Raw genomic sequence first — 42,810 nt, 5'->3', positions numbered from 1 at the left:
CGCGCTGCTCTTCTCTCCCCCCCCGGGGGGGGGGGGGGGGGGGGGGGGGGCCCCCCGCGCCCCCCCCCCCCCCCCCCCCCCCCCCCCCCCCCCCCCCCCCCCCGCCCGTCAGCCCGTCAGAACCGGCAGCGACCGATGGCCGTGGGAGATGAACGAGTCCACCGGCCGCAGCTCGTCCGTGGGTACGGCGAGGGTGAGGCCCGGGAACCGCGCGAACAGGGCCGGCAGGGCCACGCGCGCCTCCAGCCGGCCGAGCGGTGCGCCCAGGCAGTGGTGGACGCCGTATCCGAAGGCCAGATGATCCTTCACGGCGCGCGTGACGTCGAAGGCGCCGGCGTCCGGGCCGTGCTGCTCCGGGTCGCGTCCGGCGGCGGCGTACGCGGCGAGGATCGCCTCGCCCTTGCGGATCACACTGCCCTCGGGGCCGCCCAGTTCGCCGAGGGGCAGGTCCTCCACGGCGTACCGCAGGGGCAGGCTGGCCACCGGCGCCTCGGCCCGCAGGGTCTCCTCGATCACGTCGTCCCAGGAGGCGCGACCGGCGAGCACGTGCGCGAGCTGGTCGGGGTGGGTGAGCAGCGCGTGGACGGCGTTGTCGAGCAGGTTGACCGTCGTCTCGTGGCCGGCGCTGATCATCAGCATCAGCGTGTCGAGCAGCTCCTGCTCGCTGAGCCGCGTACCGCTCTCCTCCTCGTGGGCCGCGATCAGCGCGCTGGTCAGGTCGTCGCCGGGCGCCGCCCGTTTCGCGGCGACGAGCTCACCGAGGACGGCGTAGAACCGGGCGTAGGTGTCGGCGACTTCGGCCGCGTCGGCCGAGGTGTGGAAGACGCTGTCCACCACGGCACGCAGCTCGGGCCCCAACTCCTCGGGTAATCCGAGCAGTTCGCCGATCACCTGGATGGGCAGCGGATAGCAGAACTCCTCCCGCAGATCGACCGCGTGGCCGTCCGCCCCACCGCCCGCCCCGGCCTTGGCGACCCGGTCGAGCAGCGCCGCGGTGATCTCCTCGATCCGGGGCCGCAGCTCGGCGGTGCGGCGGGCGGTGAACGCCTTGGAGACGATGGTGCGCAGCCGTTTGTGGTCGGTGCCGTAGGCCGTGAACATGTTCTGCACCGCGACCCAGGTGTACAACGGCCAGTCCGGCGAGACCTCGCCGTCCAGCCAGCGGTGCCAGTGCCGGCGCGCGTCCTTCGACACCCGCGGGTCGGTGAGCAGCCGCTTCAGCAGCGGGGCACTGCTGACCGCCCAGGCCGGGACACCGTGGGGGAGTTCGACGGGGGTGACGGGTCCGCGCTCGCGGATCCGGGCGGCCTCGCCGTGGATGTCGCGGCCGGTCGGGTCGATCACTATCGGGTGTGTGAACTCCATCGGACTCTCTCCCTGGGCTGGCGGCGGTTCGCGGGGCACGCGGACGCCTCGCAGGCGATGCGTGCCACGTCCAGCCAAGTGGCCGCGGCCGGGCGGCGCCAGAGGACGGAGAATCAGTGGCCTGTTTCAAGCGGTCTGTCCGGCCTCCCGCTCCACGGGCTGAGCCACCGCCTCCGCGGCCCGGGCCGCCTTCCTGCGCCGGCGCCGGCTGACGCGCGGCTCCTGGTCCGGCAGCCAGCCGAAGGTGAGGCAGCTGCCGACGACTCCCAGGAGCAGGCCCACGAAGAAGCCGCCCAGGTTCGAGGTCAGCCAGGTGCCCAGGGAGACCAGCACCCCGATCACCGAGTAGAACAGGCGCTGGGAGGGGTTGAAGAGGATCAGCACGCCGCACAGCAGCATCACGGCCGGGAGCAGATAGCCGGCCAGGCCCTGCATGCCGACGTGCAGGATGACGTCCAGCGACGCCTTCAGGGTGAGCAGGACCTCCGCCCCGCCCAGGGCGAGCAGCAGCCCGCCCCAGAAGGGCCGGTCCGCCCGCCACCGGCGGAAGGCGGACCGGAACGTCCCGTGTGGACCGCCGGGCATCAGCAACCCGACCCGCTGAAGCCCAGTTTCAGCCCGGGAAGCTTGAACACACCGGCCGTGGTGGCGTAGTTGGTCTGCCGCAGCTTGGCGATGCGCACGGTGTCGGACTGCTGGCTGAACACGCCCTTCGGGCCACGGCCCTGGGGCCCGGCCTTGTTCAGCGTGCTGGCGTCGTTGCCGATCTCGATGTTCTTGAAGGCCGCGTCGCCCGAAAGCTCCGTGGAGTCGGTGGTCAGGTCGCTGGCCCGGACCTTCGCCGCACCCTCACCCGCCCTGATGACCAGGTTCGTGCCGCCCAGGTCGACGCTCTGGCACAGCTTGGTGAGCGTCGCCTCCTTGATCACGGAGGTGACGACCAGCACCTGACCGCCGGTGTCACCCGCGTTGGGGCTGCCCTCGGCCATCTCGTCCAGACCGCCGAACTGTGCGAAGCCGGTGCCGTTCAGCTCGGTGGCGGTGACCGTGAACGGCATGCCGGAGATGGCGAACTGCACGCCCAGCGCCCCCTCGGCGGTGAGGACCGCGAGGCCGGCGGCGACCGCGGCGGCCGGCACCGCCATCACGGCGGCCCGGCGTGCCCGGACCCGGCCGCGGCGCGCGGGGACGTCACCGGCGTCCGCGGCGGCGGTGTCTTCCGGTCTGTCGGAGGTGTGCTCGGCGGAGGAGGTCATGTCTGCTCCAGGTGCGTGTCGGTGCGGATCGGTCTGCGTGGCACGTTGCGACTTCGGCGGCACATTGGCTGCACGGTGCGACTTCGATGGCACGTTGCCCTGGCGCGGACACCGACCGCGTACGCACGTCTCCCCGCAATCCCCCGGCGGTTGCAAGGGCTTTCTCGTTACGCCGCAGTAGCCGACTCGGAAGTTACCGGGGGTTACATGAAGGGTCAAGGGAAGTGTGAACAAAGAGTGGCGAATGTGCGCCGCATGTGAGTCGATGCCCTTCGGAAAGGTGCAGCGAACGCACAACTCCCTTGCTGAGCCTTGACGTTGACTGACCGGCAGGTCTACAACTCTCCTCGTCTCACCGGATCCGTGGCGCCGGATCCGTCGCGCGGCCCCGTCCGCGTGCCCCGGAACCGCTCGTCCCGTACGGGCAGCTCGCCGCCCGGTGCGTCCGCACGGGCTTTCCATTGCCCGAGTCCGACCCTCCACGGCACCGGCACGGGCCCTTCCCCAGTGCACCGTGCCACCAGCCACCCCCCGCCCGGCCCGGCCGGCGGCCCGTCCCCGTGCGTGCCTCCGGCCGGTCACCGGTCTGCCGTTGCCGGTCCGTCACGTACGGAGAAGGCGTAACGGGCCGGCAACGGCGGACGCCGCACCGCGTCCCCAGCACCCCCACCCCGCAACGAGAAGAGGTACACCCGCATGCGTACGCGCACCCTCCTCACCCTCACCGCCGCCGTCGCCGCCCTGGGGCTCACCGCCCCCGCCTCCGCGGCCGACACCCCCGTCCTGACCACCACCGACGGCGCGGCCGTCGCAGTCGGCGACGTCCTCGACGCGTCCCTGGCGAGCGGCACCGCCGCCACCTTCTACTCCAGCGCGACCGGCACCAGCGGCATCTCGTGCACCTCGTCGGCGTTCGCCGCCACCGTCACCGACAACCCGGCCGCCCCCGGCACCGCCACCGAGTCCCTGACCTCGCACACCTTCGACACCAGCGGCTGCACCGCCAACGTCGTCGGAGTGCTCGGCGTCAGCGGCATCACCGTCGACAACCTGCCCTACTCCACCAGCGTGTCCTCGGACGGCACCGTCTCCGTGACCCCGGCCGCGGGCTCCGCCATCCAGTCCACCGTCAAGCTGCGCACCCTGCTCGGCACCATCAACTGCGTCTACCGGGCCCCCAGCCTGACCGGCAAGGCGGACAACGCCGACAACAGCATCTCCTTCACCAACCAGCAGTTCACGAAGGCGTCCGGCTCCTCGCTGTGCTTCGCCAACGCCTTCTTCACCGCCAAGTACGCGCCGGTGACCAAGGGAGGCGTCGCCGTCAACGTCAACTGACGGCCCAGGAGCGTCGGTTCAGCGCCGACGCAGCCGTGCCGCCAGGGCGGCGCCGCCGGTGAGCACCAGCACCGCCGCGGCGCCGCCCGCCAGCATGGGCGTGGACGGGCCGGAGGGGGGCTCGGAGGGGGAGGCCACCGGGCCGCTCTCCCTCTCATGTGCCTTGGGCTTGTCCGGGCCCTGCTTCTCGGGCTTGGTCGGGCTCTTCTTCTCGGGCTTGGCCGCGCCCTGCTTCTCGGGCTTGGCCGGCCTCTTCTTCTCGGGCTTGTCCGGGAACACCACGTCCGAGCACGAGTAGTACGTGTCCGGCGTACTGCTGTTCTGCCAGACCGTGTACAGCACGTGCCGCCCGGTCCGGTCGGACGGCAGGGTCGCCTCGAGGCGGTACGCGCCGTCCGTCAGGGCCGGGTCCTTCACCTCGGCGAACGGCCTCTCGGGCAGGTCGGACCAGGACAGCGGCCCGGCCGGGTCGTAGCCGGGCTTCGTCAGGTACATCCGGAACGTGCCGGTGTGCGGGATCGTCGAGACGTACCGCATGGCCAGCGTCCCGCCGGGCGTCATCCGGGTCGCCGGCCAGTCGGCGCGGGCGAGGTCGAGCCCTTGGTAGCCGGGCAGGCCCCCGCTGCACAGCTTCCCGTCGGGGACGACCTGCCGGTCCCGGCCGGCCACGTTCGCCACCCGCAGGTTGTCCCACGCGGTGAAGGGCGCGCCGTTCGCGGCGACGGCCGCGCGGCAGGCCGCCGAGCCCGCCCGGTCACCGCCCTCGGGGGAGCAGGCCACCACCCGGCTCACGGGATCCGTCGGCGCACCGTGCGCCCGCGCCGGACCCGCCGCCCACAGCGGCAGCAGCAACGGGGTCACGAGGGCGGCCGCGAGCGCGGCGCGGTGTGCGGTCGTACGGGACATCCGTCTGCGTCTCCTCGGCGGGGCCGGAGCGGTCGGAATGGGGCGGTCGGTAGTGCAATACGGGCAACAGGCCCGGCGCGTTCACCACGCCACGACCTGTTTGAAAAGCGGGCCATTCGCGCCCAACTGCCCGCCATAGAGGGTGGGTTTCCGTTCGGATCGAGGGTTTCCCCCGTATCCCGATGACCTGCCCTTTGCCTATCGTTCGACCACAGCTGACCCACAGGTAACCCCGAACGGGTCGCTCCCCACACGCCTGGCCGGCCACCGCGTCGCTCTTTCGAACGACCCCCCTCCGCTTCAGCGACGAAGCGCATCCACCGCCGCTCCGCCCAGCCCGGAGTCCGGCCACGAAAGGCAACGACCGTGCGTATCTCCCCAGAGTTCAGACGGAAGCTGATATCCGTCGCCGCCGTCTCCGCCGCCCTGCTGACCGCCGCCCCCGCCTCGGTCGCCGTCGCCCAGGAGACCGCCCCCGGGCCCGCCGCCGTCCCGGCCGCACAGACCGAGGCCGCCCCCGGCGCCCCGGCCGAGCGGCTCATCGTCGGCTACAAGTCCGGCGCGACCGAGGCGAAGTCCGACAAGGCCGCCGCCGCCGACGCCGCGGCCAAGGCCGAGAAGACCGGCGAGGACGTCGACTTCCAGCGCCGCCTCGGCACCGGCGCCGCCCTCGTCGACCTGGGCACGGACCCCGCCCGGGCGGACGTCGCCGACGTCGTCGCCCAGTACGAGGCCGACCCGCAGGTCGCCTACGTCGTGCCGGACCGCCTGAACAAGCCGACGGCCGTCACGCCGAACGACACCGACTACGGCAAGCAGTGGGACCTGTTCGAGTCCACCGCGGGCATGAACGTCCCGGCCGCCTGGGACACGACCACCGGCACCGGCGTCACCGTCGCCGTCATCGACACCGGCTACGTCACCCACTCCGACCTGGCCGCGAACATCGTCGGCGGCTACGACTTCATCGCCGACACCGCCGTCTCCGTCGACGGCAACGGCCGTGACAGCAACCCGGCCGACCCGGGCGACTGGTACAACGCGAACGAGTGCGGCGCGGGCATCCCGGCGTCCAACTCCTCCTGGCACGGCACGCACGTGGCCGGCACCATCGCCGCCGCCACCAACAACGGCAAGGGCGTCGCCGGCATCGCCCACGGCGCGAAGATCTCCCCGGTCCGCGTCCTCGGCAAGTGCGGCGGCTACGACTCCGACATCATCGACGCCATCACCTGGGCCTCCGGCGGCACCGTCTCCGGCGTCCCCGCCAACACCAACGTCGCCAAGGTCATCAACATGAGCCTCGGCGGCGGCGGCGCCTGCTCCAGCGCCACCCAGAGCGCCATCAACGGCGCCGTGAACCGTGGCACCGCGGTCGTCGTCGCGGCGGGCAACGAGAACCAGAACGTCTCCAACGCGTCCCCGGCGAACTGCAACAACGTCATCACGGTCGCCGCGACCAACCGCGCGGGCAGCCGGGCCTCGTACTCCAACTACGGCTCGCTCGTGGACATCTCCGCCCCCGGCGGTGAGACCCGGACCTCGACCGCCAACGGCATCCTGTCCACGCTGAACGCCGGCACGAAGACGCCGTCGAGCGAGAACTACGCCTACTACCAGGGCACCAGCATGGCCACCCCGCACGTCGCGGGCCTCGCCGCCCTGATGAAGTCGGCCAACTCCGCCCTCACCCCGGCCCAGATCGAGTCGGCCATCAAGGCCAACGCCCGTCCGCTGCCCGGCACCTGCTCCGGCGGCTGCGGCGCCGGCCTCGCGGACGCCGCGAAGACGGTCCAGGCCGTCAAGGGCGGTTCGTCCACCGGCACGACCTTCTCCAGCACCACCGCCGTCGCCATCCCCGACAACGGCGCCGCGATCGAGTCGCCGATCAGCGTCACCGGCCGCAGCGGCAACGCCCCCTCCGCCCTCCAGGTCGGCGTCGACATCACCCACACCTACCGCGGCGACCTCGTCATCGACCTGGTCGCGCCGGACGGTTCGGCGTACCGTCTGAAGTCCGCCGCCTCGGACTCCGCCGACGACGTGAAGACCACCTACACGGTGAACGCCTCTGGCGAGAGCGCCAACGGCACCTGGAAGCTGCGCGTCCAGGACACGGCGGCGCAGGACACCGGCAAGCTCAACGGCTGGAAGCTGACCTTCTGATCCTTCTGAATCTCCCGGTCCTCCTTCGACGAGGACGCTGAACGGGCAGCTCACGAGCGGGCGGGCCGGCCGGTGCGGATGGGGCACCGGCCGGCCCGTCTTTACGTGCGGCCGCACAACCCCCACAGTTAGATACCGAACGCGCTGTTTTCTTTCATCAGTTGCGATTGTTTTGCCGGATGTGCACCCGCACTCCGGCACACTGGTGTGGTGAACGCCGTCTGAGGGTGAGTTATCGTGTACGGGGGGTAAAAACAAACGGCATGACCCGTTCATTTCTGTCCCGGGAGAGTTCAGTCGATGGCGAGGCAGTTGCGAGCCGAGCAGACCCGCTCGACGATCATCACGGCCGCCGCTGACCTGTTCGACCGTCGCGGCTACGAATCGACCAGCCTCAGCGACATCGTGGAGCACGCTCAGGTCACCAAGGGCGCCCTGTATTTCCACTTCGCGGCGAAGGAGGACCTCGCGCACGCGATCCTCGAACTCCAGTCGCACACCGCCCGCCGGCTGGCGGCGGAGACCGACCATCGCGGCCACACGTCCCTGGAGGCGCTGATGCGCCTCACGTTCGGCATCACCCGCATGTCCGTCGAGGACCCGGTCCTGCGGGCCGGACTGCGGCTCGCCACCGGTGGGATCCGGCCCCGTCCGCCACTGAGCCATCCGTTCACGGAGTGGCTGGACATCGTCACGGCCCGGCTCGTCGGCGCGGTCAAGGAGTCCGACGTCCAGCCGGACATCGATATCGATGTCGTGGCCCACTCCCTGGTCTGTTTCTTCGTCGGCACCCGGGTCGTGGGCCGCTCCCGCGAACCCGTCGCGCGCCAGCCCCGCCGGACGGCCGAGATGTGGAACATACTCATCCGTGGCCTGGTCCCGGTCACCCGCCGCGCCCGCTACCTGAGCCTGGCGGCCCGCCTGGAACGCGAACTGGCGCCGGTCTGACGGTTCGGGGCAGGACGTTGCGAACGGGCTCGGCCGAGGCTCCGGCCGGTCCGGTCGGGAGGGGCGCCCGCGCGTTACGGTGAGCCGTATGCCTGACACCCCATCCGCACCCGTGCTCCTCGGCGACCAGCCGGGCTCCTTCCCCCACAGCGTGCTGGCCGAGCGGCACCCGGCCATCATCCGGCAGGTGCGCGAGGCCTTCCCGTACGAGCCCTGGCAGCACCGCGCGCTCGACGAGCTGCTGGCCAACTGCACCAAGGGCGAGATCGAACCGCTCCCCGCCGACGCGCACGACCGCGGCCTCTGGGAGAGCTGGGGGCTGCGCGAGTACGCCGGCCGGTCCTGGTTCGACGTGCCGTGGCTCTGGTCCGAGAGCTGGTTCTACCGCCGGCTGCTCCAGGCCGTCGGCTACTTCGGCCCCGGCCCCTGGCAGGGCATCGACCCCTTCCGCCCCTCCAAACTGGCCGAACTCGACTCCCCCGAGACCGACGAGGAACTGGCCGCGCTCGACGACCTCGCCGGCCGGCCCGCCGCAGAACAGGCACACGCCCTGCTGCACGGCTCCCTCTGGGGCAACCGCGCCGACCTCGGCTTCCGTCTCTCCGCCGAGGGCGCACGGGCCGCCGACGCCGCCCCCGGACTGGTGGCCGACGACAGCGACCGCCTGTGGGCCCTGCTCGGCAGCACCGGCACGGGCACCCTGTGCCTCGTCGCCGACAACGCGGGCCGCGAACTCGTCCCCGACCTGCTCCTCATCGCCCATCTCCTGGCCCACGGGCGCATCGGACGGGCCGTCCTGCACGTCAAGCCGTACCCGTACTACGTCTCCGACGCCACGACCGCCGATGTCGTCGACGCCCTGCGCCGGCTGACCCGTGCCGGGGGAGCGGCCGCCGAGTACGGGCAGCGCCTGTGGTCCGCCCTGGCCGACGGCCGCCTGGCCCTCCGGGCCCACCCCTTCTCCTGCGCCCCGCTGCCGTACGAGGAGATGCCCGCCGACCTGCGGGCCGACTTCGCCTCGGCCACGCTCACCGTCGTCAAGGGCGACCTCAACTACCGCCGCCTGGTGGGCGACCGCCTCTGGGCCCCGACCACGCCGTTCGCGGACGTCACCGCCTACTTCCCCGGCCCTGTCGCCGCCCTGCGCACCCTCAAGTCCGACGTGATCACCGGCCTCGACGCCCGCACCGAGGCGGAACTCGTCGCGGCGGAGGGCCGGCGCTGGCGCACCAGCGGCACGCACGCCCTGATCCAGCTGCGGACCCGCTAGGGGCACAACCTCACACAACCTCCCGCGAGCACCCCCGGATTCAGCCCGGATTCACGCGATGGTGTGATCATGTCCGGCCCGGCGGATGCCGCCGCGAGACGCCGGGTAGGGCCCCGGCCATGACGCAGCCGTTCGAACTCCCGCACTTCTACATGCCGCATCCCGCGCGGCTGAACCCCCATCTCGACGAGGCCCGGGCCCATTCGACCGAGTGGGCCCGCGAGATGGGCATGCTGGAGGGCTCCGGCGTCTGGGACCAGGCCGACCTCGACGCGCACGACTACGGCCTGCTCTGCGCCTACACCCACCCCGACTGCGACGGTCCCGCCCTCTCCCTGATCACCGACTGGTACGTGTGGGTCTTCTTCTTCGACGACCACTTCCTGGAGAAGTACAAGCGCAGCCAGGACCGCCTCGCCGGCAAGGCCCATCTGGACCGGCTGCCCCTGTTCATGCCGCTGGACCTCTCGACTCCCGTACCGGAGCCGGAGAACCCGGTCGAGGCGGGCCTCGCCGACCTGTGGGCGCGTACGGTGCCGAAGATGTCGCAGGACTGGCGCCGCCGCTTCGCCGTGGCGACCGAGCACCTGCTGAACGAGTCCCTGTGGGAGCTGTCCAACATCAACGAGGGGCGGATCGCCAACCCCGTCGAGTACATCGAGATGCGCCGCAAGGTGGGCGGCGCCCCCTGGTCGGCGGGCCTCGTGGAGTACGCGACGGCCGAAGTGCCCGCGTCCGTCGCGGAGTCCAGGCCGCTCAGGGTGCTGATGGAGACGTTCTCCGACGCCGTGCACCTGCGCAACGACCTGTTCTCCTACCAGCGCGAGGTCGAGGACGAGGGCGAGCTCAGCAACGGCGTGCTGGTCCTGGAGACCTTCTTCGGCTGCACCACCCAGGAGGCCGCCGACACCGTCAACGACGTCCTCACCTCCCGCCTCCACCAGTTCGAGCACACGGCGTTCACCGAAGTGCCCGCGGTGGCCCTGGAGAACGGCCTCACCCCCGGCGAGGTCGCGGCCGTGGCGGCGTACACCAAGGGGCTTCAGGACTGGCAGTCCGGCGGCCACGAGTGGCATCTGCGCTCCAGCCGCTACATGAACGAGAACGCCGTGCGCGGCGGCAGCCCATGGCCGGGATGCACCGGCATCGGCACCTCGGCCGCCGACGTCCGCGCCCTGCTCGCCACGGCCGGGGCGGAGCGGCTGCGCTCCTACACGTACGTGCCGTACCAGAAGGTCGGACCGTCGCGGATCCCCGACATCCGCATGCCGTTCCCGCTGGAGCTCAGCCCGCACCTGGACAACTCCCGCCGGAGCCTGCGCGACTGGGTGGAGCGGATGGGCATCCTCGCCGAGGGCGTCTGGGACGAGGACAAGCTGCGGGCCTACGACCTCGCGCTCTGCTCGGCCGGCCTCGACCCGGACGCCACGCCCGAGGCCCTCGACCTCAGCGCGCAGTGGCTCGCCTGGGGCACCTACGGCGACGACTACTACCCGCTGGTCTACGGCCACCGCCGCGACCTGGCCGCCGCCCGGCTGACCACGGCCCGCCTGTCCGACTGCATGCCCGTCGACGGCGACGAGCCGCTGCTCCCGGTCAACGCCATGGAGCGCGCCCTGCTCGACCTGTGGGTGCGCACCACCGCGGAGATGACGCCCGACGCGCGGCGCACTCTCAAGGACGCGATCAACGTCATGACCGAGAGCTGGGTGTGGGAGCTGTCCAACCAGCTCCAGAACCGCGTGCCCGACCCGGTCGACTACCTGGAGATGCGCCGCGCGACCTTCGGCTCCGACCTCACCCTCAGCCTGTGCCGGATGGGACACGGCCCGGCCGTCCCGCCCGAGGTCTACCGCAGCGGCCCGGTCCGCTCCCTGGAGAACGCCGCGATGGACTTCGCGTGCCTCCTCAACGACGTCTTCTCGTACCAGAAGGAGATCGAGTTCGAGGGAGAGATCCACAACGCGATCCTCGTCGTGCAGACCTTCTTCGGCTGCGACTACCCGACCGGACTCGGCATCGTCCACGACCTGATGAGCCAGCGCATGCGCCAGTTCGAGCACGTCGTCGAGCACGAACTGCCCATCCTGTACGACGACTTCCAGCTCACGAAGGAAGCGCGCGCGGCCATGGGGACGTATGTGACGGACCTGCGGAACTGGATGGCGGGCATCCTCAACTGGCATCGCGAGGTGGACCGCTACAAGGACGAGTGGCTGTCCCGGCGTGCCCACGGCTTCCTCCCGGACCGGCCGCCGGCCGTGCCCGTACCCGCCTTCCGCTGAGGCGGTGCTTTCCGGCCAGATCTACTCGGAACACACGGGCTGACCGGCCAGGCCGGCCCGCGAAACCGCGGCTCGCACCGCACCCGGCACGTCGGGTGCGGTGCGAGCCGCGCCCTGGTTCCGGACTCCCCGACGGGGCGCATGGCCCCCTCCGAGGCCGGTCAGTCTCACTCTTTCGTGGCTCATCGCGTGCCGCGGTGCCGGGTAGAGCACCAGCCATGATCGTTCCGCATCCGACGGAGGCGATCGGCACCATCCGGAGGCGAGCCATGGAACAGACCGCGCTGCGACCCAAGCCGATGCCGGGCCGGGAGCCCGGCGGGGCGGCGTCGGCGACGGGGTCCGGCCCGTCACGCCCCCGTCCGCACGCCGTCCGGCGCCGCGTGCGGCGGCTGCTCAACGTGCTGTTCGCCGGGTTCGCCGGCGTCGTCCTGGTCCTGTCCGGGATCGGTCTCGGGGCGATGGGTGCCACGGTGATCGGCACGGGCGCGGGCCTCGATCCGCGAGGGCGGCACACGCCGCCACCGACGAGCCCCTCGCCGTCCCCCGCCGCCTCCGCGCCCGCCGCCGTGAGCCTCGGCGTGGAGGTCATGGACGCCGGGAAGCCGGGAGCCCTGGTCGTCGGGCTCCACGTCCCCGGGCCGGCTCAGGAGGCGGGCCTGGTGCGCGGCGACCTGCTCCTCGTCTTCGGCAGGACCCGCATCGACACGGCCGCCGATCTGGCCCGGGCCGTCGCCCGCGCCCGCCCCGGCGCCGAGGTGAAACTGACGGTGCGGCACCGCAGCGGCGGCTACCGGCAGCTGACGGTCGTACCGGCTGTCGTCACGTGAACCCGATGCCGTCACGTGAACCATGCCGTCACGTGGCGACCCGGAAGTGGCTCGTGAGCCGCCCCGAGTCGTCCAGGACGTGGAAGGCGATCCCGGGCGGCGCGTCCCGGTCGGCGACCTGCTCGCCCTCCCAGGGCAGCCGCAGCGTCCACGTCACGCCGGGGCCGACGACGAGGGGCCGCCCCGCGAACGAGGTCGCGGCGGGCGTGTGCGCGTGGCCGGTGATCAGACCCGCGATCTCGGGCCGGCGGGCCAGCAGCCCGGCCAGCCGGCCGGTTTCCCGCAACTGGTAGGAGTCGGGCAGCGGGTGGTGCAGGGCCACCGGCGGGTGGTGGAAGGCGAGCAGGGCCGGAAGGCCGCCGTCGAGTTCGTCGAGGGTCGCCTCGATCCAGTCGTACGTCTCCTCGTCCAGCTCCCCGTCGTCGCTGCCGGGGACGCTGGAGTCGCACATCAGCACGGCACCGTCGTCGAAGACCTGCACGCTGTTGACGGGCCCCTGTGCCCCCGGCAGGCCCAGCAGCGCCTTGCGGTAGGGCGCGCGGCTGTCGTGGTTGCCCGGGCAGGTCAGCACGGGGAACGGGGCGTCGCCGTCGCGCAGCCCCAGGATCCGGGCGGCCTCCTCGTACTCCGGCTCCGTGCCGTGGTCGGCGATGTCCCCGGTCACCAGCAGCGCGTCCACATGGCCCGGCAGCTCCCACAGCCGCTCGCACACCCGCTCGGCGCGCTCCGCCGCCCGTGCGCTCCCGTCCAGATGCAGATCGCTGATGTGCGCGAGTACGAGCACGGTCGTACGCCCCCCAGGTTCGAATGACTAATGGATGTCGAGCATCTAAGCATTACTTCTAATGTCTGAGCAACGCTCTGACATTAGGGGCGATGCTCAGGTGAAGTGCGCAGACCGCTCGCGCCGCCCCCTCCGGCCGGGCAGGATGCTGCCCGTAGCCCCTTCGCCCGTCCCTGGGAGGCCCGGATGACCGCAAGCACGGCCGCGTCCTTCACCGCCGACGACTACCGGGCCCGTATGGAGCGCGCCGCGCGGACCGCCGCCGAGGCCGGTCTCGCGGGCCTGCTGGTGGCCCCGGGACCGGACCTCGTGTGGCTCACCGGCTACACGCCACCGGCGGTCACCGAACGCCTCACCCTGCTCGTCCTCGCCGCCGGGCAGGATCCCGTCCTCGTGGTCCCCGCGCTGGAGGCCCCGGACGCGCAGAAGGCGGCCGGCGCGCCCGCCCTGGCCCTGCGCGACTGGACCGACGGCAAGGACCCCTACGCCGCCACCGCCGCCCTGCTCGACGCCCCGGGCCGGTTCGGGATCAGCGACAACGCCTGGGCCCTGCACCTGCTGGCGTTGCAGCAGGCCCTGCCCGGCAGCTCCTACACGTCGCTCACCGAGGCCCTGCCGATGCTGCGCGCCGTCAAGGACGCGGCGGAGCTGGAGCTCATGACGGCCGCGGGAGCCGCCGCCGACGCGACGTTCGAGGAGATCAGGAACGTCCCCTTCGCCGGCCGCCGGGAAGCGGAGGTGGCCGCGGACCTCGACCGGCTGCTGCGCCGCCACGGACACGAGCAGGTCGACTTCACCATCGTCGCCTCCGGGCCGAACGGCGCCAACCCGCACCACGAGGCGGGTGACCGCGTCATCGAACGCGGCGACATGGTCGTCCTCGACTTCGGCGGCCTGAAGGACGGCTACGGCTCCGACACCTCCCGCACGGTCCACGTCGGCGAACCCACCGACGAGGAGCGCCGCGTGCACGACATCGTGCGCGAGGCGCAGGAGGCGGGGTTCCAGGCCGTGCGGCCGGGCGCCGCCTGCCAGGACGTGGACCGGGCCGCCCGCGCGGTCATCGCCGGCGCCGGCTACGGCGAGTACTTCATCCACCGCACCGGACACGGCATCGGCGTCACCACCCACGAGCCGCCCTACATGATCGAGGGCGAGGAGCGGCCCCTCGTGCCCGGCATGTGCTTCTCCGTGGAACCCGGCATCTACCTGCCCGGCCGGTTCGGCGTGCGGATCGAGGACATCGTGACGGTCACCGAGGACGGCGGGCGGCGTCTGAACACCACTCCCCGCGAGCTGGTCATAGTGGAGTGACGGCACCGATGTCCCCCGCACGCCTCCCGAACGGCAACGGCGCGACCATGACCCAGGCACCGACACCCACCGCGGACACCGTCCGCCGGCTGGTCCGTTCCCTGCTCAAGGACGGCGGCCAGGACGGCAAGGAGGGCAGGGGCGGCAGGGGCGGCAAAGAGCCCGGGCAGGGCACGGGCTCCACGGCCGGTCCCGACGTCCGGCCCGCCGGCGAGGGCGCCGACCCGGCCACCTGGTGGGTCGGCAGCCGCCACGTGCTGCGCCTCGCCCCCGACCGCGAGGCCACCGTGCGCCAGCGCCGTGAACTGCGCCTGCGCGACCTCGTCCGCCCGCACGTCCCGGTGACGGTGCCGGTCAGCGTGGCGCACGGTGAGTGGGCGCCCGGGCTGACCTACACGCTGGACACCAAGGTGCCGGGCGGCTCGGGCGAGGAGCACGACGTGTCCGCCGTCGGTGAGGCCGACCTCGCCGGAGTGCTCACGGGGCTGCGCGAGGTTCCCGTCCGGCAGGCCGAGACCCTCGGCGTGCCGCGTGCCGCGCCGCGCTCCCTGGAGGCGCTGCGCCGGGCCGCCGTCCGCGCCGCCGAACGCCTCGCCGGCGCCGACGAGTTCGACGCCGCCCGTCTGAACCAGCTCACGGCGCCCGCCGCGGCCCAGCTCGCCGCGCAGTCCGGCTCGGCCGTGCTCACCCACCACGCGCTCACGGGCGGTCATCTCGTGGTCAGCGCCGACGGACGCGTGCGCGGCGTCCTCGGCTGGGACGGCGCGGTCGTCGGCGACCCGGCCGAGGACATCGCGGGCCTCGCGCTCGCCGTCGGCTCACCCGCCGCCGTACGCGCCGCCACCCTCGCCGGCTACGGCGCCCGCCCCTGCCTGCGCGGCCTGTGGCTGGCCCGCTGCGACACGGTGGTCCACCTCGCCGATGTCCTCCCGGGCCGGGACACGGCCCGGCTCACCCTGCTGCGCACGCAGCTGCGCCGGGCCTGGGAGCCGATCCTGCTGGAACGCGTGACGGACCTGCGGGACACGGACGACGCCCTCTGACGGACCGGGCGGCAGCAGGGCGTCGCAGGCGTCATACGGGGCCTGGACCTCACTCCTGCAGCAGCACCACACCCGACTCCCCGGGCACGTGCACCACCCCGTCCGCTCCGGGGGTCACCACCGGCTCCCACGCGGCCAGCACGCGCGCGTGCGGGACGCCGAGCGACAGCGCGGCCGGCTCCGGCGCCAGGTTCACCGCCACGAGGACGTCCCCGCGCCGGAAGGCGATCCAGCGGTGCTGCTCGTCGTAGGCGACCTTGGTGTCGGCGAGGTCCGGATCGGTCAGGTCGGGCTGCTCGTGGCGCAGGGCGAGGAGCCGCCGGTACCAGGCCAGCACACGCGCGTGCGGCTCGCGTTCCGGCTCGGACCAGTCGAGGCAGGAGCGGTCCCGGGTCGCCGGGTCCTGCGGGTCGGGAACGTCCTCCTCCTTCCAGCCGTGCGCGGCGAACTCCCGCCGCCTGCCCCGCCGTACCGCGTCCGCCAGCTCGGGGTCGGTGTGGTCGGTGAAGAACTGCCAGGGCGTGCCAGCCGCCCACTCCTCGCCCATGAAGAGCATCGGCGTGAAGGGGGCCGTCAGGGTCAGCGTGGCCGCACAGGCCAGCAGCCCGGGGGAGACCAGGGACGAAAGCCGGTCCCCCTGGGCGCGGTTGCCCACCTGGTCGTGGGTCTGGCTGTAGCCGAGCAGCCGGTGCCCGGCCACCCGCGTACGGTCCAGGGGGCGCCCGTGGTGCCGCTCCCGGAAGCTGGAGTACGTCCCGTCGTGGAAGTAGCCGCCCGTGAGGGTCTTGGCGAGCCCGGCCAGGGGAGCGCGCGCGAAGTCGGCGTAGTAGCCCTGTGACTCGCCGGTCAGCGTGGTGTGCAGGGCGTGGTGGAAGTCGTCGTTCCACTGCGCGTGCAGTCCGAGGCCGCCCTCGTTCCGGGAGGTGATGAGCCGCGGGTCGTTCAGGTCCGTCTCGGCGACCAGGAACAGCGGCCGGTCCACCTCGGCGGCCAGGGCGTCCACGGCCGTCGACAGCTCCTCCAGGAAGTGCAGCGCGCGCGTGTCCACCAGCGCGTGCACCGCGTCCAGGCGCAGCCCGTCGATCCGGTAGTCGCGCAGCCACGCCAGCGCGCTGCCGATGAGGAACGCGCGCACCTCGTCCGAGCCGGGCGCGTCCAGATTGACCGCGGCGCCCCAGGGCGTGTGATGCCGGTCCGTGAGGTACGGGCCGAAGAGGGGCAGATAGTTGCCGGACGGGCCGAAGTGGTTGTGCACCACGTCGAGCACCACGCCCAGGCCGAGTTCGTGGGCCCGGTCGACGAAGCGTTTCAGCGCCTCGGGCCCGCCGTACGGCTCGTGCACGGCCCACAGCGAGACGCCCTCGTACCCCCAGCCGTGCGTGCCCGGGAAGGGGCACAGCGGCATCAGCTGCACGTGCGTGACGCCCAGTTCGGCGAGATGGCCGAGCCGCTCGGCGGCCGCGTCCAGGGTGCCCTCGGGGGTGTACGTCCCGACGTGCAGCTCGTACAGCACCGCACCGGGCAGGGGCCGTCCCCGCCACCGCGCGCGCCACTCGTACCGTTCGTGGTCGACGACCGCGCTCAGCCCGTCCGGGCCGTCCGGCTGCCGGCGCGAGCACGGATCGGGCCGTACGGGGCCGTCGTCCAGTGCGAAGCCGTACCGGGACCCGTCGCGCGCCTCCGCCTCGCCCCGCCACCATCCCGCCCGTTCCGGATCGCGCTCCAACGCGCGCGTGACGCCGTCGCACTGGAGCGTCACACGGCCTGCCTGCGGTGCCCACACCTCGAACTGCACGGACGGTTCCCCTTCGTCTGCTCACCGTGATGTAGCCCGTCCATGGTGCGTCAAACGCGATCAATCCGCTGGTGCATCCACCCATTTGCGGCGGGTCTCGGCGGATGCGGGCACGTGGCGGCCGTTTTCCCGTTTTCTGGACAGCCCGGCCGCACTGCCCGACAATCACGAGCGTGACGTCGTCCTTCGAGTTCAACACGTACCCCGCGCGGCTGTCCGACGTGGAGCGCGACAGGGCGCTGAAGGTGCTCCGTGACGGCGTCGCCATGGGCCGCCTGTCCCATGACACGTTCATCCGCCGCATGGAACTGGCGCTCGCCGCCCGCCGCGCGGACGAACTCGCCGTGCTCACCGCCGACCTGCCCACGGAGAGCCGGTTCTCCCGCCTGGTGTTCGGCACCGTCGAGGCGGTCTCCGGCTTCACCGTACGGCTGCGCAGGGCCTGGCAGGCCGAGAAGCTGCCCAAGCTGCTGCTGCCCCACCCGGCGCACGGCCACCCGCTGCGCATAGGCCGCGACCCCGCCAGCGGACTGCGCCTCAACCACGAGACGGTCTCCCGCGTCCACGCCGAACTCCGCCACCAGGGCGGCATGTGGGTGCTGCGCGACCTCGGCTCCACCAACGGCACGACGGTGAACGGACGGCGCGTCGTCGGCGCGGCCGTCGTCCGCGAGGGCGATCAGGTGGGCTTCGGGCGGATGGCGTTCCGGCTGTCGGCCGACTGACCGCGTACCGCTCCGCGGCCGGCTGACCGGAAACCGAGCCATGCCTTAGCTCTGGCCTTGGATTTACCGGTTGTCGCTCCGTGGGGAGTGGCTCAAAACCCATTGTGTTCCGCGGTGTTGACGTACCCCTGAAGTCGTGACTGACTGTGCGTACGCCATGTACAGCTGGTGAAGTGACGGCACCGCATCGGGGAGGTGTGCCCTGCCGCCCCTCCTGCGCTATCCGACCGTCGACGAACTGGGCACCCGGGCCGCCGCCCTCGTCGCCCGCCACCCGCGAGACGCCCGGCTGCGCAGGATCGGCACATCCCGCGCGGGCACGCCCATGTGGCTGCTCTCCGTCGGCCACGGCAGCCGTCAGGCCCTCGTCGTCGCCGGACCCCACGCCAACGAACCCGTGGGCGGCGCCACCGTGCTGCGCCTGGCCGAGCGGGCGCTGGCCGACCCGCGGCTCACCGAGGACGCCGACGCCACCTGGAACCTGCTGCTGTGCCTCGACCCGGACGGGCTGCGCCGCAACGAGGGCTGGCTGACCGGGCCCTACGCACTCGGCCAGTACTTCCGGAACTTCTTCCGGCCGGGCTTCCTGGAGCAGCCCGAGTGGCTGCCCGACGGCGCGGCCGGCGCCGCCCTGCCGGAGACGCGCGCCCTGCTCGACGTCCAGGACGAACTGCGGCCGTTCCTTCAGTGCTCCCTGCACGGCGTCGACGTCGGCGGCGGCTTCGTCGAGCTCACCGACGACCTGCCGGGCCTCGACCGGCGCCTCGCCCACATCGCCGCCCGGCTCGGCATCCCCCGCGAACTGGGCGCCTACGACGCCCTGTACTGGCCCGGCCTCGGGCCCGCCGTCTACCGGATCCCGCCGCCGCGCCCGGCCGGCCTCGCCGCGGCCATCACGGAGGCCGCCGTCGAGTCGACGTGGTTCCACCCGCACCGGCACGGCACCCTCACCGCGGTCGTCGAAGCGCCCATGTGGGGCGTGGCGGCCGTGACCGACGGCTCCCCGCCCGCCGACCGGGAGGGGGTGCTGCGCGCCGTGAGCCGCACCCTGCGCCACGACACGGGGCTCCTGCGGCACCTCCTGGCCCGCATCCGGCCGCACCTCGCCGCCGTGCCCGACGCGGCGCGCCTGCTCGCCCCGGTCGACGACTATTTACTGGTCTGCCCCGGTCTCGCCGACGCCTGGGACCCCGACATCCCCGACGGCGCGGCCCACCCCCTTCCGCCGCTGAGCACCGCCCACCTCGCCGCCCTGCGCATCTCCGGGCGACGGCTGGCCCTGCGCACCGCGGGTCTCCTGCACCAGCTCGTGCGGGCCGCCGGACACGACCCGGCCGGGGCGCTGCCGGAACTGGACGGGCTGATCGACGAGTGGTGCGCCGACTACCGCGAGAGCTGCGGGGCACGCTGGATCCCGGTGGCGCGCCAGGCGGAGTACCAGGCGCGCGTGGTGCTGGCCGCCTTCACCCTGGCCGCGCGGGCCACGCGTGCGTGCTCCCGCTCGGGCGAGCCGGGGTGGGAGTCGGGGGCGACGGTGCCGATGCAGCGGGAGTGACACCGCGATGACGGCGCGGACGGGGTCGGTCTCTACGACGCCCCCTCGCGCGCGTGCAGCGCCGCGGCGACCACCGTGCGGGTCTGGTGCTCGACCTGGTGCTCCAACGGCACCCAGCGGGCCCGGAAGCGCTCCGCGAAAGCGTCGCTCCAGGCCGCCACGAGTTCCTCCAGCTGCCCGGCCGCCCGGTCGTCGGTCCCGCGCAGCACCCGCCGCAGCATCGCCGCCGCCCGCAGCGGCACACGGCGGGCGAACGCGTCCACGCTGCCGACGTACGCCCGGGTGCGGTCGGCCGGCGGGGTGCGCACCAGGTCGTCGGCCAGCCCCGGCACCAGCTCCAGCCCCCACCGCGCGGCCCGCAGCAACGGCCCGTCCAGGTCCGCGAGCCGGGGCAGCGCGCCGTCGAGGACCCGCGTCACCTCCCGCGCGTCCTGTCGCAGCCGGCCCGCGAGCCGCCCGATCGCCGCCGCCGGGGCCGGATGCGGAGCCGGGTCGTCCACCAGGTCGCTCGCCCACATCGGCACCTCGACCACGGCGGTGAGGCCGCCGTAGCGGTGGGCGTGGAACCAGGTGCTGTGCCGCGCGTCGTCCGGCAGGCTCGGGTACGCGGGCCCGATGCCCGGGGCGGGCATCACGTGCACGCCCGGCCCGGACGCGGGCCAGCCGGCGGCGTCCGAGGCGCCGGTCTCCACCGGGATGTGCAGCTCGGCCGCGGACTTGGCGAACGGCTCGGCCAGCCCGGGCACGTCCTTCGTCAACTGCACCCAGCTGCCGCCCAGGTCCGTGCCGTGCAGGGTCACCTGGAGGTAGGGGCGCAGCTCGTCGATGACGCCGGTCAGCGCCCGGGTCTCGGGCGGCAGCCGGTCGGGCGGCAGCACGGACGGCGCCCACTCCGGCTGCTCCGGGCCCGCGGGGCGGAAGAAGCCGAGGTGGTAGTCGAACAGGCTGCGCGGCGCCGGCGTCACGTGCAGGCTCGCCCCGTCGGGGTCCGCGCACAGCAGGAAGTGCCAGGAGATGCCGTCGCGCAACTCCCGTTGTTCCAGGACCCGTCGGGCGAGTGCCAGCAGGGTGCAGGAGCCGGTCGGCTCGTTGGCGTGGGCTCCGGCGACCACCAGCACGGCGCGGCGGGCGCGGCCCACGGACAGCAGGTGCAGAGGTCTGCCCGCACGCGAGGCACCCACCTGCCGCAGGGTGCACAGCCCGGGCCGACGAGAGGTCAACGCCCGGGCGGCCAAGACCTGTTCGGCCACCGTCGGGTAGCGCAGCTCCGGCAGGACACTCACCCCCGTCACATCCGCCCGAGTTCGCCATCGCAGTACCCCACGGCCATGGGGCGGTGTCAAGGGCGCGACGGGGGAGGCTCCAGGGGGCGCCCGGAAGCATTGCCGGCCGGGGCGCGGCGGGGCCGGGACGGTGTGCTTCGGGCGCCAGGGACGGACTCAGGCCCGGACGCTCCGCCGGCAGGGCGGGCGTCCGGGCCGGGCGCCCGTCCCTGGCGCCCGGCGGGGGCCAGGGACGGCGCCCGGCCGGGGCCCGGGACGGTGCGTGGCGGGGTCCCGGGACGGCGCTTGGGGGCCCGGGACGGTGTGCGTCACCGCCGTCGGCGTGGCGTCACCGGCGTGCTGTCACTGCTGGTGCAGCCCGCGTCCGGCCAGGGTCAGGAACGCCTCGCCGACCGCCTCCGACAGGGTCGGGTGCGGGTGGACGTGCCGGGCCACGTCGGACGGCTCCGCGTCCCAGCCGACGATCAGCTGGCTCTCGGCGATCATCTCCGACACGTGCGGGCCCACCAGGTGCACGCCCAGCACGCGCCCGCCGCCGGCTTCGGTGACGACCTTCACCATGCCGCCCTGCCCGTGCACCATGCCCTTCGCGACGGCGGTCAGCGGCATGCTGTTGGCCTCCACCTCGTGCCCACGCGCGCGTGCCTCGGCCTCGCTCAGGCCGACGGCCGCGGTCTGCGGCGACGAGTACGTGACCCGGGGCACGGCCGCGTAGTCCACGGGCGCGGACGGCACGCCCGCCAGCGTCTCGGCCACCAACAGCCCTTCCGCGAACGAGGCGTGGGCCAGTCCGAGCGACGGCGGCGGCAGCAGGTCGCCCACGACGTGGACGCCGGGCACGGCCGTCTCCAGCCGGTCCCAGTCGGCCGGTACGACGAAACCGCGCCCGTCCGTGGTGAGGCCGGCGGCGGCCACGTCCAGGCCGTCGGTGACCGGGGCCCGCCCGACCGCCACGAGCAGCCGTTCGGCCTCGACCGTGAGGGTCTCGCCCCGGGAGGTACGCACGCGTGCGCGTATGCCGTCGTCGAGGACCTCGGCGTCCAGGAGCCGGGCGCCGGCCCGCACGTCGATGCCGCGCTTCTTCAGACCGCGGGTGAGATGCCGGCTCACGTCGGCGTCCTCCAGCGGCACGATCCGGTCGGCGGCCTCCACGAGGGTGACGTCGGCGCCCAGGGAGCGGTGGAACGAGGCGTACTCCACGCCGATCGCACCGCCTCCGAGCACCAGCACGGACGCCGGGAGCCCGGGCGCGAAGAGCGCGTCGTCGCTCGTCACCACGCGCCGCCCGTCGGGTGCGAGCCCCGGGAGCGTGCGCGGCTGTGAGCCGGTCGCGAGCACGAGTCCACGGCGTGCGGAGAGGTCGTACACGCCGGGTTGGCCGTCCAAGTCGGGTTCGCCGTACGCACCCGCCACCCGCACGGAGCGCGGCCCCGTCAGTCGCGCGCTGCCCCTCACCACCCGCACGCCCGCGTGTGCGAGATGCGCCTCCACGCCCCTGTGGTTGCGGGACACGATGTCGTCGCGCGTGGCGACCAGGGCCGGCCAGTCCACGGTGTCCAGCGTCGCCTTCACGCCCCAGCGTTCGCGTGCCTCGGCGATGCCGTCGACGAGTTCGGCCGCGTGCAGCATCGCCTTGCTCGGGATGCAGCCGCGGTGCAGGCACGTCCCGCCGATCTTGTCCCGCTCGACGAGTACGACGTCCAGACCGAGGGCCGCGGCGCGCAGGGCGGTGCTGTAACCGCCCGTGCCGCCGCCGATGACGATGACGTCCGGTGAGTTCATGCGCTCAGCGTCCGCCCGGCCCTTGCCATGAGTCCAAGGCAATGTTCTTGTGGAATCGATGCAGGGTGTTTATGGGAGGGGCGGCCGTTCATGAGCCTGCGGCAGATGGAGTACTTCCTGACCGTGGTCGAGGAGGCGTCCTTCACCCGCGCGGCCGAGCTGCTGCACGTCTCGCAGCCCGCGCTCTCCCACCAGATCAAGGCCCTGGAACGGTCGGTCGGCGGCGCGCTGCTGGAGCGCATGCCGCGCGGGGTGCGCCTGACGCCCATGGGACGCGCCTTCCGGCCGCACGCCGAACTCGCCGTGCGCAGCGCCGCGCAGGCCCGCCGCGCGGCCCGCGCCGCCGCCGGTGCCGAGGGCGGCGAACTGCACGTCGCCGCCGTCCACTCGGTCGCGGTCGGTCTCCTCCCGGACGTCTTCGCCCGCTGGCGCGCCGCCCACCCGCGCGTGCTGCTGCATCTCCACGAGTACGCGACGTCCGAGGCCCTCGAGGAACAGGTCGAGCGCGGCACCGCCGACCTCGCCGTCGGCCCGGCCCCCGCCGGCTGGCCGGGCACCGTCGTACCGGCCGGCGAGGAGGACATCGTCCTCGTGGTGCCCTTCGACGACCGTTACGCCGGCCGTACGACGGTGACGCTGGCGGAGCTCGCCGACCGCCCCTGGGTGCGCTGCGCCATGGAACCCGTCGTCCACGGCGAACGCTTCCTCGACTGGGCGTGCGCGCGGGCCGGCTTCAGCCCGCGCACCGCCGTGTTCACCGAGCACACCTCGACGGCGGTACGGATGGCCGCCGCCGGTGTCGGCGTGTGCGCCGCGCCCGCCCACCTCGTCCGCGACGCGGTCGGCGAGGACTGCGTCGTGCTCACCCCCGACCCGCCCTGGAAACGCACCCTGACGGTCTTCTCCCGCCTGCCTCCGACCGGGGCGGCCGAGGCCTTCGTGACCCTGCTGCGCTCGGCCTGGCCCCACCCGAGCGTGTCCCCGACCGCACCGCTGCGCGCGTACGAGGACTGCCCTGAGGACGGCACGGCGGTGGCCTGACGACCGGCCGCCCGACTCACCCTCCGACTCACTCTCCGACTCGCTCCAGCAACGCCACCGGCAGCGGCTCGAAAAGTTCCTCCACGCGCACGTGGCCCGTGAACTCGCGTGCCGGTTCCCGTACGTCCGCCCAGCGTCCGGGCGGCAGTGCCAGCCGGGTGTCCTGCCAGCCCCCCGCCTCGGCGAGCCGGAGCGACAGGCGGGTCACGGCCGTCAGTACCTCTCCGGAGCGGGCGAACGCCAGGCAGTGGGCCGCCGCCGGTCCCTGGGCCGGGAGCGGCTGGTACGTCGCCGTGTCGCCGAAGGCGTCGGGCCGTCGTGCCCGCAGCGCCAGTGCCGCCCGTGTCACCGCGATCTTCTCCGCGGAGGTCCCGCCGGACTCCTCGGGCGGGAAGCCCACCGCCCGCCGGTTGTCGGGGTCGACCAGCGCCCGGTACTCGGCCTCCGTGCCCTGGTAGACGTCCGGCACCCCCGGCATCGTCAGCTGCACCAGGGCCGTGCCCAGCACGTTCGCCCGGATGTGCGGCCCGAGAGAGTCCCGGAACGCGGCGATCCGCTCACTCGGAGTCCCGCACGGCCCGGCCGCCACGAACCGCGCCACCGCCTCCTCGTACGGCGGCTCCTGCTCGGTCCAGCTGGTGAACAGGCCCGCCTCGCGCACGTGCTTCAGCACCGCCCCCTGCACCCGCTCCAGGGCCCCGGACGCCGGGCCGAGCCCGAACACCGTCTGCCAGGCCGCCCAGGCGAGTTGCGCGTCCGGCACGCCCTCGCCGGTGCGCGTCACCTCCGCGAGGACGTCCGCCCAGCGGTCGGGGCACTCCGTGAGCACGTGCAGCGCCGCCCGGACGTCGGCACTGCGCTTCGTGTCGTGCGTCGAGGCGACCGTCCCGGTCACCGGCCAGTCGCGCTGCACGCGCGCGCAGTACGCGTGGAACTCCTCCGGCGACAGCGCCGGACCGCCCGGATTCCCGCCCACCTCGGTCGCCGACAGCAGCGGCACGTACCGGTAGAACGCCGTGTCCTCCACGGACTTCGCCCGCAGCGCCGACGAGGTCTGTGCGAACCGCGTCCGGAACTCCAGCTGCGCGGGCCCGTCGCCGTACCGCCCCAGCACGAGGTCCCGTACGACGTCCACCGCGCCGGCCTCCTCGGGCAGGGTGAAGGCGAGCCGGGCCTCGGCGGCGGCCTCCTCGGTGACCACGGACGCCGCGTCGACGGACTCGTACGGCCGGTAGACCTCCATCCGCACCAGCAGTTCCTGGAGCGCCGTGCGCAGCGCCCAGGGCGCGCGGTCGCGCAGCGCCGGTTCCGGCGAGGTCGCGCACAGCCGGTCCGCCACCCGCACCAGCCGGTCGGTCTCGGTCGCCAGCTCGTGCGTGAGGACCTTGTACGCCGCCCGCCGCACCGTCGCCTCCCACTGCCCGCCCCGGTCCGTCTGGGGAGCCGCGAACCGCCGGTACTGCCCCAGCAGCTCCCCGAACCCGGCAGGATCCGTGAAGAGCCCGTCCACGTGCCGCAGGGCGTCGTAGCCGGTGGTGCCCGCGACGGGCCAGGAGGCGGGCAGCTGCTCACCGTCGGCCAGGATCTTCTCCACGACGGTCCAGCGGCCCCCCGTCGCCTCGTGCAGCCGCCGGAGGTAGCCGTCGGGGTCGGCGAGCCCGTCGGGATGGTCGACGCGCAGCCCGTCGATCACGCCCTCGTGGAGCAGCTCGAGGATCTTGTCGTGGGTGGCCTCGAACACCTCCGGGTCCTCCACCCGCACCCCGATCAGCTCCGAGATGCTGAAGAACCGCCGGTAGTTGAGCTCGGTCCGGGCCAGCCGCCACCACACGGGGCGGTACCACTGCGCGTCCAGCAGGTGCGGCAGCGGCAGGTCCTCGGTGCCCTCGCGCAACGGGAACACGTGGTCGTAGTAGCGCAGGACGTCACCGTCGACGCGCAGCTCTCCGAGCACCTCGCCCAGCGGCCCGCCGAGCACCGGCAGCAGCACCTGGCCGTTCTGGGCCTCCCAGTCGATGTCGAACCAGCGCGCGTACGGCGACTTCGGGCCCTCGCGGAGCACCTCCCACAGGGCGCGGTTGTGGCGTGGGGCCATGGCCATGTGGTTCGGGACGATGTCCACCACCAGCCCGAGCCCGTGCTCGCGCGCCGTGCGCGCCAGCGCCCGCAGTCCCTCCTCGCCGCCCAGTTCCTCCCGCACGCGCGCGTGGTCGACGACGTCGTAGCCGTGCATCGAGCCCGGCACGGCCTCCAGGACGGGGGACAGATGCAGGTGCGAGACGCCGAGCGAGGCCAGATACGGCACGACGGCCGCCGCGGCCCCGAACGGGAACTCGGGCTGCAGTTGCAGCCGGTACGTGGCCGTGGGCACCACGGGGTCAGGTCGCTCAGGTGTCATGGAGACCTACGTACCCGCCCCGCCGCCGTTCGTGTCATCGCCCGCGCCAGGTGCGCCGCGCGTCGCCCGGACGAGTGTGCTCTGTCCGGGCGACGAACCTGGGACGAACCGGGCGACCGACCGGGCGTCGCGCCGCCGGCTACACGGGCCGCTGGAGCACCGTCATGCTCCGGTCGGTCAGGGTCAGCCGGTCCCCGGCCTGCACCTTCGGGCCCGTGCCGGGCGGCACACCGTCCGCGCGGGCGGTGTCGACGACCACCTGCCACTGCCGCCCGTGGTTGACCGGAACCAGGAACTCCAGCGGCTTGGGCGAGGCGTTGAACATCAGCAGGAACGAGTCGTCGGTGATGCGCTCCCCGCGCGTGCCGGGCTCCGAGATCGCGTTGCCGTTGAGGAACACCGTCAGGGCGGAGGCCCGTGCCGAGTCCCAGTCCCGCTGGGTCATCTCCCGGCCCTCGGGGGTGAACCAGGCGATGTCGGACAGATCGTCGTGCGTGCCCTCCACGGGCCGGCCGTGGAAGAAGCGCCGGCGGCGGAAGACCGGGTGGTCCCGGCGCAGCCACACCATCGCGCGCGTGAAGGCCAGCAGCTCCCGGCTCAGTCCCCCCTCGGCGTCCTCTCCGCCCTCTTCGGGCCACTCGACCCAGGCCAGTTCGTTGTCCTGGCAGTAGGCGTTGTTGTTGCCGCGCTGGGTGCGGGCGAACTCGTCGCCGTGGCTGATCATGGGCACGCCCTGGGACAGCATCAGCGTCGCGATGAAGTTCCGCATCTGCCGGGCCCGCAGCCGCAGCACGTCCGGGTCGCCGGTCTCGCCCTCGGTCCCGCAGTTCCAGGACCGGTTGTGGCTCTCGCCGTCCCGGTTGCCCTCGCCGTTGGCCTCGTTGCGCTTGTCGTTGTACGACACGAGATCGTGCAGTGTGAAGCCGTCGTGGCAGGTCACGAAGTTGATGGAGGCCAGCGGGCGCCGCCCGTCGTCCTGGTACAGGTCGGACGAGCCGGTCAGCCGCGAGGCGAACTCCGCGAGCGTGCGCTGCTCGCCCCGCCACATGTCCCGCACGGTGTCCCGGTACTTGCCGTTCCACTCCGTCCACAGCGGCGGGAAGTTCCCCACCTGGTAGCCGCCCTCGCCCACGTCCCACGGCTCGGCGATCAGCTTGACCTGCGAGACCACGGGGTCCTGCTGCACCAGGTCGAAGAACGACGACAGCCGGTCCACCTCGTGGAACTGCCGGGCGAGCGTCGCCGCCAGGTCGAAGCGGAACCCGTCGACGTGCATCTCCGTGACCCAGTACCGCAGCGAGTCCATGATCAGCTGGAGGACGTGCGGGGACCGCATGAGCAGGGAGTTCCCGGTCCCTGTCGTGTCCATGTAGTAGCGGGGGTCGTCCGTCAGCCGGTAGTAGCGCGAGTTGTCCAGGCCCTTGAAGGACAGGGTCGGGCCCAGGTGGTTGCCCTCGGCGGTGTGGTTGTAGACCACGTCGAGGATCACCTCGATCCCTGCCTCGTGCAGCGCCTTCACCGCCGACTTGAACTCCAGCACCTGCTGACCCCGGTCGCCCCAGGAGGCGTAGGCGTTGTGCGGGGCGAAGAAACCGATCGTGTTGTAGCCCCAGTAGTTGTTCAGGCCCATGTCGACCAGGCGGTGATCGTTCACGAACTGGTGGACGGGCATCAGCTCCAGGGCCGTGACGCCGAGCTCGGTGAGGTGCTCGATGATCGCCGGGTGCGCGAGGGCCGCGTAGGTGCCGCGCAGCTCCTCCGGCAGGCCCGGATGCCGCATGGTGAGGCCCTTGACGTGGGCCTCGTAGATCACCGTGTGGTGGTACTCGGTGCGCGGCAGGCGGTCGTCGCCCCAGTCGAAGTACGGGTTGACCACGACCGACGACATCGTGTGCGGAGCCGAGTCGAGATCATTGCGCCGGTCGGGATCGTCGAAGTGGTAGCCGTAGACCTCCTCGCCCCAGCTGATCGAACCGCTGATCGCACGCGCGTACGGGTCGAGCAGCAGTTTCGCGGAGTTGCAGCGCAGCCCGCGCTCCGGGGCGTACGGGCCGTGCACCCGGAACCCGTACCGCTGCCCCGGCATGATGCCCGGCAGGTACGCGTGCCGTACGAACGCGTCGCTCTCCCGGAGCTCGATCGCCGTCTCCGAGCCGTCGTCGTGCAGCAGACACAGCTCTACTCGGTCCGCGGCCTCCGAGAAGACCGCGAAGTTCGTACCGGCGCCGTCATACGTGGCACCGAGTGGATATGCCTCTCCAGGCCAGACCTGCATGGATACGACTCTTTCAGGTGAGCGGCGCCGGTGGGGACGCCTTGGCCCCGAGTCTCCCCGAAAGTGAGGGAACCTCCTATGACTTATCTCCCTCTTACCGCGTGACCAGTGCATATGCCTTATGCCGAACCCGTGGGACAAGTGATACTCCCGAGGCTATTGGGGGAGTAGGGGAAAGATTGGCGCGGGGTGGAGCGGACCGGCCCCGGCACAGGGCAGCCGCACGGCTGAGAACTACCCTGCCCATCCGGCTGCACCGCCGACCGCTCCCGGAGTACCCTTCCTTGATCGTTGGGTGGGACCAGGCCCCCCGGGAGTGCTCGGGGGAGCGGAAGGCGGTGCACGGGTGGGCTCGGGAGGGCTGGAGCTGCCCCCTGGTGACGAGGGTCACGAGGGGAACTCCGCAGACGTCCCGACCTCTGCCGTGTCCCTGGCACGGCCGATGGACGCGACGGGCTCGATCGGCCCGGAGCTGGACTGGGACGCCGACGCCTGGCGCGAGGTGCGCACCCGCGCCCAGCGGGCCGGCCGGGCCTACATCTGGCTGAACCTCGTCGAGCAGCGGCTGCGCGCGGTCGTCGCCGCCGTCCTGCGTCCCATCTACGAACCCGTCCACGGCGAGGACTGGGTCGTGGCCGCCGCCGGACCCGCCGGGCAGGAGTGGGTGCAGCGCGCGGTCGCCGTACGCGAGGTCAGCCGCCGCAAGGGCTATCTGCTCGACCCGGCCGACGACAACGTCCTGTCCTTCCTCACCCTGCCGCAGCTGCGCGAGCTGATGGTGCAGCACTGGCCCTGCTTCGAGCCCTACTTCGACGACCGCCGGGACGTGGAGCTCGCCCTGGACGAGCTGGAGGTCACCCGGAACGTCGTCTCCCGCAACCGGGCCCTGTCCGAGGCCGTCCTGAACCAGGCCGAGCGCGCCTCCGCCCGGCTGCTGGAGATGCTCGGCGCCGGCGGTGACGTGCCCTCCGCGCGCCGACTGCCCATCGACGCGGTCGAGGACCTGGTCGGCGACCGGTACGCCGACGTCGTCGCCGTCCACCCGGACCGGGTGCGGCTGATGCGCCAGTTCCCGGCCGAGGACATCTTCGGCGGCGCCCGTCGCCTCGACGCCATCGGCATCGGCCTCAACCTGCTCGTGCAGAACTTCTCCGGCCGCCGTCTGGTCCGGCTGGCCGAGTCCGGCTGCCGGGTGCGGCTGCTGTTCCTCAACCCGGCCTCCAGCGCGGTCAAGCGGCGCGAGCGCGAACTGGGCATCAAGCGCGGCGAGCTCAGCCGGGCCGTGGAGATGAACATCCTGCACATGCGCCGGGTGCGGGCGCGGCTGCGCGACCCGGGGGCCTTCGAGATCCAGGTCTTCGACGAGACGCCCCGCTTCACGGCGTACCTGGTCGACGGCGACGGCGCGGACGGCATCGCGGTCGTGCAGAACTACCTGCGCCGGACCCGTGGGATGGAAGCGCCGGTGTTCGTGCTGCGCAACAGCGGCAAGGTGGTCAAGTCGGGCGAGATCGATGAAAGCGGCCTCTTCCCCACCTATCGCGAGGAGTTCGAGGTGATGTGGGCGGATTCGCGGCCGGTGTCGTGAACCGTCCCTCCTGGTCGGGTGGTTCGGCGCCTGAGCGGAACACGATCCTCTGATTGTCAGTGGTGCATGCGAGGGTGGAGACCACTGGGGGAACGCACCATAGAAGGGGGGCCGCCCATGGGCTGGCACCGGGAGCTGCTGATCGGCTTCGACCTGGAGACGACGGGCACGGATCCGCGCGAGGCGCGCATCGTCACGGCAGCCGTGATCGAGGTCAGGGCCGGGGAGCCGATGGGGCGCAGGGAGTGGCTGGCCGACCCGGGGGTGCCGATCCCCGAGGACGCGGTGGCGGTGCACGGCATCAGCAACGAGCGCGCGGCGGCCGAGGGCCGACCGGCCGACCAGGTGGCGGACGCCCTCGCCGACGTCCTGACCTCCTACTGGAAGACGGGCGTGCCGGTCGTCGCCTACAACGCCGCCTTCGACCTGACCCTGCTCTCCGCCGAGCTGCGCCGCCACGGACTGCCGTCCCTGCGCGAGCGCCTGGGCGGCGTGGACCCGGCCCCGGTCATCGACCCGTACACCATCGACCGCTGGGTCGACCGCTACCGCCGCGGCAAGCGCAACCTCGAAGCGGTCTGCGCCGAGTACGGCGTCGTCCTCGACTCCGCCCACGACGCCATGGCCGACGCGCTGGCAGCGGCCCGCCTGGCCGGCGCGATAGCCGCCCGCCATCCCAAGATCGCGTCCCTCGGCCCGGCGGACCTCCACCGCCGCCAGATCGAGTGGTACGCGGAGTGGGCGGCGGACTTCCAGAACTTCCTGCGCGGCAAGGGCGATGCGACGGCCCTGGTGGACGGAGCATGGCCGTTGCGGGAGCTGGCGGACGCATAAGCCCCGCCCACCCGTTGGGAAATCCTGCAGCTCCCCTCCGTCACGCCGGTCCGGGCGCCGCCGCGATGCGTTCGATGCGGGGCTTGGCCAGACGCTCGTAGTCGGAGCCCGAGATGAGGAGCGAGCGGTCGAGCCGGGCCGCGTTGAAGTACAGCTTCGGCAGGACCACGACGTCCGGATCGGCGACCAGTTCCAGGTCGGGATCGAAGCTGAACGGCAGGACCGTACCGGGCACGGCGCGGGCCAGCCGTTCGGCGGTACCGGGGTCGCTGAAGCCCACGTAGCGGGCGGCGAACAGCGCCCTGACGGCGTCCAGGTCCACCCGGCGGTCGCCGGGGACGACCGCGAGGACGTGGCGTGTGGTGCGGCGGTCCACCTTGACCCGCAGCACGATGCACTTCGCGGCCTCGCCGGCCGGATGTCCGCGCAACGCGCAGACGGCTTCGGTGGCGCCTTCGGGATCGTGGTCGATGAGCCGGTAATCGACGCCGGCCGAGTCGAGCAGGGAGATCAGGTGGCCGTAGGTGTCGTGCGGGCCGGTGGCGTGTCGGTCGGTGTCGTGCGGGCCGAGGTCGCGGTGGGTGCCGTCGGGCATGCGGAGTCCTTGTCGGGGGAGTGGGACGGGGGAGACAGGGGGTCCGGTGTGCTTCGGTGCGCCCGTTCCACCGCCTGCCCCCAGTACGTACCGGCCACCATGAGGGCCGCCCCGAGGCCGGTGAGGGGCGTGAGGTGTTCGCCGCCGAGGGCGACGCCCACCGCGACGGCCCAGACCGGCTCGGTGCCCAGTAGCAGGCTGGCCCGGCTGGCGGAGGTGCGCTGCACGGCCCAGGTCTGGGCCAGGAAGGCGAACACACTGCAGAACAGGGCGAGATAGACCAGCTGGGCCCAGGTCGCCGGGTCCGCGCGGACCAGCGTCGGCAGGTCGTGGGTGGCGACCGGCAGGAACAGGGCCGTGCCGACGAGGGTCTGCACCGTCGTCAGATGCAGCGGCCGGACGGCCCGCCCGGTCGTGAAGCGGCCGACCAGTGCGACATGCGCGGCCCGGATCACCGCGGCGCCGAGCATCAGCAGGTCGCCCAGGCGTGGCGCGTGGAAGCCGTTGCCGGACATCAGCAGCCCGACGGCCATGACGCACACGCCGGTCGCGGCGAAGAAGGAGACAGGCAGCGCGCCGCGGTGGCGGCCGCGGTCGAGGAACGGGGTGAGGACGATGGTCAGACTGATGATGAGCCCGGCGTTGGCGGCGCTGGTGTGCGCCACACCGTACGTCTCCACGACCAGGACCGCGGCCTGGGTCAGCCCCAGAGGCACCCCGGCCCGTAGCTCGTCCCGCGTCCACCGGCGCGATCCGCGCTCTCGGGTGGCGGCGACGCCGAGGCAGGCGAGCGCGGAGAGGGCGTAGCGGGCGAACAGCACCAGCAGGACGGGGAGCGCGGCAGTGGCCGTCTGGGCGGACAGGTAGCTGGAACCCCAGACGAGCGCGACAAGGAGGAGTACCGCATCGGTACGGCGGACATCGGACACCCGCCTACGGTGCACCGGAGCCATCGTGAAGCCCAGTACCAGTCTCTAAAACGATCATTTAGCAGCCCTACATCGTCCCTACACTGAGGCGATGGACGAACGTCAGCTGCGGATCCTGCGGGAACTCGGCGAACTGGGCAGCGTCACGGCGGTCGCCGAGGCGCTGCTGGTGACGCCGTCGGCGATCTCCCAGCAGCTGCGGCTGCTTCAGCGCGCGATCCCCGTGCCGCTCACCGAGCGCCAGGGGCGACGGCTGGTGCTCACCGACGCCGGGCAGGCGCTGGCCGGCGCGGCCGTCGAGGTGGAAACGGCGCTGGCCCGCGCACGGCACACCGTCGAGGAGTTCGTCGGACGGCCCGACGGCGAGGTGTCGGTGGCGGCGTTCCACAGCGCGGGCGCCGCGTTCTTCCCGCCGCTGCTGCGCGCGCTGGCGGGTCCGGGCAAGCCGGTGCCGAGGCTGGCCGACGAGGACGTGCCGCAGGAGGACTTCCCCCGGCTCACCCGGGAGTACGACGTCGTCCTGGCCCACCGTCTGGACCACGCCCCGCCCTGGCCGGACACGGTCGCCACGACGACGCTGCTGCGCGAGCCGCTGGACGTGGCCATGCCCGCCGGCCACCCCCTGGCCGCCAAGCGCCGCGTCACCCCGCGCGATGTGGCCGACGAGCCGTGGATCACCGTGCACGAAGGGTTCCCGGTTCTGGCGACCATCGAGGCCATCGCCGCCGCGGCGGGCCGCAGGCTCCATCTCGCCCATCGCATCAACGAGTTCTCGGTGGTCGCCGAGGCCGTGGCCGCCGGGGGCGGTATCGCCCTGATGCCGCGCTGGACCATGCGCCCGCATCCGACGCTCGTGCTCCGGCCGCTCAGCGGAGTGCGGGCGCGACGCCACATCGACGCCCTGTGCCGCCCCGAGCGCACGGCCCGCACAGCGGTCCGCACGGTCCTCACGGAGCTGCGCCGGGCCGCCCGAAGCATCCAGGACGAAGAACCCTAGGAGCTCAGAACGGATACATCAGGACGGATCCATCAGAACGGATACCACCGCACCGTCCCGTCCCCCTCCCGCAGTGAAACCACCCGCCGCCGGAACTCCGCCAGCGCCTTCGGATTGCCCGGCGCATGCTGAGCCACCCACGCACAACTGGCCGTCTCCCGGGCCCCACGCAACACCGAGCACCCCTCCCACTCCCGCACATCCCAGCCGTACGCCTCGGTGAAGGACTCGTACGCCTCGTCCGGCAGCCCGTACCGGTCGTGGGAGAGGGCCATCACCACCAGGTCGTGCTCGCGCAGATCGGACGAGACCGTCTCCAGGTCGACCAGCACCGGCCCGTCCGGCCCGACGTGCACATTGCGCGGCAACGCGTCGCCGTGGATCGGCCCCGGGGGCAGGTGCGGCGTCAGCGCCGCCGCCTCCGCCGCGAACCCGTCCCGCCGCTCCCGCAGATACGCCGCGTCCGCCGGATCGATCGCATCGCCGGCGAGCCGCAGCCAGCGCTCCACACCGCCCAGCAGATCGCGGGGCGGCAGATCGAAGGCGGGCGCGGGCAGGGCGTGCACGACCCGTAGCAGTTCGGCCAAATCCCGCGGCTCGGCGGCTCGTACGGCATCCGGCAGCCGGTGCCAGACCGTCACCGGGTGCCCGTCGACCAGAAGCGGCTCGGGCTCGGCCGCCCGTACCGCCGGGACACCCGCCTCGGCGAGCCACAGCGCGATGTCCAGTTCGCGCCGCGCCCGGTCGAGGAGTTCGGCGTCGCGGCCCACCTTGACGACCAGCTCACCGGCGGCGAACACCGCGTTCTCACCCAGCGCGAGCAGCCGTGCCTCGCGGGCCGCACCGGGCAGCACTCCCGCCTCCGCCAGTACGTCCCGGGCCCGTGCCTCGTCCATCGTCCGCCTCCGTCGTCCCGCTCTCCGCCGTCGTCCACGTCTTGTGCCGTCGGGTTCCGGCCATCCGCCGGTCAGTGTCGCATCGCCACAGGTCGGGCGGCGTGCGCGGTGCCTTGACGAGGCAGAACGCCTTCACGACCATGACGTGGCCAGCCGAGCCGTGCAAAGGGGCTGATTCCGTGACATCGGTGACCGAGGCATCGCCGCCGAGGAGACCGGTCGGGCGCACGCCCGGTGGGACCCGGCCCCGGCGGGCCGTCGACCACGGCGCCTGGTTCCTCGTGCTGCCCGCCCTGCTCCCCATCCTCGTTCTCAGCGTCGGGCCGCTGCTGTACGGGATCCTGCTGGCCTTCACCGACGCCCAGTCGGGCCGCACCGAGCCGACCCAGTGGATCGGCGCCCTCAACTTCCGGGACCTGCTGCACGACACGCTGTTCTGGGAGTCGTTCCGGATCGGGCTGGTGTGGGCGGTCGGTGTGACCGTGCCGCAGTTCCTGCTCGCGCTGGGCCTCGCCCTGCTGCTCAACCAGGACCTGCGGCTGCGCTGGCTGGCCCGCGCCCTGGCGATCATCCCCTGGGCCATGCCCGAGGTCGTCGTCGGCATCATGTGGCGGCTCGTGTACAACCCGGACGCGGGCATCCTCAACGAGACCCTGCGCGACCTCGGCCTCGGCGGCGGCCGCGACTGGCTGAGCGGGCTGGCCACCGCGCTGCCCGCCGTCATCCTCGTCGGCGTCTGGGCGGGCATGCCCCAGACGACGGTCGCGCTGCTCGCCGGACTCCAGAACACCCCGCGCGAACTGCACGAGGCGGCGGCGGTCGACGGCGCGAGCGCCTGGCGCCGCTTCCGCACGGTCACCTGGCCGGCCCTCAGACCCATCGCCCTGGCCATCACCGCGCTCAACCTGATCTGGAATTTCAACTCCTTCGCCCTGGTCTACGTCCTCACCAGCGGCGGCCCGGGCGGCCGGACCCGCCTGCCCATGCTCTTCGCCTACGAAGAGGCCTTCCGCTACGGGCAGTTCGGCTACGCGGCGGCGATGGGCTGCGTGATGGTGGCCGTGATCTCGATCGCCCTGGCCGTCTTCCTCGCCGGCCGCCTCAGGGGAGGTGACGACGCGTGAGGACCAGCCGCCCGGCCCGCGTCGGCCAGTACACCGCGCTGCTCGCCTACCTCGTCTTTCTCGCCTTCCCGTTCCTCTGGCTGGTCTCCACCGCGTTCAAGCCGCCGCGCGAACTCGGCAGCCTGCATCCGACGTGGATCCCCGAGGACCCCACCCTCGCCAACTTCCGGCAGGCCTTCGACGAACAGCCGCTGCTGCACGCCGCCCTCAACTCCCTGCTCGCCGCACTCGCGGCGGCGGTCGTCGCCGTGCTGATCGCGACCCCGATGGCCTACGTCGTGGCCCGGCGCCGCACCCGGCTGGCGAAGGCGGTGACGGGCTGGGTGGTGGTCAGCCAGGCGTTCCCGTTCGTCCTGCTGATCATCCCGCTGTTCCTCGTGCTGAAGAACCTCCGCCTGATCAACTCCGTGCCGGGGCTGGTGCTGGTGTACGTGGTGTGGGCGCTGCCGTTCGCGCTGTGGATGCTCGCCGGGTACGTACGGGCCGTACCGCCCGAGTTGGAGGAGGCCGCCGCGGTCGACGGGGCGGGCCGGGTGCGGACGCTGGTGTCGGTGACGGCGCCGCTGCTCGCGCCGGGCATCGTGGCGACCGCGCTGTTCGCGTTCATCACCGCGTGGAACGAGTTCTTCTTCGCGCTCGTGCTGCTCAAGACGCCGGAGAAACAGACCCTTCCGGTGGTGCTCACCCACTTCATCGGCGCCGAGGGCGTCGCCGACCTCGGCCCACTCGCGGCCGCGGCGTTCCTGGCGACGCTGCCGTCGCTCGTCGTCTTCGCGATCATCCAGCGGCGGATCACGAGCGGCATGCTCACCGGGGCGGTGAAGAGCTGATGCGCGCACGCCTGCTGGCCCTGGTCCTCCTGCTGCTCCTCGCCGGCTGCTCCTCGGGCGGCACCCCCGACGACGGACGGATCACCCTGCGTTTCCAGTCCCTGGCCTGGCAGGAGGAGTCGGTCGAGGCCAACAAGGAGCTGGTGAAGGAGTGGAACGCCACCCATCCGGACGTCCGGGTCGAGTACGTCCAGGGCAGCTGGGACAGCGTCCACGACCAGCTCCTCACCGCCTTCGAGGGCGGTGAGGCACCCGACATCATCCACGACGCCTCCGACGACCTCGCCGACTTCGCCTACGGCGGCTACCTCGCCGACCTCACCGATCTGCTGCCCGCCCGGCTGAAGTCGGACATCCCGCGGCGCAGTTGGGAGACCACCACCTTCGGGGACGGCGTCTACGGCGTGCCGTTCCTCCAGGAGCCGCGCGTCCTGATCGCCAACGCGACGTGGCTCAAGCGCTCCGGAGTGCGGATCCCGACCCCGGAGAAGCCGTGGAGCTGGGCCGAGTTCCGCCGGATCACCGAACGACTCAGCGGCCGGGGGAAGTACGGCGTCGCCTGGCCCCTGAAGGAACCGGTCTCCGCCACGCTCAACCTCTCCCTCTCGGCGGGCGGACGGCTCTTCCACCGCGGGACCGACGGCAAGGTGACGGTCCGGTTCGAGGCGGCCGACCAGGTGGTGCCGCGCACCATCCACGCCCAAGCCGGCACCGACCGCAGTGCCTCGCCCACGACCCTGGGCAGCGGCGGCTCGGACACCCTGCCCGGCTTCTTCGGCGGCAGATACGCGATGGTGCCGCTGGGCTTCTCCTACCGCCAGCAGATCGTGCAGCAGGCGCCGAAGGGCTTCGACTGGCAGGTGCTGCCCGCCCCTGCCGGCGCCGGAGGACTCACCCAGGGCGTCAGCCCGCAGACGCTGTCCGTCGCCGAGGACTCCCCGCACAAGAAGGAGGCCGCCGCCTTCATCGACTTCCTGCTGAGGCCGAAGAACATGGTCCGCCTCGCCCTCGGCGACTGGATGCTGCCGACGGGCAGCCGGGCGCTGAACGACCCGGCCCTGCGCACCCCCGAGCACGGCTGGGCGACGGGCACCGCGCTCGCCGCCCACCTGCGCCCGGCGCCCGCACAGACCGTGCGCGGCTACCCCGAGTGGAAGGACAAGGTGGCGACCCCGGCCCTCCAGGAGTACTACAGCGGCGCCATCGGCATCCGTGAGCTGCGCGAACGCCTGGAGGAGGACGGCAACCTGGTGCTGGCGCGCTACCAGCGCTGAACCCGTCACGCGGCCTCGGAAAAAGATTGGACGAGACGTCTCGTCTCGCATACGGTCGGGTGCATGACCAGTCGCGCTCATATCGCCATGTTCTCCATCGCCGCCCACGGCCACGTGAACCCGAGTCTGGAGGTGATCCGCGAGCTCGTGGCGCGCGGCCACCGCGTGACCTACGCGATCCCGCCGGTCTTCGAGGAGAAGGTCGCGGAGACCGGCGCCGAGGTGAAGCCGTGGAACTCGACGCTGCCCTCGCCCGACGACGACCCGGAGGCCTGGGGGAGCACCCTGCTGGACAACGTGGAGCCGTTCCTCGACGACGCGATCCAGGCCCTCCCGCAGCTGATCGAGGCGTACGACGGCGACGAGCCGGACCTCGTCCTGCACGACATCGCCTCCTACCCGGCCCGCGTCCTGGCCCACCGCTGGGGCGTGCCCGCGATCTCCCTGTCACCGGCCATGGTCGCCTGGGAGGGGTACGAGGAGGAGGTCGCCGAGCCCATGTGGGAGGAGCCGAAGAAGACCGAGCGCGGCCGTGCCTACTACGCCCGTTTCCACGCCTGGCTGCGGGAGAACGGGATCACTCAGCACCCCGACGCCTTCGGCGGCCGTCCCGACCGCTCGATCGTCCTGATCCCCAAGGCGCTCCAGCCGAACGCGGACCGCGTCGACGAGACCGTGTACTCCTTCGTCGGAGCCTGCCAGGGCGACCGCACCGCGGAGGGCGGCTGGCAGCGTCCGGCCGGTGCCGAGAAGGTCGCGCTCGTCTCGCTCGGGTCCGCCTTCACCAAGCAGCCCGGCTTCTACCGGGAGTGCGTCAAGGCGTTCGGCGACCTGCCCGGCTGGCACCTGGTGCTCTCGGTCGGCAAGCACATGGACCCGGCCGAACTCGGGGAGGTCCCCGCCAACGTCGAGGTGCGCTCCTGGGTGCCGCAGTTGGCGATCCTGAAACAGGCCGACCTGTTCGTCACGCACGCCGGTGCGGGCGGCAGCCAGGAGGGCCTGGCCACGGCCACGCCGATGATCGCCGTACCGCAGGCCGTGGACCAGTTCGGCAACGCGGAGATGCTCCAGGGCCTCGGTGTCGCCCGGTACCTCCCGACGGAGGAGGCGACCGGCGAGGCGCTGCGCGAGGCGGCCCTCGCCCTCGTCGACGACCCGGAGGTGGCCCGCCGCCTGAAGGAGATCCAGGCGGAGACCGCCCGGGAGGGCGGCACGCGGCGCGCGGCCGACCTCATCGAGGCCGAACTGCCCGTCGGCAGGGCATGAGCGAGGCCCGTTGGTTCCCCCCGGAACCAACGGGCCCTTCGGCGGTCGCGGTGTCAGACCGTCAGCCGCTCACCCTCGTCGTCCCTGACCACCGGCGCCGTGACGGCCTCGGGCGTCTCGTCGTGCGTGAGGTCGGGCAGCCGGTGCAGCCACTTGGGCAGGTACCAGTTGCGCTCCCCGAGCAGCGCCATCACCGCCGGCAGCAGCACGCCCCGGATGATCGTCGCGTCGATGAGCACGGCGGCCGCGAGGCCGACGCCCATCTGCTTCATGGACTGCATGGACAGCGTCCCGAAGATCGCGAACACGGCGACCATGATGACCGCGGCACTGGTGACGACACCCGCCGTGGTGACCACGCCGTGCTGGATCGCGTCCTTCGTCGTACGGCCCTTCAGACGCGCCTCGCGGATCCGCGACACCACGAACACGTGGTAGTCCATCGACAGGCCGAACAGGATCACGAAGAGGAACAGCGGCAGCCAGGTGATGATCGCGCCGACGCCCTCCGCCCCCACCAGGGAGGCGCCCCAGCCGTGCTGGAAGACCGCGACGAGGATGCCGTAGGCCGCGCCCACCGACAGCAGGTTCAGCAGGATCGACGTGAGCGCGACGGTCAGTGAGCGGAACGACAGCAGCATCAGCGCGAAGGCGAAGACGACGACGAACGCGAAGACCGGGACGACGGCTCCCGCCAGCTGGTCGTTGAAGTCCTTCGAACCCGCGACCTGACCGGTGATCGGGGCCTCGACGCCGTCGACCTTGCCCAGCGTGGCGGGCCGCACGTCGTCGCGCAGCTTGTCCAGGCTCGCGCCCGCCTTGTCGAGGTCGGAGCCGCCGACCAGCGGGACGGACACGACGGCGAGGTTCTGCGCGTCGTGCAGCTCGATCTCCACCGGGCCGCGCGAGGCACCCGAACTGACGGCCCTTTCTCGGAAGTCGGCGAGCGCCGACCGCACCTCGGGCGCGTTGATGTCGTCCGCCTTCACGATCACCTGGGCCGGGTCCGAGCCGCCCGGGAAGGCCTCGTTGAGCCGGTTGTACGTCTGCACGATCGGCAGCGAGTCGCCGAACTCCTGGTCCAGCGTGAGGTTCTGGGTCTTCATGCCGACCGCGGGAGCAGCGATGGCGAGCAATGCACCGGTCGCCACCGCGACGGACACGACCGGCTTGGCGAGCACACGCCGCAGGACGGCCGTCCAGAACCGGCTCTCCCCGTTGCCCCCCTGCCCGCGACGGCGCAGGAACGGGATACGGCCCTTCTCCACGCGCTCGCCCAGCAGCGACAGCAGCGCGGGCAGCACGGTCACGGACCCCACCATGGCCACGGCCACCACGATCAGCGAGGCCAGACCCATCGCCTCGAACTCGGCGAGCCCGGTGAACAGCATGCCCGCCATGGCCACGCACACCGTGACACCGGAGACCACGATCGCGCGGCCACTGGTCGCGGCGGCGATCCGCAGCGCCGTCTGCGCGTCCCGGCCCGCGGCGCGCTCCTCCCGCTCACGGCGCAGATAGAACAGGCAGTAGTCGACACCGACGGCCAGACCGACGAGCAGCATCACGGAGTTGGCGGCGTCCGTCATCGGCACCGCGTGGCTGACCACCCCCATCAGGCCCATCGTCGCCATGATCGCGGTGAGCGCCAGCGCCACCGGCAGCAGCGCCGCCACCAGCGCGCCGAAGGCGATGAGCAGAATGCCGAACGCCACCGGCACCGCGGAGTACTCGGCCTTCTTGAAGTCGTCCCCGAACGCGTCGGCGAACGTCTTCATCATGCTGGCGCCGCCGATCTCCTCGATCCGCAGCGACCCGTGGTCCTTCTGGACGCCCTCCACGGCCTTCAGCACCGGCTCGACCCGCTCGCCGGCGGTGTCGGGCTCGCCGCGCATGTCGAACTGCACGAGCGCGCTGCGCCCGTCCTTCGAGATGGTCTTCGTGTCGTACGGCGAGGTCACGTGAGTGACGCGGCCGGTCCCCTCGACGGCCCGGACCACGGCCGTGACGGCGTCCCGGAACTCGGAGTCGGTGGCCTTCAGACCGGAGCCCTTGGCCTGTATCAGCACCGTCTCGCGGGCCGGTTCGTCGATGCCGGCGTCCTCGATGATCTTCGCGGCGGTGTGCGTCTCGCCCTTCAGTTGGTCGCTGTCCTTGACGTCGACCCGGCCCGCCGCCGAACCGAGTCCCGTCGCAAGGACGACGAACAACACCCAGATCCCGACGGCAGCCCATCGGTGCCGGGCGCTCCAGCCGCCGGCCCGGGCGGCCAGGCCCCGCACCCGTACTTCTCCGTTCCCCATGACGGGCTTGCCCCCTCGTGATGCGAGAGCGGCCCCCTGCCGCCCCCTTCCCTCTCGAAGGTATGGGCCGGATAAAGCCGGCACGTCGTGCTGCCCGGTGACGTGACGGGGCCGGAACTCATCCCCCCGGCGCTCGCCCTCTCCCCACTGGGGAGGACCGGAAAGGGCCGTGGCCCCTTACACCTATCGGTCTCCTCGACTGTGTGGATCCTGAGCAGAAGGTTGTGCCCCGCCATGACCGATGAGTAATTTACGGGACTCGGGCATCCGCCCACCGGCCGTCGTGCCCACCCCCACGGGGCACGACGGCCGCCTGATGTCATGGCTCCCCCTCTTGGTGGGCTCCGCAGCGAGCGGCTGAGGCGGCCACGGCAGCGGGCGCGACGACGGCCGATTCCCGGCAGCACCTCTTAAGGTGTGCGGATGACGACGTATGCGGCACTGTTGCGCGGAATCAACGTGGGCGGCAGCAGAAAGGTCCCGATGGCGGACCTGCGCACACTCCTGACCGGCCTCGGCCACGAGGACGTGACGACGTACCTCCAGAGCGGCCAGGCCGTGTTCGCCTCGGGCCACGGCGACGAGGAGTCACTGGCCGCCGAGATCACGAACGCCGTCCAGAAGCACTTCGGTTTCGCCGTCGACGTGATCGTGCGCGACCACGCCTACCTGAAGGCGATCGTCGACGCCTGCCCCTTCCCGGCCGCCGACCTGGAGCCCAAGCAGCTCCACGTCACCTACTTCTCCGCCCCCGTCACCCCCGAGCGCTTCGCGGAGATCGACGAATCCGCCTACTTCCCCGAAGAGTTCCGCCTCGGCGACCGCGCCCTGTACCTGTACGCCCCGAACGGCCTGGGCCGCTCCAAACTGGCCGAACACCTCGCGAAGCCGCGCATCAACAAGGGGATCGTCGCCACGACCCGCAACTGGAACACCGTCGTCAAGCTGGCGGAGCTGACCGGTGCCTGAACACGACCCGGCCGTCGCTGCCGCCGTCGACGGCGAACTGGCACTGCTCGACCCGGACGTGCGCCGCTCGCCCGAGCGGGTCGGGGCGCTGCTGCACCCCGACTTCCACGAGTTCGGCGCCTCCGGGCGGCATTGGAGCCGGGCGGACATCATCGCCTCCCTGGCGGAGACCACCGACCCCGATTCGCCGCCTGTCGTCACCTCCCGGATGCAGGGCGTACGGCTGGCCCCCGACCTCGTCCACCTCACCTTCGACACCGAGTACGACGGCGGACGAGCACACCGCAGCTCGCTGTGGCGGCGGACCGAGGACGGGTGGCTGCTCTACTTCCACCAGGCGACGCCGTTCAGCCGGCCGCAGCAGTGACCTTCCGGTCGCCGGGGCAGGGCGTGCACGACGCACGTTTGGCCGAATCACGCCCGCACGGACCGGGGCCTTGGCACGGTAGGACCATGACGAGCACCGATGACCAGGCGACCCCATCCGGCCGTACGACGGCCGTCCAGGCCATGCGCGGTGCGGCGGCCCAGCTCGCCGAACTGCTCGGCACGGCCCCCGACTCCGTCACCGCCGTCCGCCCCACACCCGACGGCTGGACCGCCGACGTGGAGGTCGTGGAGCTGGAGCGGGTCCCCGACACCATGACCATCATGGCGACCTACCGGGTCACCCTCGACCCGGAGGGCCGGCTCCTGGGCTACGAAAGGGTCCGCCGGTACGCCCGCGGCCAACTCGACCGAGGCCGCTAGATGTATTGACCCGGAGCGTTGTTCACGCGGCTGATCGGTGGCTGGCCTGCGAGTGCGGTGTGGCCGCGGTGGTGGTTGTAGGTGTGCAGGAAGTCT

The 42,810-nt window shown here is 72.5% G+C and carries 34 protein-coding genes and 2 pseudogenes; 21 read left to right on the top strand and 15 right to left on the bottom strand.

Translation table 11 applies throughout. The annotated features are described in order from the left end of the window. Nucleotides 1-108 precede the first annotated feature (108 nt). The 3 genes from ACZ3I3_RS40315 to ACZ3I3_RS40305 all read right to left on the bottom strand — a co-directional run bounded on the left by ACZ3I3_RS40315 (nt 109) and on the right by ACZ3I3_RS40305 (nt 2,621). Nucleotides 109-1,365, bottom strand: a complete 1,257-nt coding sequence (locus ACZ3I3_RS40315; protein WP_467372798.1) for a cytochrome P450 family protein — start codon at nt 1,363-1,365, stop codon at nt 109-111. A gap of 126 nt (nt 1,366-1,491) precedes the next feature. Beyond that, nucleotides 1,492-1,950: a DUF6114 domain-containing protein gene (locus ACZ3I3_RS40310; protein WP_467372797.1), complete on the bottom strand. Its 459-nt coding sequence runs from the start codon at nt 1,948-1,950 to the stop codon at nt 1,492-1,494. Further along, nucleotides 1,950-2,621, bottom strand: coding sequence for a DUF6230 family protein (locus ACZ3I3_RS40305; protein ID WP_467372796.1), 672 nt, complete (start codon nt 2,619-2,621; stop codon nt 1,950-1,952). Before ACZ3I3_RS40305 ends, ACZ3I3_RS40310 begins: the two co-directional genes overlap by 1 nt. A gap of 696 nt (nt 2,622-3,317) precedes the next feature. Here ACZ3I3_RS40305 and ACZ3I3_RS40300 point away from each other — a divergent pair. After that, nucleotides 3,318-3,959 carry a Tat pathway signal sequence domain protein gene (locus ACZ3I3_RS40300; protein WP_467372795.1) on the top strand — a complete coding sequence of 214 codons (642 nt, stop codon included), beginning with the start codon at nt 3,318-3,320 and terminating at the stop codon, nt 3,957-3,959. 18 nt (nt 3,960-3,977) lie between these two features. On the opposite strand, the gene ACZ3I3_RS40295 is transcribed toward ACZ3I3_RS40300, so the two are convergent. Beyond that, a complete protein-coding gene (locus tag ACZ3I3_RS40295) occupies nt 3,978-4,865 on the bottom strand; it encodes a lytic polysaccharide monooxygenase (RefSeq protein ID WP_467372793.1) in 888 nt (295 codons plus the stop codon). A gap of 366 nt (nt 4,866-5,231) precedes the next feature. Here ACZ3I3_RS40295 and ACZ3I3_RS40290 point away from each other — a divergent pair, with 366 nt between their 5' ends. From ACZ3I3_RS40290 to ACZ3I3_RS40270, 5 genes are all read left to right on the top strand, one after another. Then, on the top strand, nt 5,232-7,031 hold the full coding sequence (locus ACZ3I3_RS40290) for a S8 family peptidase (protein WP_467372791.1): 1,800 nt from the start codon (nt 5,232-5,234) through the stop codon (nt 7,029-7,031). A 300-nt stretch (nt 7,032-7,331) separates the two neighbouring features. Beyond that, on the top strand, nt 7,332-7,979 hold the full coding sequence (locus ACZ3I3_RS40285) for a ScbR family autoregulator-binding transcription factor (protein ID WP_399413032.1): 648 nt from the start codon (nt 7,332-7,334) through the stop codon (nt 7,977-7,979). 88 nt (nt 7,980-8,067) lie between these two features. Beyond that, nucleotides 8,068-9,249, top strand: coding sequence for a damage-control phosphatase ARMT1 family protein (locus ACZ3I3_RS40280; RefSeq protein WP_467372790.1), 1,182 nt, complete (start codon nt 8,068-8,070; stop codon nt 9,247-9,249). Between the two features lie 119 nt (nt 9,250-9,368). After that, nucleotides 9,369-11,534 carry a germacradienol/geosmin synthase Cyc2 gene (gene cyc2, locus ACZ3I3_RS40275; protein WP_467372789.1) on the top strand — a complete coding sequence of 722 codons (2,166 nt, stop codon included), beginning with the start codon at nt 9,369-9,371 and terminating at the stop codon, nt 11,532-11,534. 269 nt (nt 11,535-11,803) lie between these two features. Beyond that, a complete protein-coding gene (locus ACZ3I3_RS40270; RefSeq protein WP_467372804.1) occupies nt 11,804-12,364 on the top strand; it encodes a PDZ domain-containing protein in 561 nt (186 codons plus the stop codon). A 28-nt stretch (nt 12,365-12,392) separates the two neighbouring features. Here the strand turns inward: ACZ3I3_RS40270 and ACZ3I3_RS40265 are convergent, their stop codons facing one another. After that, a complete protein-coding gene (locus tag ACZ3I3_RS40265; RefSeq protein ID WP_467372788.1) occupies nt 12,393-13,148 on the bottom strand; it encodes a phosphodiesterase in 756 nt (251 codons plus the stop codon). A 186-nt stretch (nt 13,149-13,334) separates the two neighbouring features. Here ACZ3I3_RS40265 and ACZ3I3_RS40260 point away from each other — a divergent pair, with 186 nt between their 5' ends. Next, complete coding sequence (locus ACZ3I3_RS40260) at nt 13,335-14,462, top strand: aminopeptidase P family protein (protein WP_467372787.1); 1,128 nt, start codon at nt 13,335-13,337, stop codon at nt 14,460-14,462. A 47-nt stretch (nt 14,463-14,509) separates the two neighbouring features. Then, nucleotides 14,510-15,505 carry an aminoglycoside phosphotransferase family protein gene (locus tag ACZ3I3_RS40255; protein ID WP_467372802.1) on the top strand — a complete coding sequence of 332 codons (996 nt, stop codon included), beginning with the start codon at nt 14,510-14,512 and terminating at the stop codon, nt 15,503-15,505. A gap of 49 nt (nt 15,506-15,554) precedes the next feature. On the opposite strand, the gene treZ is transcribed toward ACZ3I3_RS40255, so the two are convergent. Then, complete coding sequence (gene treZ, locus ACZ3I3_RS40250) at nt 15,555-17,300, bottom strand: malto-oligosyltrehalose trehalohydrolase (RefSeq protein ID WP_467372786.1); 1,746 nt, start codon at nt 17,298-17,300, stop codon at nt 15,555-15,557. Between the two features lie 173 nt (nt 17,301-17,473). On the opposite strand from treZ, the gene ACZ3I3_RS40245 reads away from it, so the two are divergent. After that, a complete protein-coding gene (locus ACZ3I3_RS40245) occupies nt 17,474-18,025 on the top strand; it encodes a DUF1707 and FHA domain-containing protein (RefSeq protein ID WP_356924651.1) in 552 nt (183 codons plus the stop codon). Between the two features lie 202 nt (nt 18,026-18,227). Next, entirely contained in the window at nt 18,228-19,580 is a 1,353-nt protein-coding gene (locus ACZ3I3_RS40240; RefSeq protein ID WP_467372801.1) for a M14 family zinc carboxypeptidase, read from the top strand. 32 nt (nt 19,581-19,612) lie between these two features. On the opposite strand, the gene ACZ3I3_RS40235 is transcribed toward ACZ3I3_RS40240, so the two are convergent. Then, nucleotides 19,613-20,863, bottom strand: a complete 1,251-nt coding sequence (locus ACZ3I3_RS40235) for a M14 family zinc carboxypeptidase (protein ID WP_467372784.1) — start codon at nt 20,861-20,863, stop codon at nt 19,613-19,615. A 342-nt stretch (nt 20,864-21,205) separates the two neighbouring features. Then, nucleotides 21,206-22,645, bottom strand: coding sequence for a dihydrolipoyl dehydrogenase (gene lpdA, locus ACZ3I3_RS40230; RefSeq protein ID WP_467372782.1), 1,440 nt, complete (start codon nt 22,643-22,645; stop codon nt 21,206-21,208). 90 nt (nt 22,646-22,735) lie between these two features. On the opposite strand from lpdA, the gene ACZ3I3_RS40225 reads away from it, so the two are divergent. Further along, nucleotides 22,736-23,686 (top strand): LysR family transcriptional regulator, encoded by a 951-nt coding sequence (locus ACZ3I3_RS40225; RefSeq protein ID WP_467372781.1) that lies wholly within the window; start codon nt 22,736-22,738, stop codon nt 23,684-23,686. 28 nt (nt 23,687-23,714) lie between these two features. Here ACZ3I3_RS40225 and treY read toward each other — a convergent pair whose 3' ends face one another. Then, entirely contained in the window at nt 23,715-26,084 is a 2,370-nt protein-coding gene (treY, locus tag ACZ3I3_RS40220; RefSeq protein WP_467372780.1) for a malto-oligosyltrehalose synthase, read from the bottom strand. A gap of 139 nt (nt 26,085-26,223) precedes the next feature. Then, the gene (gene glgX / locus ACZ3I3_RS40215) at nt 26,224-28,359 is read right to left on the bottom strand and encodes a glycogen debranching protein GlgX (RefSeq protein ID WP_467372778.1); all 2,136 of its coding nucleotides are present in this window, start codon (nt 28,357-28,359) and stop codon (nt 26,224-26,226) included. A 316-nt stretch (nt 28,360-28,675) separates the two neighbouring features. On the opposite strand from glgX, the gene ACZ3I3_RS40210 reads away from it, so the two are divergent. Both ACZ3I3_RS40210 and ACZ3I3_RS40205 read left to right on the top strand, forming a co-directional pair. After that, on the top strand, nt 28,676-29,947 hold the full coding sequence (locus ACZ3I3_RS40210) for an SAV2148 family HEPN domain-containing protein (RefSeq protein WP_467372800.1): 1,272 nt from the start codon (nt 28,676-28,678) through the stop codon (nt 29,945-29,947). 117 nt (nt 29,948-30,064) lie between these two features. Next, nucleotides 30,065-30,781: an exonuclease domain-containing protein gene (locus tag ACZ3I3_RS40205; protein WP_467372776.1), complete on the top strand. Its 717-nt coding sequence runs from the start codon at nt 30,065-30,067 to the stop codon at nt 30,779-30,781. Between the two features lie 40 nt (nt 30,782-30,821). Here the strand turns inward: ACZ3I3_RS40205 and ACZ3I3_RS40200 are convergent, their stop codons facing one another. Continuing rightward, nucleotides 30,822-31,376: a YbaK/EbsC family protein gene (locus ACZ3I3_RS40200; RefSeq protein WP_467372775.1), complete on the bottom strand. Its 555-nt coding sequence runs from the start codon at nt 31,374-31,376 to the stop codon at nt 30,822-30,824. Beyond that, complete coding sequence (locus ACZ3I3_RS40195) at nt 31,292-32,305, bottom strand: DMT family transporter (protein ID WP_467372774.1); 1,014 nt, start codon at nt 32,303-32,305, stop codon at nt 31,292-31,294. Before ACZ3I3_RS40195 ends, ACZ3I3_RS40200 begins: the two co-directional genes overlap by 85 nt. Before the next feature lie 91 nt (nt 32,306-32,396). Between ACZ3I3_RS40195 and ACZ3I3_RS40190 the strand changes: the two genes are divergently transcribed. Beyond that, the gene (locus ACZ3I3_RS40190; protein ID WP_467372773.1) at nt 32,397-33,302 is read left to right on the top strand and encodes a LysR family transcriptional regulator; all 906 of its coding nucleotides are present in this window, start codon (nt 32,397-32,399) and stop codon (nt 33,300-33,302) included. A gap of 32 nt (nt 33,303-33,334) precedes the next feature. Here the strand turns inward: ACZ3I3_RS40190 and ACZ3I3_RS40185 are convergent, their stop codons facing one another. Further along, complete coding sequence (locus ACZ3I3_RS40185) at nt 33,335-34,198, bottom strand: phosphotransferase enzyme family protein (RefSeq protein ID WP_467372772.1); 864 nt, start codon at nt 34,196-34,198, stop codon at nt 33,335-33,337. 179 nt (nt 34,199-34,377) lie between these two features. Between ACZ3I3_RS40185 and ACZ3I3_RS40180 the strand changes: the two genes are divergently transcribed. From ACZ3I3_RS40180 to ACZ3I3_RS40165, 4 genes and pseudogenes are all read left to right on the top strand, one after another. After that, nucleotides 34,378-35,322 (top strand): carbohydrate ABC transporter permease, encoded by a 945-nt coding sequence (locus ACZ3I3_RS40180; protein WP_467372771.1) that lies wholly within the window; start codon nt 34,378-34,380, stop codon nt 35,320-35,322. Continuing rightward, nucleotides 35,319-36,152, top strand: a complete 834-nt coding sequence (locus ACZ3I3_RS40175) for a carbohydrate ABC transporter permease (protein ID WP_467372770.1) — start codon at nt 35,319-35,321, stop codon at nt 36,150-36,152. The genes ACZ3I3_RS40180 and ACZ3I3_RS40175 overlap by 4 nt, the downstream gene beginning before the upstream one ends. Then, the gene (locus ACZ3I3_RS40170) at nt 36,152-37,426 is read left to right on the top strand and encodes an ABC transporter substrate-binding protein (RefSeq protein WP_467372768.1); all 1,275 of its coding nucleotides are present in this window, start codon (nt 36,152-36,154) and stop codon (nt 37,424-37,426) included. Before ACZ3I3_RS40175 ends, ACZ3I3_RS40170 begins: the two co-directional genes overlap by 1 nt. After that, nucleotides 37,423-38,692 (top strand): annotated as a pseudogene (locus ACZ3I3_RS40165) (glycosyltransferase). The gene ACZ3I3_RS40170 and the pseudogene ACZ3I3_RS40165 overlap by 4 nt, the downstream one beginning before the upstream one ends. A gap of 53 nt (nt 38,693-38,745) precedes the next feature. Here the strand turns inward: ACZ3I3_RS40165 and ACZ3I3_RS40160 are convergent. Beyond that, nucleotides 38,746-40,995, bottom strand: coding sequence for an MMPL family transporter (locus ACZ3I3_RS40160; protein ID WP_467372767.1), 2,250 nt, complete (start codon nt 40,993-40,995; stop codon nt 38,746-38,748). A gap of 423 nt (nt 40,996-41,418) precedes the next feature. Here ACZ3I3_RS40160 and ACZ3I3_RS40155 point away from each other — a divergent pair, with 423 nt between their 5' ends. The 3 genes from ACZ3I3_RS40155 to ACZ3I3_RS40145 all read left to right on the top strand — a co-directional run bounded on the left by ACZ3I3_RS40155 (nt 41,419) and on the right by ACZ3I3_RS40145 (nt 42,714). Next, the gene (locus ACZ3I3_RS40155) at nt 41,419-41,964 is read left to right on the top strand and encodes a DUF1697 domain-containing protein (protein WP_467372765.1); all 546 of its coding nucleotides are present in this window, start codon (nt 41,419-41,421) and stop codon (nt 41,962-41,964) included. Next, nucleotides 41,957-42,331: a nuclear transport factor 2 family protein gene (locus ACZ3I3_RS40150; RefSeq protein WP_467372764.1), complete on the top strand. Its 375-nt coding sequence runs from the start codon at nt 41,957-41,959 to the stop codon at nt 42,329-42,331. The genes ACZ3I3_RS40155 and ACZ3I3_RS40150 overlap by 8 nt, the downstream gene beginning before the upstream one ends. Nucleotides 42,332-42,417: 86 nt before the next feature. After that, on the top strand, nt 42,418-42,714 hold the full coding sequence (locus tag ACZ3I3_RS40145; RefSeq protein ID WP_086851657.1) for a gas vesicle protein GvpO: 297 nt from the start codon (nt 42,418-42,420) through the stop codon (nt 42,712-42,714). Here the strand turns inward: ACZ3I3_RS40145 and ACZ3I3_RS40140 are convergent. Then, nucleotides 42,711-42,810, bottom strand: a pseudogene (locus ACZ3I3_RS40140) (IS481 family transposase); the annotation flags it as partial. The gene ACZ3I3_RS40145 and the pseudogene ACZ3I3_RS40140 sit on opposite strands and share 4 nt — an antisense overlap.

The sequence above is a fragment of the Streptomyces sp. NPDC016851 genome (assembly GCF_055562795.1).
Note: the sequence above shows the minus strand (reverse complement) of the source record. Positions and strands in the feature narration are given on the sequence as shown.

Excerpts from the sequence above, each read along its gene's own strand:
- ACZ3I3_RS40280 (WP_467372790.1), top strand. The coding sequence starts at position 8,068 with ATGCCTGACACCCCATCCGCACCCGTGCTCCTCGGCGACCAGCCGGGC.
- ACZ3I3_RS40185 (WP_467372772.1), bottom strand. The coding sequence starts at position 34,198 with ATGGACGAGGCACGGGCCCGGGACGTACTGGCGGAGGCGGGAGTGCTG.
- ACZ3I3_RS40160 (WP_467372767.1), bottom strand. The coding sequence starts at position 40,995 with ATGGGGAACGGAGAAGTACGGGTGCGGGGCCTGGCCGCCCGGGCCGGC.
- cyc2 (WP_467372789.1), top strand. The coding sequence starts at position 9,369 with ATGACGCAGCCGTTCGAACTCCCGCACTTCTACATGCCGCATCCCGCG.
- lpdA (WP_467372782.1), bottom strand. The coding sequence starts at position 22,645 with ATGAACTCACCGGACGTCATCGTCATCGGCGGCGGCACGGGCGGTTAC.
- ACZ3I3_RS40190 (WP_467372773.1), top strand. The coding sequence starts at position 32,397 with ATGGACGAACGTCAGCTGCGGATCCTGCGGGAACTCGGCGAACTGGGC.
- ACZ3I3_RS40255 (WP_467372802.1), top strand. The coding sequence starts at position 14,510 with ATGACCCAGGCACCGACACCCACCGCGGACACCGTCCGCCGGCTGGTC.
- glgX (WP_467372778.1), bottom strand. The coding sequence starts at position 28,359 with ATGCAGGTCTGGCCTGGAGAGGCATATCCACTCGGTGCCACGTATGAC.
- ACZ3I3_RS40295 (WP_467372793.1), bottom strand. The coding sequence starts at position 4,865 with ATGTCCCGTACGACCGCACACCGCGCCGCGCTCGCGGCCGCCCTCGTG.
- ACZ3I3_RS40310 (WP_467372797.1), bottom strand. The coding sequence starts at position 1,950 with ATGCCCGGCGGTCCACACGGGACGTTCCGGTCCGCCTTCCGCCGGTGG.
- ACZ3I3_RS40225 (WP_467372781.1), top strand. The coding sequence starts at position 22,736 with ATGAGCCTGCGGCAGATGGAGTACTTCCTGACCGTGGTCGAGGAGGCG.
- ACZ3I3_RS40205 (WP_467372776.1), top strand. The coding sequence starts at position 30,065 with ATGGGCTGGCACCGGGAGCTGCTGATCGGCTTCGACCTGGAGACGACG.
- ACZ3I3_RS40260 (WP_467372787.1), top strand. The coding sequence starts at position 13,335 with ATGACCGCAAGCACGGCCGCGTCCTTCACCGCCGACGACTACCGGGCC.
- ACZ3I3_RS40305 (WP_467372796.1), bottom strand. The coding sequence starts at position 2,621 with ATGACCTCCTCCGCCGAGCACACCTCCGACAGACCGGAAGACACCGCC.
- ACZ3I3_RS40315 (WP_467372798.1), bottom strand. The coding sequence starts at position 1,365 with ATGGAGTTCACACACCCGATAGTGATCGACCCGACCGGCCGCGACATC.
- treY (WP_467372780.1), bottom strand. The coding sequence starts at position 26,084 with ATGACACCTGAGCGACCTGACCCCGTGGTGCCCACGGCCACGTACCGG.
- ACZ3I3_RS40200 (WP_467372775.1), bottom strand. The coding sequence starts at position 31,376 with ATGCCCGACGGCACCCACCGCGACCTCGGCCCGCACGACACCGACCGA.
- ACZ3I3_RS40285 (WP_399413032.1), top strand. The coding sequence starts at position 7,332 with ATGGCGAGGCAGTTGCGAGCCGAGCAGACCCGCTCGACGATCATCACG.
- ACZ3I3_RS40270 (WP_467372804.1), top strand. The coding sequence starts at position 11,804 with ATGGAACAGACCGCGCTGCGACCCAAGCCGATGCCGGGCCGGGAGCCC.
- ACZ3I3_RS40155 (WP_467372765.1), top strand. The coding sequence starts at position 41,419 with ATGACGACGTATGCGGCACTGTTGCGCGGAATCAACGTGGGCGGCAGC.
- ACZ3I3_RS40145 (WP_086851657.1), top strand. The coding sequence starts at position 42,418 with ATGACGAGCACCGATGACCAGGCGACCCCATCCGGCCGTACGACGGCC.
- ACZ3I3_RS40300 (WP_467372795.1), top strand. The coding sequence starts at position 3,318 with ATGCGTACGCGCACCCTCCTCACCCTCACCGCCGCCGTCGCCGCCCTG.
- ACZ3I3_RS40170 (WP_467372768.1), top strand. The coding sequence starts at position 36,152 with ATGCGCGCACGCCTGCTGGCCCTGGTCCTCCTGCTGCTCCTCGCCGGC.